General features: G+C 38.4%; 54 protein-coding genes, 1 other RNA gene, 1 pseudogene and 1 riboswitch (2 of these 57 running past the window's edge). Of the genes and pseudogenes, 41 read left to right on the plus strand and 15 right to left on the minus strand.

Going from position 1 to position 57,671, the window contains the following annotated elements; genetic code table 11:
• Both IGJ39_RS03280 and IGJ39_RS03285 read right to left on the minus strand, forming a co-directional pair.
• Nucleotides 1-695: the 5' portion of an NUDIX domain-containing protein gene (locus IGJ39_RS03280; protein ID WP_010736144.1), read on the minus strand. 127 nt of this gene lie to the left of the window's left edge; the window shows 695 of its 822 coding nt (coding positions 1-695); the start codon lies at nt 693-695; its stop codon lies off the left edge, out of view.
• Nucleotides 696-786: 91 nt separating this feature from the next.
• Nucleotides 787-1,065: a hypothetical protein gene (locus IGJ39_RS03285; protein ID WP_010736143.1), complete on the minus strand. Its 279-nt coding sequence runs from the start codon at nt 1,063-1,065 to the stop codon at nt 787-789.
• A gap of 277 nt (nt 1,066-1,342) precedes the next feature.
• Between IGJ39_RS03285 and metG the strand changes: the two genes are divergently transcribed.
• Complete coding sequence (gene metG / locus IGJ39_RS03290) at nt 1,343-3,352, plus strand: methionine--tRNA ligase (protein WP_010736142.1); 2,010 nt, start codon at nt 1,343-1,345, stop codon at nt 3,350-3,352.
• A 141-nt stretch (nt 3,353-3,493) separates the two neighbouring features.
• Nucleotides 3,494-3,736: pseudogene (locus IGJ39_RS03295) on the plus strand (Fic family protein); the annotation flags it as partial.
• Nucleotides 3,737-3,777: 41 nt separating this feature from the next.
• Here IGJ39_RS03295 and IGJ39_RS03300 read toward each other — a convergent pair.
• Complete coding sequence (locus tag IGJ39_RS03300) at nt 3,778-4,371, minus strand: hypothetical protein (protein ID WP_019722494.1); 594 nt, start codon at nt 4,369-4,371, stop codon at nt 3,778-3,780.
• A gap of 168 nt (nt 4,372-4,539) precedes the next feature.
• On the opposite strand from IGJ39_RS03300, the gene IGJ39_RS03305 reads away from it, so the two are divergent.
• From IGJ39_RS03305 to IGJ39_RS03325, 5 genes are all read left to right on the plus strand, one after another.
• On the plus strand, nt 4,540-5,862 hold the full coding sequence (locus IGJ39_RS03305) for an APC family permease (protein WP_010736139.1): 1,323 nt from the start codon (nt 4,540-4,542) through the stop codon (nt 5,860-5,862).
• 136 nt (nt 5,863-5,998) lie between these two features.
• A complete protein-coding gene (locus tag IGJ39_RS03310) occupies nt 5,999-6,775 on the plus strand; it encodes a TatD family hydrolase (protein WP_019722493.1) in 777 nt (258 codons plus the stop codon).
• Nucleotides 6,768-7,337: a ribonuclease M5 gene (gene rnmV, locus IGJ39_RS03315; RefSeq protein ID WP_019722492.1), complete on the plus strand. Its 570-nt coding sequence runs from the start codon at nt 6,768-6,770 to the stop codon at nt 7,335-7,337. The genes IGJ39_RS03310 and rnmV overlap by 8 nt, the downstream gene beginning before the upstream one ends.
• Nucleotides 7,330-8,214 carry a 16S rRNA (adenine(1518)-N(6)/adenine(1519)-N(6))-dimethyltransferase RsmA gene (gene rsmA, locus IGJ39_RS03320; RefSeq protein ID WP_019722491.1) on the plus strand — a complete coding sequence of 295 codons (885 nt, stop codon included), beginning with the start codon at nt 7,330-7,332 and terminating at the stop codon, nt 8,212-8,214. The genes rnmV and rsmA overlap by 8 nt, the downstream gene beginning before the upstream one ends.
• Nucleotides 8,215-8,465: 251 nt before the next feature.
• The gene (locus IGJ39_RS03325; protein WP_019722490.1) at nt 8,466-9,092 is read left to right on the plus strand and encodes a hypothetical protein; all 627 of its coding nucleotides are present in this window, start codon (nt 8,466-8,468) and stop codon (nt 9,090-9,092) included.
• A gap of 93 nt (nt 9,093-9,185) precedes the next feature.
• On the opposite strand, the gene IGJ39_RS03330 is transcribed toward IGJ39_RS03325, so the two are convergent.
• A complete protein-coding gene (locus IGJ39_RS03330; protein ID WP_010736134.1) occupies nt 9,186-10,295 on the minus strand; it encodes an ABC transporter ATP-binding protein in 1,110 nt (369 codons plus the stop codon).
• Nucleotides 10,296-10,859: 564 nt separating this feature from the next.
• Here IGJ39_RS03330 and IGJ39_RS03335 point away from each other — a divergent pair.
• The 4 genes from IGJ39_RS03335 (at nt 10,860) to IGJ39_RS03350 (ending at nt 12,737) form a co-directional block, all read left to right on the plus strand.
• Nucleotides 10,860-11,093: an AbrB/MazE/SpoVT family DNA-binding domain-containing protein gene (locus IGJ39_RS03335; RefSeq protein ID WP_019722488.1), complete on the plus strand. Its 234-nt coding sequence runs from the start codon at nt 10,860-10,862 to the stop codon at nt 11,091-11,093.
• Complete coding sequence (locus IGJ39_RS03340) at nt 11,094-11,420, plus strand: type II toxin-antitoxin system PemK/MazF family toxin (RefSeq protein WP_019722487.1); 327 nt, start codon at nt 11,094-11,096, stop codon at nt 11,418-11,420.
• Nucleotides 11,421-11,483: 63 nt separating this feature from the next.
• Nucleotides 11,484-11,915: a methylglyoxal synthase gene (gene mgsA / locus IGJ39_RS03345; RefSeq protein ID WP_019722486.1), complete on the plus strand. Its 432-nt coding sequence runs from the start codon at nt 11,484-11,486 to the stop codon at nt 11,913-11,915.
• Between the two features lie 154 nt (nt 11,916-12,069).
• A riboswitch (THF riboswitch) is annotated at nt 12,070-12,167 on the plus strand.
• 36 nt (nt 12,168-12,203) lie between these two features.
• Nucleotides 12,204-12,737, plus strand: a complete 534-nt coding sequence (locus tag IGJ39_RS03350) for a folate family ECF transporter S component (RefSeq protein WP_010736130.1) — start codon at nt 12,204-12,206, stop codon at nt 12,735-12,737.
• 77 nt (nt 12,738-12,814) lie between these two features.
• Here IGJ39_RS03350 and IGJ39_RS03355 read toward each other — a convergent pair whose 3' ends face one another.
• From IGJ39_RS03355 to IGJ39_RS03370, 4 genes are all read right to left on the minus strand, one after another.
• Nucleotides 12,815-14,590 carry an ABC transporter ATP-binding protein gene (locus IGJ39_RS03355; RefSeq protein WP_019722485.1) on the minus strand — a complete coding sequence of 592 codons (1,776 nt, stop codon included), beginning with the start codon at nt 14,588-14,590 and terminating at the stop codon, nt 12,815-12,817.
• 1 nt (nt 14,591) lies between these two features.
• Entirely contained in the window at nt 14,592-16,307 is a 1,716-nt protein-coding gene (locus IGJ39_RS03360; RefSeq protein ID WP_065096139.1) for an ABC transporter ATP-binding protein, read from the minus strand.
• 407 nt (nt 16,308-16,714) lie between these two features.
• The gene (locus IGJ39_RS03365) at nt 16,715-17,356 is read right to left on the minus strand and encodes a lytic polysaccharide monooxygenase auxiliary activity family 9 protein (protein ID WP_019722919.1); all 642 of its coding nucleotides are present in this window, start codon (nt 17,354-17,356) and stop codon (nt 16,715-16,717) included.
• Between the two features lie 612 nt (nt 17,357-17,968).
• Nucleotides 17,969-18,910 carry a helix-turn-helix domain-containing protein gene (locus IGJ39_RS03370; RefSeq protein ID WP_019722921.1) on the minus strand — a complete coding sequence of 314 codons (942 nt, stop codon included), beginning with the start codon at nt 18,908-18,910 and terminating at the stop codon, nt 17,969-17,971.
• Nucleotides 18,911-19,121: 211 nt separating this feature from the next.
• Here IGJ39_RS03370 and IGJ39_RS03375 point away from each other — a divergent pair, with 211 nt between their 5' ends.
• The 12 genes from IGJ39_RS03375 to IGJ39_RS03430 all read left to right on the plus strand — a co-directional run bounded on the left by IGJ39_RS03375 (nt 19,122) and on the right by IGJ39_RS03430 (nt 35,003).
• Nucleotides 19,122-20,858, plus strand: coding sequence for a fibronectin type III domain-containing protein (locus tag IGJ39_RS03375; RefSeq protein WP_019722922.1), 1,737 nt, complete (start codon nt 19,122-19,124; stop codon nt 20,856-20,858).
• A 600-nt stretch (nt 20,859-21,458) separates the two neighbouring features.
• Nucleotides 21,459-23,468, plus strand: coding sequence for a pectate lyase-like adhesive domain-containing protein (locus tag IGJ39_RS03380; protein ID WP_195339052.1), 2,010 nt, complete (start codon nt 21,459-21,461; stop codon nt 23,466-23,468).
• Nucleotides 23,469-23,730: 262 nt separating this feature from the next.
• Nucleotides 23,731-24,360, plus strand: coding sequence for a WxL domain-containing protein (locus tag IGJ39_RS03385; RefSeq protein ID WP_019722924.1), 630 nt, complete (start codon nt 23,731-23,733; stop codon nt 24,358-24,360).
• A 30-nt stretch (nt 24,361-24,390) separates the two neighbouring features.
• Nucleotides 24,391-25,440, plus strand: a complete 1,050-nt coding sequence (locus IGJ39_RS03390) for a DUF916 and DUF3324 domain-containing protein (protein ID WP_019722925.1) — start codon at nt 24,391-24,393, stop codon at nt 25,438-25,440.
• A gap of 163 nt (nt 25,441-25,603) precedes the next feature.
• Nucleotides 25,604-27,082 carry a helix-turn-helix domain-containing protein gene (locus IGJ39_RS03395; protein ID WP_019722926.1) on the plus strand — a complete coding sequence of 493 codons (1,479 nt, stop codon included), beginning with the start codon at nt 25,604-25,606 and terminating at the stop codon, nt 27,080-27,082.
• 474 nt (nt 27,083-27,556) lie between these two features.
• Nucleotides 27,557-28,570, plus strand: coding sequence for an NAD(P)H-dependent glycerol-3-phosphate dehydrogenase (locus IGJ39_RS03400; protein ID WP_019722927.1), 1,014 nt, complete (start codon nt 27,557-27,559; stop codon nt 28,568-28,570).
• A 30-nt stretch (nt 28,571-28,600) separates the two neighbouring features.
• Nucleotides 28,601-29,482 (plus strand): UTP--glucose-1-phosphate uridylyltransferase GalU, encoded by an 882-nt coding sequence (gene galU, locus IGJ39_RS03405; RefSeq protein WP_019722928.1) that lies wholly within the window; start codon nt 28,601-28,603, stop codon nt 29,480-29,482.
• Between the two features lie 63 nt (nt 29,483-29,545).
• Nucleotides 29,546-29,920: a hypothetical protein gene (locus IGJ39_RS03410; protein WP_010736122.1), complete on the plus strand. Its 375-nt coding sequence runs from the start codon at nt 29,546-29,548 to the stop codon at nt 29,918-29,920.
• A gap of 510 nt (nt 29,921-30,430) precedes the next feature.
• Entirely contained in the window at nt 30,431-31,036 is a 606-nt protein-coding gene (locus IGJ39_RS03415; RefSeq protein WP_010736121.1) for an SIS domain-containing protein, read from the plus strand.
• Between the two features lie 521 nt (nt 31,037-31,557).
• Nucleotides 31,558-33,297, plus strand: a complete 1,740-nt coding sequence (gene yfcC / locus IGJ39_RS03420) for a putative basic amino acid antiporter YfcC (RefSeq protein WP_019722929.1) — start codon at nt 31,558-31,560, stop codon at nt 33,295-33,297.
• Nucleotides 33,298-33,500: 203 nt separating this feature from the next.
• The gene (gene iadA / locus IGJ39_RS03425; protein ID WP_195339050.1) at nt 33,501-34,691 is read left to right on the plus strand and encodes a beta-aspartyl-peptidase; all 1,191 of its coding nucleotides are present in this window, start codon (nt 33,501-33,503) and stop codon (nt 34,689-34,691) included.
• A gap of 90 nt (nt 34,692-34,781) precedes the next feature.
• The gene (locus IGJ39_RS03430; protein ID WP_010736118.1) at nt 34,782-35,003 is read left to right on the plus strand and encodes a CsbD family protein; all 222 of its coding nucleotides are present in this window, start codon (nt 34,782-34,784) and stop codon (nt 35,001-35,003) included.
• 61 nt (nt 35,004-35,064) lie between these two features.
• Here the strand turns inward: IGJ39_RS03430 and IGJ39_RS03435 are convergent, their stop codons facing one another.
• A complete protein-coding gene (locus IGJ39_RS03435; RefSeq protein ID WP_010736117.1) occupies nt 35,065-35,730 on the minus strand; it encodes an ABC transporter ATP-binding protein in 666 nt (221 codons plus the stop codon).
• A 12-nt stretch (nt 35,731-35,742) separates the two neighbouring features.
• Nucleotides 35,743-37,251, minus strand: coding sequence for an ABC transporter permease (locus IGJ39_RS03440; protein ID WP_019724022.1), 1,509 nt, complete (start codon nt 37,249-37,251; stop codon nt 35,743-35,745).
• A gap of 473 nt (nt 37,252-37,724) precedes the next feature.
• Here IGJ39_RS03440 and IGJ39_RS03445 point away from each other — a divergent pair, with 473 nt between their 5' ends.
• From IGJ39_RS03445 to IGJ39_RS03480, 8 genes are all read left to right on the plus strand, one after another.
• Nucleotides 37,725-39,404, plus strand: coding sequence for a ribonuclease J (locus IGJ39_RS03445; RefSeq protein WP_010736115.1), 1,680 nt, complete (start codon nt 37,725-37,727; stop codon nt 39,402-39,404).
• 112 nt (nt 39,405-39,516) lie between these two features.
• The gene (locus IGJ39_RS03450; protein WP_019724021.1) at nt 39,517-39,867 is read left to right on the plus strand and encodes a PTS sugar transporter subunit IIB; all 351 of its coding nucleotides are present in this window, start codon (nt 39,517-39,519) and stop codon (nt 39,865-39,867) included.
• Nucleotides 39,868-40,620: 753 nt separating this feature from the next.
• Nucleotides 40,621-41,301, plus strand: a complete 681-nt coding sequence (locus IGJ39_RS03455) for a metal-dependent hydrolase (RefSeq protein ID WP_066026478.1) — start codon at nt 40,621-40,623, stop codon at nt 41,299-41,301.
• 9 nt (nt 41,302-41,310) lie between these two features.
• On the plus strand, nt 41,311-42,642 hold the full coding sequence (locus IGJ39_RS03460) for a DRTGG domain-containing protein (protein ID WP_195274166.1): 1,332 nt from the start codon (nt 41,311-41,313) through the stop codon (nt 42,640-42,642).
• Between the two features lie 15 nt (nt 42,643-42,657).
• The gene (locus tag IGJ39_RS03465; protein ID WP_104776604.1) at nt 42,658-43,608 is read left to right on the plus strand and encodes a DHH family phosphoesterase; all 951 of its coding nucleotides are present in this window, start codon (nt 42,658-42,660) and stop codon (nt 43,606-43,608) included.
• A gap of 66 nt (nt 43,609-43,674) precedes the next feature.
• Nucleotides 43,675-43,815: a hypothetical protein gene (locus IGJ39_RS03470; protein WP_195339049.1), complete on the plus strand. Its 141-nt coding sequence runs from the start codon at nt 43,675-43,677 to the stop codon at nt 43,813-43,815.
• 93 nt (nt 43,816-43,908) lie between these two features.
• Nucleotides 43,909-44,247: a zinc ribbon domain-containing protein YjdM gene (locus IGJ39_RS03475; protein ID WP_086334394.1), complete on the plus strand. Its 339-nt coding sequence runs from the start codon at nt 43,909-43,911 to the stop codon at nt 44,245-44,247.
• Nucleotides 44,248-44,324: 77 nt separating this feature from the next.
• Nucleotides 44,325-45,029: a zinc metallopeptidase gene (locus IGJ39_RS03480; RefSeq protein WP_010736109.1), complete on the plus strand. Its 705-nt coding sequence runs from the start codon at nt 44,325-44,327 to the stop codon at nt 45,027-45,029.
• 125 nt (nt 45,030-45,154) lie between these two features.
• Here the strand turns inward: IGJ39_RS03480 and IGJ39_RS03485 are convergent, their stop codons facing one another.
• A complete protein-coding gene (locus IGJ39_RS03485; RefSeq protein WP_062805576.1) occupies nt 45,155-46,630 on the minus strand; it encodes a helix-turn-helix domain-containing protein in 1,476 nt (491 codons plus the stop codon).
• Between the two features lie 469 nt (nt 46,631-47,099).
• Here IGJ39_RS03485 and IGJ39_RS03490 point away from each other — a divergent pair, with 469 nt between their 5' ends.
• Both IGJ39_RS03490 and IGJ39_RS03495 read left to right on the plus strand, forming a co-directional pair.
• Nucleotides 47,100-47,645, plus strand: coding sequence for a hypothetical protein (locus IGJ39_RS03490; protein WP_019723190.1), 546 nt, complete (start codon nt 47,100-47,102; stop codon nt 47,643-47,645).
• 268 nt (nt 47,646-47,913) lie between these two features.
• The gene (locus IGJ39_RS03495; protein WP_019723191.1) at nt 47,914-48,249 is read left to right on the plus strand and encodes a hypothetical protein; all 336 of its coding nucleotides are present in this window, start codon (nt 47,914-47,916) and stop codon (nt 48,247-48,249) included.
• Nucleotides 48,250-48,320: 71 nt separating this feature from the next.
• On the opposite strand, the gene IGJ39_RS03500 is transcribed toward IGJ39_RS03495, so the two are convergent.
• Nucleotides 48,321-49,172 (minus strand): helix-turn-helix domain-containing protein, encoded by an 852-nt coding sequence (locus IGJ39_RS03500; RefSeq protein WP_019723192.1) that lies wholly within the window; start codon nt 49,170-49,172, stop codon nt 48,321-48,323.
• 131 nt (nt 49,173-49,303) lie between these two features.
• On the opposite strand from IGJ39_RS03500, the gene tadA reads away from it, so the two are divergent.
• From tadA to IGJ39_RS03530, 6 genes are all read left to right on the plus strand, one after another.
• Nucleotides 49,304-49,798 (plus strand): tRNA adenosine(34) deaminase TadA, encoded by a 495-nt coding sequence (gene tadA / locus IGJ39_RS03505; RefSeq protein WP_438764185.1) that lies wholly within the window; start codon nt 49,304-49,306, stop codon nt 49,796-49,798.
• A gap of 40 nt (nt 49,799-49,838) precedes the next feature.
• Nucleotides 49,839-49,923: signal recognition particle sRNA small type (gene ffs / locus IGJ39_RS03510), an RNA gene on the plus strand.
• Nucleotides 49,924-50,080: 157 nt separating this feature from the next.
• Nucleotides 50,081-51,487, plus strand: coding sequence for a bifunctional metallophosphatase/5'-nucleotidase (locus IGJ39_RS03515; RefSeq protein ID WP_195339087.1), 1,407 nt, complete (start codon nt 50,081-50,083; stop codon nt 51,485-51,487).
• Between the two features lie 11 nt (nt 51,488-51,498).
• Entirely contained in the window at nt 51,499-52,182 is a 684-nt protein-coding gene (locus tag IGJ39_RS03520) for a YutD family protein (RefSeq protein ID WP_019723195.1), read from the plus strand.
• A gap of 4 nt (nt 52,183-52,186) precedes the next feature.
• The gene (locus tag IGJ39_RS03525) at nt 52,187-52,951 is read left to right on the plus strand and encodes a TIGR01457 family HAD-type hydrolase (protein WP_065096160.1); all 765 of its coding nucleotides are present in this window, start codon (nt 52,187-52,189) and stop codon (nt 52,949-52,951) included.
• Nucleotides 52,952-52,955: 4 nt separating this feature from the next.
• Nucleotides 52,956-53,603 (plus strand): TIGR01906 family membrane protein, encoded by a 648-nt coding sequence (locus tag IGJ39_RS03530; protein WP_438764187.1) that lies wholly within the window; start codon nt 52,956-52,958, stop codon nt 53,601-53,603.
• Between the two features lie 106 nt (nt 53,604-53,709).
• Here the strand turns inward: IGJ39_RS03530 and IGJ39_RS03535 are convergent, their stop codons facing one another.
• Both IGJ39_RS03535 and IGJ39_RS03540 read right to left on the minus strand, forming a co-directional pair.
• The gene (locus IGJ39_RS03535; RefSeq protein WP_010736099.1) at nt 53,710-54,219 is read right to left on the minus strand and encodes a phosphatidylglycerophosphatase A family protein; all 510 of its coding nucleotides are present in this window, start codon (nt 54,217-54,219) and stop codon (nt 53,710-53,712) included.
• Nucleotides 54,220-54,311: 92 nt separating this feature from the next.
• Nucleotides 54,312-55,310, minus strand: coding sequence for an NAD(P)/FAD-dependent oxidoreductase (locus IGJ39_RS03540; protein ID WP_065096161.1), 999 nt, complete (start codon nt 55,308-55,310; stop codon nt 54,312-54,314).
• A 189-nt stretch (nt 55,311-55,499) separates the two neighbouring features.
• Here IGJ39_RS03540 and IGJ39_RS03545 point away from each other — a divergent pair, with 189 nt between their 5' ends.
• Nucleotides 55,500-56,612, plus strand: a complete 1,113-nt coding sequence (locus IGJ39_RS03545; RefSeq protein ID WP_019724008.1) for an SLC13 family permease — start codon at nt 55,500-55,502, stop codon at nt 56,610-56,612.
• A 50-nt stretch (nt 56,613-56,662) separates the two neighbouring features.
• Nucleotides 56,663-57,247, plus strand: a complete 585-nt coding sequence (locus tag IGJ39_RS03550) for a peptidylprolyl isomerase (protein WP_010736096.1) — start codon at nt 56,663-56,665, stop codon at nt 57,245-57,247.
• A gap of 145 nt (nt 57,248-57,392) precedes the next feature.
• On the opposite strand, the gene IGJ39_RS03555 is transcribed toward IGJ39_RS03550, so the two are convergent.
• A protein-coding gene (locus tag IGJ39_RS03555; protein WP_066026582.1) for a MalY/PatB family protein crosses the window boundary here: on the minus strand, nt 57,393-57,671 show its end. 888 nt of this gene lie beyond the right edge of the window; the window shows 279 of its 1,167 coding nt (coding positions 889-1,167); the start codon falls outside the window, past its right edge; its stop codon occupies nt 57,393-57,395.

Genomic DNA, 57,671 nt, shown 5'->3' on the forward strand with positions numbered 1-57,671 from the left:
AAATCGATCCCTAAGAATTTAGCGAATACTTTGCGTGCTTCAGTGATCGTGAAGTCTTTTCCTAGCACTTGAAGCACTTGGGGTTCATGTTCCATTTTGTTGACGACACGGTTGAAGGCTTTGACAATGATCTCGCTATGGTCAAAGGCTAATGTGTCTTTGCCAGAAGACTCGCTCGTCGTCAAGTCTAGAGTGATTGCTACATCCCCACTCGATAAATGCAGTTTGTTTGCATTGCGTTCAAGTGAAAACCACTGAACTTCTTTGGCATCGTCTCCAGCGATCAAAGGTTCTTCACCGATAAAGGCGAGATAGCTGACTGTCACGACCCAGCCACGAGGATCACGATTCGGTGTACTGAAGGTATGCAGTTGTTCAATATTTTCTTCGGATATGATGACGCCTGTTTCTTCTTTTGTTTCTCGCAAGACGCTGGCACCAGTCGATTCATTTTTTTGGACGAATCCTCCGGGAAGTGCCCAAGAATTTCGGTAAGGATGGCTTTTACGTTGGATAAGTAAAACTTTTAATTGATCTTCTTCTTTATTGTAGCAGAGTAAAACGATATCGACGGTCAAGGAAGGTTTTTCATATTCAGGACGTTCTTGGTCTTGGTACCAAGATAAGAAATCAGTTTCAGAGGCCTCTTGTTCATAATATGTTTTTTCTTCTTCTTTTGAATGAAAATGTTCCACTTTCTCACCTCCTATTATGTTAAGGTACTTTTTACTTTATTGTAGCAGAATCTCTCTGAAAACCAAAGATTTCTAGACAAATAAATCCAACTCAGAGTTGAAAAAGAAACGGTAAGAGTAAATTAAATAGGAAGAAAAGCAAATAAAAAGGGAGAAGCTTCTGTTTTTCTTCTCGAATGGCGAAAAAGCCACAGAGGACGATATACCCTGCTAGGATCACTCGAAGGATCAAAGTGAGCAAAAGAAAAGTATTTAATTGCCCATGTAGATTGAAATAACCATACAGATGTAAATAGTAAAAACTAAATAATAGATGGATGAGAGAAAGTAAAGCAATGCTGATAATCATTCGTTTGTGTTTTTTTGTCATTAGTCTCAAAACCTTTTCTTATATGATATTGCTTATTATAGCATGTTTGTAAAGTAAAAATGAGAGAGTAGACGATCCTGAAGAAAAAGGAGTGAGAGTGTGGGTAGAGAAGGAAGTGGTTCATCACGATAACGTAGGTTCTTTATAAATGTTTTCATGAAGGAAAAGGACATCTTTACATTTCGGGAGTTATCAAAAAAAGCTAACAGCGTATTCATTTTATGGTATACTAGCAAGGAAACGAATTCGCACCATGCGATAAAGGAGGAAGTACCCCATGGCAGAAAAGGAAACTTTTTATATCACTACGCCCATCTATTATCCAAGTGGCAAACTGCACATTGGCAATTCTTATACAACGATTGCATGTGATGCTGTTGCACGTTATAAACGTTTGATGGGCTTTGATGTGTTTTATCTAACTGGGGTAGATGAACACGGACAGAAAATCGAGAAAAAAGCAGAAGAATTAGGCGTAGAGCCACAGGAATATGTAGACAAAATGGCTGCAGATGTCAAAAAACTGTGGAAAACATTAGATATCAGCTACGATAAATTCATTCGCACAACTGATGATTATCATAAAGCAGCAGTTCAAAAAATCTTTGATCGTTTGCTTGAACAAGGCGATATTTACTTAGGTGAATACGAAGGTTGGTATTCTGTCTCAGATGAGGAATTCTTTACAGAAACTCAACTTGCAGAAGTATACAAAGATGAAGACGGTAAAGTGATCGGCGGGAAAGCGCCAAGTGGTCATGAAGTTGAGCTAGTCAAGGAAGAGTCTTATTTCTTCCGTATGAGTAAGTATGCAGATCGCTTGTTAGAGTACTACGAAGAACACCCAGAGTTTATCCAACCTGAATCACGTAAAAATGAGATGATCAATAACTTCATCAAACCAGGTTTAGAAGATCTAGCAGTTTCACGGACGACATTCAGCTGGGGAATCAATGTTAAAAATGATCCGAAACATGTAGTGTATGTCTGGATCGATGCGTTGTCGAACTACATCACCGCACTGGGCTACGGTTCAGAAGACGATCAATTATTCCAGAAATATTGGCCCGCAGATGTCCATATGGTTGGAAAAGAAATCGTTCGGTTCCATACGATCTATTGGCCGATCATGTTGATGGCATTAGATATCCCATTGCCGAAGAAAGTCTTTGGACATGGCTGGTTGTTGATGAAAGACGGCAAGATGTCTAAATCGAAAGGCAATGTCGTTTATCCAGAAATGCTCGTAGAACGCTATGGCTTAGATGCTTTGCGTTATTACTTATTGCGTGCAGTACCATTTGGTTCAGATGGCGTATTTACACCAGAAGACTTTGTGTCACGTGTGAACTACGATTTAGCGAATGACTTAGGGAATCTTTTGAATCGAACGATTGCAATGATCAATAAATATTGTGATGGCATGGTTCCTGACTATGCGTCATTAGTGACACCGTTTGACAGTGAGTTATCAACAACTGCTGCGAATGTGGTTGGTCGTTATCATGACGCAATGGAAAAAATGGAATTCAACACTGCTTTAGCCGAAATCTGGGTATTGATTTCTCGTGCCAACAAATATATCGATGAAACAGAACCTTGGGTCTTAGCAAAAGACGAAGAGAAGAAAAAAGAGTTAGAGAGCGTGATGATCCACTTAGCTGAATCGCTACGTATCACTGCGATCCTCTTACAACCGATCATGACAGAAACACCAACTAAAATCTTCAATCAATTAGGGTTGGATGCCGAGACGATGAACCTTGAAGGATTACACTTCGGTGAATTCCCATCTGGGACAAAAGTCGTTGCAAAAGGTACACCGATTTTCCCACGCTTAGAGCTGGAAGAAGAAATTGCGTATATCCAAGCAAAAATGTCAGAAGGTACTCAAACAAATGAGGACTCTGTCAAATGGGACCCAGAAGAAACAGAGCTTGTTTCGACTAAAGAAAAACAAATCAAGTTCGATGTATTTGAAAAAGTCGAATTAAAAGTAGCAGAAGTCATCAACTGCCAAAAAGTCGAAGGGGCAGATAAATTATTGCAATTCCGTCTAGATGCAGGAGATGACCAAGACCGTCAAATCTTATCCGGTATTGCCGAATTTTATCCTGATCCAAGTGAATTGATCGGCAAAAAATTAGTGATCGTTGCTAACTTGAAACCACGCAAAATGCGCGGGCTGATCAGTCAAGGAATGATCCTTTCAGCAGAAGCAGCTGATGGTTCATTACAAGTGATCGAAGCACCAAAAGGTATGCCAAACGGTTCTGAAGTTGGCTAATCAATGACTGTAAGAACTATTCTAAGCAAATAAGCTTAGAATAGTTCTTTTTTTTATAGGATCACTTTTATGTGAATCTGTAAAAGTAAATGTAACGAGGTTGTGCCAACACCGTTTATTCAGTTTTAGGGTGGACAATATGAACGAATCCACCCGTTTGCAGATGGCAACGGACGTATGGGACGTTTGCTGATGTTCAAAGAATGCTTGAAGCATAATATCATGCCTTTCTTGATCAAAGATGTCCATTGTGAATTCTACTACATAGGTTTAAGTAATTGGGGAACCGAGAATGGTTATTTACTTGATACTTTAGGTATGTGTCAAGATAGATATGAACAGTTTTTGAAAAAAATGAAATTCACAGGATCGGTTCATCAATAAAATAGCTTTATAGATAATTGAAAAAAGTCGAGCGATGATAATCATCGTCCGACTTTTTTTAGTTTTAGCCGTTGTTTGACTTTCGTTGGCAATAATGCTGCGACGATTGAAAATGGAATACATAGAATATACCAAGCAATCAGACGGCTGTTGCCGTAACGTGCATAAATCTTGGTCAATAGCGAGTGAAGGATCACCAGCCCTAGGAGCAAGCTGATCGCAAAGAACCATCTTGTATCCCAATCAGTCAAGTGGCGCAAGGCGTTCATGGCTAAAGGATAGCCGTAGAAAAAAATCCCGACCATCGTGACGCGCCAATTTTTGACGATCGTTTGAACATTCAATAGTAAAAAGATGATCGATAGTAAAAAAGCAATGGGCGGAAACAAGCCGACGAGAAAGGAATAGACGATTCCCCACAACAACATCCCAGGCCCTTTGATCAAGGCGGCAATGAGAAGAAAACCAGCCATCAATAGCAATTGCTGTGTCAATGTCGCAATTGTTAGCCAGCCAAATAAAATCAACAATAACCAATGTAGCTTGGATTGTTTTTGTTCTTTTTGTGGAAAGAAAGTAGTACCTTTATCTTTTAGATAAGATGCTAGTTTTGGATCGATCGATTGAAAATCCATAGGGTACCTCCTGACATTTCAAGTAGCTTCATTCTATAAGAAGTAAGACAAGAATACATCCGTCTTTAGAGGGATATTTTCACTACAAATTTCTGAAAAGAATGGTAAAATGAAAAGTTCTCAGTTATACTGAAAAAAATAAAAAAGAAATACGAAATGAGGAAGAGGATGAAGGGAAAATTAAAACGCGAGATCAATTTGTTTGGTGCATTATCCACAGTAATGGGAACTGTGATCGGCGCCGGCGTCTTTTTTAAAACAGCAGCGGTAGTGGCAAGTACACAATCAACAAGTTTGACGTTACTCGCGTGGTTGTTAGGGGGATTCTTAACGATCTGTGCGGGGCTAACAGTCGCTGAATTAGCCACTGCCATTCCTGAAACAGGTGGAGCGGTCAAGTATATTGAAGCAGCTTACGGTAAGTTACCAAGTTTTTTGTTAGGCTGGGCACAAAGTTTGATTTACTTTCCAGCCAACATTGCGGCATTATCGATCATCTTTGCAACACAGCTGATCAATCTCTTACAGCTATCTCCTGATTATTTATTAGTGATTGCTATTATTACAGCACTTTCTATCACTGGATTGAATCTGTTAGGGACAAAAGTTGGTGCGTACGTTCAATCGATTACATTGGTAGTCAAGTTGATCCCAATTGCAGTGATCATTATTTGGGGGCTTCTGACACCAGGACAGGGTACTGTTCAATTATTTCCAGTAGAAGCCGGACAAGGTGTTTCATGGGCAGAAGGACTTAGTGGTGCTTTGTTGGCGACACTTTTCGCTTACGATGGCTGGTTAGGTGTCGGAGCCATGGCTGGAGAAATGAAACGTCCAGAAAAGGATCTACCAAAAGCGATTATTTTAGGATTGAGTTTTGTGACATTCGTTTATCTATTGATCAACTTCGTCTTTTTAAAAACATTACCGATTGATCAAATTGCTGGGAACTTGAATGCTTCATCTGATGCGTCAGCGGTCATCTTCGGTGAACTAGGAGGGAAAATCGTTACGATCGGTATTTTGATCTCTGTCTACGGCGCACTGAATGGGTACACGTTGACTGGGATTCGTGTCCCATATGCAATGGCATTAGAAAATGAGTTGCCGTTCAGTAACCAGTTGACAAAGCTCTCAAAAAAATTCACCGTTCCTTATGTACCTGCATTGTTCCAACTAGCGATTGCATGTATCATGATGAGCTTGGGTTCATTTGATTTTCTGACAGATATGTTGATTTTTGTCATGTGGCTATTTAGCTTATTGATTTTTATTGGCGTATTTATTTTAAGAAAGAAAGCCCCAGAGATGCCTCGTCCATACAAAGTACCCCTTTATCCAGTGATACCGATCATTGCGATTTTAGGAGCCATCTTTATTTTAGGGATGACACTGATCACACAAACGAATTTGGCATTAATCGGAATCTTAGTCACATTGTTAGGTGTACCTGTGTTTTACTACAAAAAAAGACAAACTGAAAGTAACTAACTGATAATGAAAAGACAAGAAGTGAATCAAGTCATTTCTTGTCTTTCTTTGTACGATATCTCATGTTTTTTAGTCTTTGAGACTTCTTTAACGCTTGCTTATATGCTAAAGTAATGAATGAAAAGGAGAGATAAAGATGATATTTGATTCTCATACTCATTTGAACGCGGAACAATTCAATGATGATATTCCTGAAACGATCCAGCGTGCAGAAGAACTAGGTGTGACTAAAATGGCCGTTGTAGGCTTTGATACACCAACGATCGAAAAGTCCTTGATACTTAGTCAAGATTACCCAAACATTTATAGCATCATCGGTTGGCATCCTACAGAAGCTGGTAGCTATACGAAAGAAATCGAAAACAAACTTCAAGGACAATTGACTTTACCAAAAGTGGTTGCTTTAGGTGAAATCGGACTGGATTATTATTGGATGGAAGATCCCAAAGAAGTCCAAGATAAAATCTTTAGAAGACAGATCGCCATCGCAAAAGAAATGCGTCTACCGATCAGTATCCATACGAGAGAGGCCTTGGAAGACACTTATAAGGTGTTAAAAGAAGAAGACATTCGTGATATTGGTGGAATCATGCATAGCTTTAGTGGTGATTATGAATGGGCACAACGTTTCCTTGATTTAGGGATGCACATTTCTTTTAGTGGTGTCGTGACATTCAAAAAGGCGTTAGATGTGCAAGAAGCAGCGACAAACGTCCCAATGGATCGTCTATTAGTGGAAACGGATGCTCCTTATTTAGCGCCAGTGCCCTATCGAGGAAAAAGAAATGAACCAGGGTATACTCGTTACACAGTCGAAAAGATCGCTGAACTTCGTCAATTACCAATGGAAGAAGTAGCGGCACAAACATGGAAAAACGCCCATCATTTATTTGGATTATCAGAGCATGACTAAGTTAAAGATCCAAGAAATCATTGTTGTCGAAGGGAAAGACGATACGAGAAGGCTACAAGAAGTGGTTGAAGCCGACACGATAGAAACGATTGGTTCAGCGATCAATGAAGAAATCTTGATGCAGATCGAACATGCACAGGAAACGAGGGGAATCATTATTTTTACGGACCCAGATTTCTCAGGTGAGAAGATCCGTAAAACGATCATGGAAGTGGTACCACAAGCAAAACATGCCTTTTTGCCCAGGAACCAAGCTGTACCGAAAAAAAAGGGAAGCTTAGGGGTCGAACATGCGAGTGATGAAGCGATATTAGAAGCGTTGAAAAAAGTCGTTACGCCAGTCGATGATGAGACCCAAGCACCGGAGATCACTAGACAAATGCTGGTTGCATATGGATTGATTGCCGGAGCACATGCAAAAGAAAAACGTGAGATGCTAGGTGATGAATTACGCATCGGCTATACGAACGGAAAACAATTGGAAAAACGATTGAACATGTTCCGAATTACGTTAACTGAGTTTAAGCAGGCAATGAAAAAAGTGGAGGATCATTATGAGTGAATATCGGGATATTGCAACACCCACTAGAACAAAAGAAATTTTATTGAAGCACGGCTTCTCTTTTAAGAAGAGCTTAGGACAAAACTTTTTGACAGAGCCGAATATCCTTCGGAAAATCATTGAAACTGGTCAAATCGATCAGCAGACTAATGTGATCGAAGTAGGGCCAGGAATTGGCGCATTAACAGAGCAAATCGCGCGTCATGCCAAACAAGTAGTCGCATTTGAAATCGACGATCGATTGATTCCTGTCTTGGCAGATACCCTTTCACCTTATCCGAATGTCACAGTCATCCACCAAGATATTTTGAAAACTGATTTAGCAGAGGCAGTCAATACTCAATTCAACGAGCAGTTACCATTGAAAGTGGTAGCTAATTTGCCTTATTATATTACGACACCAATCATGATGCACTTTCTTGAATCAGACGTAGTGGTTGACGAAATGATCGTGATGATGCAAAAAGAAGTCGCTGATCGCATCTCAGCCAAACCGGGAACAAAAGCATATGGTTCTTTATCGATCGCTGTGCAATACTATATGGAAGCAAGTTTGGCGTTTATTGTGCCAAAAACAGTATTTGTGCCACAACCAAACGTGGATTCAGCGATCTTGAAATTGACAAGACGCGCAACACCAGCAGTTTCCGTAACGGATGAAAAAGCCTTTTTCCGTTTGACAAAGGCTGCGTTTCAACAGCGTAGAAAAACTTTATGGAATAATTTGCAACATGCCTATGGGAAAGACGAAGCAACTAAAAGTTGGTTAACCGCAAGTCTAACGGAGGCAGGAATCGATCCGAAAAGACGAGGAGAAACACTTTCTTTAGAAGAATTTGCTGCTTTGAGCAATGCTATGGAACATCTAAAAAAATAAAATGAGGAATAGAAGGCTGAAAAAGTCTTTTCGCTCTAAGTCTGAAGGCATCACTTGAGAAAACCATTTTGGGTATTCTTCAAGTGATGCCTGACTATTTTAGGAAATAAGGTCCAAGATCAAATTATTCGATTTTAGAGAGGGTGGTATTTCAGGCGCCTTGTTTCTCTTGATGTGTCTTGACACATTAGAAAGTTAGCGGTACAATAGGTCAAAACAAATGTGTCAAGACACATCAAGGGAGTAAAAAAATGAAAACAAATTCTGTAAGAAAATTGACAATTTCCGCTTTATTGATCGGGATGGGCGTTCTTATTCCGATGATCATGCCTAAGATCGTAATTCCGCCTGCTTCATTTACACTAGCTTCACATGTGCCATTATTTATCGCAATGTTTTTTTCACCCGGTGTAGCTGTGGCAGTGGCGCTAGGTACAACATTTGGCTTCTTCTTGACGACACCTGTGATTATTGCGCTTCGTGCATTGTCTCATTTGGTATTCGCTCTAATCGGTGCATGGTATTTACAAAAAAAACCAGGGATCGTCTTAAAAGACGGGCAATTCACATTAATGAACTGGCGTTTTCAAGGGTTTAACTTATTGATCGGCGTGATCCACTCGATCATCGAAATGCTAGTGGTGAGTGTGTTCTTCTTCATTGGGAATATGCCGGAAACATACTATGCAGAAGGCTACTTCTATACCGTATTCATCTTGATGGGGATCGGTGGCTTGATCCATAGTTTGGTGGATTACAATATCGCTTACTTCATTGCCGGAACATTGAGTAAATTCTTTGATGTCCCAGTTTTCACTGCTGCCAAGAAACAGCAAAAGAAAGAGATCGTGCAAGGAACGATCAAAAAAGTCGTTTAGCAATGCCACAGATAAAGACTGAAAAATAACCAAAAAAAGACCCAAGATCGAACGATCGTTGGGTCTTTTACGTATCATCAAGTTCTGTTTCGTTTATGGGATCGTGATGACATCTTCTGTATCTTTATCAAAGAAATGGCCTTTATTGATATTGAAGGCAAGGTCGATCATTTCTCCTGGTTTATGGAAGTCACGCGCGTCAACTTTTGAAATGAACTCAGTTGTTCCAGTGCGAGTATAAAGCATGGTTTCTGCGCCTAGTAATTCTGAAACAACGACTTCTGAATTGACAACAGTTTCTGGTGAGGCATCCAAGACAACTTGTTCACTGTGGATATCTTCAGGACGAATACCAAAGACAAGTTCTTTTCCTTCATAACCTTTTTCAACTAGTACTTTATTTTTACCTTCAGGGATTCTCAATTTTAGTCCATGACCGTCTGAGATAACGCCTTGGCTTAATTTTACATTGAAAAAGTTCATGGCAGGCGAACCAATGAAACCAGCAACGAACATGTTGACTGGTGTGTCATAAACTTCTTTCGGTGAACCGATTTGTTGGATAAATCCATCTTTCATGATGACGATACGGTCTGCCATCGTCATCGCTTCTGTTTGGTCGTGGGTAACGTAAATGGTTGTTGTTTCTAAGCGTTGATGCAACTTCGCGATCTCGGCACGCATGGCTACGCGTAGTTTGGCATCCAAGTTTGACAATGGCTCATCCATCAAGAAGACTTTCGCATCACGTACGATGGCACGACCTAAAGCCACACGCTGACGTTGCCCCCCAGAAAGAGCAGCAGGTTTACGTTTTAAGTATTCAGTCAAACCAAGGATCTCTGCAGCATTTTCTACACGTTGTTGGATGTCTGCTTTATCGTATTTACGCAATTTCAAACCAAACGCCATGTTGTCAAATACCGTCATGTGAGGGTATAAGGCATAGTTTTGGAATACCATCGCGATATCACGGTCTTTAGGAGCAACATCGTTCATTACTTTGCCACCGATATTCAATTCTCCTTCGGAAATATCTTCAAGACCAGCGATCATTCGTAGAGTTGTTGATTTCCCACAACCGGAAGGACCAACGAATACGATAAATTCGCGATCTTTGATTGCCAAGTTAAAGTCAGTAACAGAATAGTTTTCTGCATTGTCATATTTCTTGTATACATTTTTCAGAGCCATTTCTACCATCGTATAAACCACGCTTTCTTTTTTTCTTTTATTTATGTGTTCAGTATAGTTGAAAGCGCTATCTATATTCAATGTCACAATGAACAAGAATTCGTAGGAACTTTCGTCAATGTGTACAAAATAATTGGAAAGTGCGTGGAAAGTGAGACAAAAATAAAATTCATTTTTGTTTCTATCCTTAAAAGCGAATAAACGGTGTTCCAGAAGTAACTCCTTCGGAAATAAGCCGAGAAACCCAAAAATTTGAAAAACAATTTTCGGTTTTCTTGGCTTATTTCTCGGAGCTGAACACTTCTGTCACAACCTCATCACCTACAAAATAGAATAAATGATGTTCATGAAGCAGATCCTTCAATAATGAGAGCAAACTCCAGCAATATGGCAATTTATTATTTTGGTTTTTACTGCGCGAGTTATCAAAGATTTACCGTGTATTCACTATCTTAGAGCAATACTTTGTAGATATTAAGAGATATAAAAAAGGAGGCAACCAAGAAAACAAAATTTGTTTTTCATGTTAAATTAAGTTAAACTCAATTTAACATAAGCTGGGAGATGATAATAATGGAAACGACTATTAGAAAGATTGGAAATTCTGTAGGAGCGATTTTTCCCAAAGATATTTCTCCAGAAGTTGGAAAAATATATACGATTATTAAAATAGGTGAAACATATGTATTAAAGCCCAAAAAAGAAGATATTTTTAAGACTCCAGAGGCATGGGCAGGCTTTAGAGATTCAATCACCCAAGAAGATAAAGAGTGGGATGAGATGAACCTTGAGGGGGAGAAACTATAAATGGATTATCCAAAGCAAAAAGATATTGTATGGCTGGATTTTGATCCAGCTAGAGGAAAGGAAATACAGAAGCGAAGACCAGGTTTGGTAGTAAGTAAGAATAACTTCAACCAATACACTGGTTTTTGTTTGATTTGCCCAATCACATCAACTGAAAGAAAATTTGATACATATATTAAGATCAAAGAACCACAAATCATTTCTGGACAAGTTGTTACACATCAGTTGCGTTCAATTGACTACACCGCTAGAAACATAATAAAAATTGAACAATGTGATATTCTGACATGGGTGGATGTACTAGAAGTCCTGGATATGTTTTTATAGAAATTTGAAAAATATCAAACCACAAAGAAATTTGTTACACTGGTAAAAAAGGAGTGAGGACGGATGAAAATAGCATTGATTGCACATGATCGTAAAAAAGAATTGATGATCAAATTTACAACAGCCTATAAAATCATACTTGAACAACATGAACTATTCGCGACAGGGACGACCGGACAAAAGATTGCAGAAGCCACAGGATTATCGGTCCATCGGTTCAATTCAGGACCTTTAGGCGGTGACCAACAAATTGGCGCGATGATCTCAGAAGATGAATTGGATCTGGTGATTTTCCTGCGTGATCCTTTAGCAGCTCAACCTCATGAACCTGATGTCACTGCGTTGATCCGCTTGGCTGATGTATATGATATTCCTTTAGCAACGAATATCGGTACCGCAGAAGTTTTATTACGAGGGCTTGAAGCCGGATTTTTGGAGTTCCGACAAGTGATCCATGAAGAAGGAAGTAAGATCCCTTTTCCTAATAAGATTTAAAATTCGGATTTTATGAGGATAGAGACAGTTGATCAAGGCGAATGTCTGCCATGTTACGAACTTAGGAATCGTTTTCGTTTAGAACATTAGGTTTTTTTATTTACAGTTCTTCCTTTTCTATGCTATAGTTTGTCTGGGATAAGTTCCCACTATTAACAGAGTAGAAAATAAAGCGTTAAGTGCTTAGAGGATGGGATGTTGCCTCTAGGACGAAGGACGTAAGTTCGCGGTTTTATTTTCGCATTCGCTGCATGAAACATGTAGCAGCTCTTAAAGGAGATGCTAGAAATGAAGAAAAATCGTTTAGATGCTCGTATGATTACGATCATGGGACTGCTGATCGCATTGATGGTCACGTTGTCTCGCTTAGTTTCATTTGAAACACCATTACTCAAAATCAGTGTAACGTTCATTCCCCAAGTAATCATGGGTATTTTATTTGGCCCATTTTGGACAGGGGTCGGTTCTGTGTTAGCTGATGTGGTGGGTATGGCATTATTTCCTAAATCTGTCTTTTTCATCGGCTTCACGTTGAATGCTTTTATTGAAGGAGCGATTTATGGGTTCTTTTTCTATCGCAAAGAGATCACTTGGAAAAATGCAATCTTAGCCACGCTCAGTGTGACAGTGTTCGTTAGCTTGATCCTGACACCATTATGGTTGGTCATCATGTATCAAGTACCGATGAACTGGGTATTCTGGGGACCACGTTTATTAAAAGCCATTATCTGGTTGCCGATCCAATCGACGATGATCTACGTGATTGGGCGCGCCATGCCATATAAAAGAATTTTGCGGAGTTTAACGACGCATACAAAATAAAAAACAAGCAGTCTTCCCATCCCAGAAGACTGCTTGTTTTTTGCATAGATCAGAAAAATCATCTGATTCGATGTTCACTATTTTTCAACCGATCCAGTAAATTGCGCTTGATAAAGTTGACGATAGCTACCATCTTCGATTTTCAATAATTCATCATGTGTACCCATCTCAACGATTGCCCCTTGATCCATCACGAGGATCTGATCGGCATTTTTGATCGTGGACAAGCGATGGGCAATCACAAAACTAGTTTTTCCTTCCATCATTTTTAGGAAGGCATTTTGGATTTTCTTCTCTGTCAATGTATCCACTGAACTTGTTGCTTCATCAAGTATCAACATAGGGGGATTACTGATCATCGTACGAGCGATCGTCAGTAATTGACGCTGCCCATCGGAGATTTTTAATCCCTGTCCACCAATGCGTGTATCTAGTTTTTGTGGCAAGCGTTGGACAAATTCATACATATAGGCTGATTTTAGGGCCTCATTGATTTCTTCATCACTGGCATCTGGCTTCCCGTAACGTAAGTTTTCTCGTAACGTACTGTCGAATAACCAAGTATCTTGTAAAACCATCCCAAAGCTCTTGCGTAGGGAATCACGGGCGATTTGGGTAATATCATAATCGTCGATCGTGATCGTCCCAGAATTGACATCGTAAAACCGCATCAATAAATTCACTAATGTGGATTTACCAGCTCCTGTTTTACCTACGATTGCCACTGTTTGACCTGGTTTGGCAACAAAGCTGAAATTCTCGATCAACCGTTGTTGTGGCTCATAAGAGAAAGAAACATGTTTGAAAGCGACCTCGCCTTTGATCGTTTGAGGATCAAGTTGATACGCAAAAGGTTCATCTGGCGTTTCTTCCGGTTGGTCGATCAATTCAAATGCTCGTTCTAAACCAGAAAATGCTGTTTGGATCTGTGTCGTGATCCCTGATAATTCAATAAAAGGTTTTGAAAACTGACTTGAATAGATCGTAAAGCTTGAAATGATCCCGACAGTAATCGTTGAATCACTTCGTAAGGCAAGTAAACCACCAATCAAACCAATGGAGAGATAGGCTAAGTGATCGACAAAACGAGAAGATGGGTTCGTTAATGAAGAAGAGAATTGCGCGCGCTGCCCTTTCTCATATAAGTCAGCATTCAATGCGCTGAATTGCTGTTGATTGACTTCTTCTTGTTGGAACGCTTTGATGATTTTTTGATTACCGATACGTTCCGTAACGAATCCTGAAATGTTCCCAATGATTTTTTGTTGGTTATCAAAATCATTTTGAGAAGCCCGTGCGACTAACCAGCTGACTAAGAAAATGATTGGTGTCGAACAAATGACGACAAGTGTCAATAACGGACTCAAGTTGAGCATGAAGATCAGTGAGAGGATAATGATCGCTACCCCAGAAAATAATTGATTGAACGCCGCTGATATCGCGATGGAGATATTGTCCATATCATTTGTGAAACGGCTGACGATATTCCCATGGGAATTTTGATCATAGTATCTTAAAGGTAAAAGATTCAAACGAGCAAAGGCATCTTTTCGTAGATTCGCAACGGATAGGTAAGCCAATCGGTTACTTAATACTTGGATCAGCCATTGACTGATGACATTAAGTAAAACGATCCCGCCAAACATCACCAGAAGTTGAACTAATCGAGTAAAGTTGACTTGTCCCACACCAACCATTTGATCGATACTTTGACCGATTTGTAAGGTCATTACGACGGTAGCAACACCATTGACGATTCCCAACAAGACAGCTAACCAAATTTCACGTGGATGGGCCGTCAGATAAGGAACAAAACGTTTGAGTGTTTGCCAAGATAGTTTTTTTGTTTTCATTTTATTCCTCCTCCTGTGATGCCACGATTTCACGATACTCAGAAGATTGACTAAGCAATGTATCGTGCGTACCCTGGGCCACGATTTTTCCTTGATCCATGACGAGGATATGCTCTGCTTGTTGAATCGAACGGATGCGTTGAGAAATAATGATGACCGTTGTGTTGAGGGAAGTTTGTAGTGCTTGGCGCAAGTTTAGATCCGTTTGATAATCAAGGGCACTCAAGGAGTCATCTAAGATCAATAAGGCAGGTTTGGCGATCAATGCACGAGCAATCGTCAACCGTTGTTTTTGTCCTCCGGAAAAGTTTTTCCCATTCTCCATGACTCTTGTGTCTAAACCTTTGGGTAATTGGCGAACAAAATCCTCCGCTTGGGCAATTGCCAAAGCTTCCCAACACTCTGCGTCTGTCGCGTCAGGTTTTCCCCACTGAAGATTTTCCCGAATGGTACCGGTGAATAAGACAGCCGTTTGTGGTACTTGCGAAATCTGACTTCGTAATGAATCTAAGGGCCAGTCACGAACGTCTTGTTCATCAAATAGCACAGAGCCTTCACTAACATCATAAAAACGTGGGATCAATTGTGTCAATGTCGTCTTCCCACTTCCGGTCGGACCAATGATCCCTAAGACAGTTTGGCGTTTCAAAGTGAAATTGATTCCTTGTAATGACAGACCAGATTCTGGCGTATAACGAAAATCTACGTCTTTAAATTGTAGAATTGTTTCAGAATCCATGACTGGTTCACTAGGAGTCTCAGCATCTGTAATGGTATTTTCGGTATCTAAGACTTCTTTGACCCGCTGAGCAGAAGCTTCTGCACGAGTAAAAATCACGACAAGATTGGAAACGACGATCAAGGCTAATAACATTTGATTCATGTAATTGATCAAAGCTAAAACTTGTCCTTGTTGTAAGGAACCGATATTTACCTTGACCCCGCCGACAGTCAATAGACAAATGATCCCGACATTCATGATCAATGTCGTTGCCGGAGAGAGCAAAGCGGAGATATTGGAAACACGTAAATAATTTTTTGCTAAGACATCTGTGTTTTCGTCAAATGTTTCGATTTCTTTATTGGTACGTGAAAATGCTCGGATCACACGAACCCCGCTTAAGTTTTGGCTAACAGTCTCATTTAGACCGTCCAACTTTTCTTGGACTTTTTGATAGAGGGGGATCGTCTTACGGATAATAAAGTATAAAATGATTGAAAAAATTGGTAATAAAGCTAAGAAGAATAGCCCGACTTGCCAGTCGATCACAAACGCCATCACTACTGATCCAATACTTAAAAAAGGTGCTCGGATCAATAAACGGATAACCATTGCGAGTGCAAGTTGTAACTGATTGATATCATTGGTCATGCGTGTGATCAATGTATCCGTCCCAAAATGATTTAATTCACTATGGGAGAAAGAGTTGATTTTTTTGATGAGTTGATTTCTAAGTTCTGTTCCAAACCCTTGAGAGGCAATGGATGAATAATATTGACAAATAATGGCACAGATCAATCCGATCACAGACATCGCGATCATCCAGATACCCATATTGATGATCACTTCACGATTGTTCATTTTTAGCCCATTATCGATCAGCGAAGCCATCAGTAAAGGTAAAATCAATTCAAAGACTGCTTCTAAAAATTTAAATACAGGACCTAGGATGATTTGTTTTCGATAGTCTTTCGCATAGCGCAATAACTGAATCATAAAAATTTCCTCCTAAAAACAAGTTACCCAATATTGTTCGAACGTCTATCGGCAAAAAACAACCGATTTATGATAAATAGATATCCTTAAAGCAACAAAAATATCTTGCAGCGAGAAATCTAACGATGATATAACTAGGTACTCTCATATTGTAGCTTATGAAATTTAGAATGAAAAGAGAACAAGCCTTTTCATAATCCACACATTTTAGTAAAACTTAAGAAATCACACCATAACGCTTAACGCGTTGTCGCTCTTGCAACGCCTATAATTGAATAAACCATAGAAAAAAATCACTACAAAAAAGCACCATCTACAAAAAATTGATGAACAACTCTCGTAGATGGTGACTTATTTTCCGTGGTTAAAGATTCCTGCCTCGGTCTCTTTCGGTCATTAATAATTTTTTATTTTTGTAAGTCAGCTAAAACTGTTTTACCTTTAACATCGACATCAATGACATTATAGAACCCATTTTTAGTATCAGCGACATCCCAAACAGCTAAGATCACATGATAACCTAAACGGTCATTGGGAATGTTGATCGAATGTGTCGGATTAGTAGAAGCTAGTTGTCCATCATTGCCTACTTCACCAATGAATTCCAAGTCGTCTCTTGTCAACGCATCATTTTGATCCCAACCGGCTTTTGTCATGTAGTAATGCCATTTCGTTGTTGCATGGTTGGCAGTGAATGTCCAAGTAAAATCATTTGCACCAGCTGTCAATTGTTGTTTTGTCCACAATGAGGCTGTTTGTTGATCCAATAAGAAATCACCTACCGCACCATTTGCAGAAGCGATTTGACCATCTTCAGGTCCAGCAGCTGGGAATCCTTTTGGTGCTTCAAGAGATTGTGGCTCATTGATAACAGCTCCGTATTTTTTGAATGCAGCATTCCAGTTTGTATTTTTGTCAAGGCTTCCCTGGTAGCCACGACTTGCTGGTTCAGAAACGTAACCATGAGCAGCAACATCAACAGAAGTAAGCGTGCTTGCTCCGATACCTGCTAAAATGAATCCTAAACCAATTAACGTACTCTTTTTCATAATAATTCCTCCGATATTTTTACTTTATGTAATGTACGATTGTTATCATAACTGATATATTTTTAATCTGAAAATTATGTATGTTATTGCAACAAAAAAATTTCGTTCATCGCGAGTGTTATTAGAAATTATACTATTTAGTCATTTTTTAGGTGAAACGCAAATGTTCGCTGGAGAAAGAACTGCCACTGAAGGAGTCGCGTTTGCACAGTATAGAAAGGGGAGACATGGGGATAAAACAAATAACAAAAGAATTTATTGAGAGGAAATGTAGAGAACGAATCAGAAAATCAAGGAAGCAACGTTAGGCACCTACACAGGCAGTAGGCTGGTGCGCCCTTGTAGGTGGTCCATATGACTGGTCAGGGTTTGTTGACTTTAGTAATCGGTGTCCCTGAAAGGAATACACGAAGACGCATTTCTTTAATGCGTTGCATTTCTGATAGTTCTTTGATCGATCATCGTCTGACTACGAAATGTGCAATGAACTGTTTAGAAACTTTCGTATCAAGTACGCCATTCCAGTGGAACCTATCGAATCAACCGAGAATAAATAGAGAGACTTAAAAACCGTGTATCTTCTCATTGGGAGTGAGGAGATACACGGTTATTTTAGGCAGTATTCACTTGGCGTTGTGGAGAGAGGCGATCGCACGTACTTTTGACAACGACTTTTGTGTGGTGATCATTGTGCGAAAAATCACATACTTCAGCGCAAAATTTTTCTTTTAGATTGATCATGTAGTCTTTACTCGTAGAAAGATCTAACCATTCAAAAAACGCAATACCCGTTTCTACTTCTTTTAAAGCTGTTTTTTGTCCATCAGCTAGTTTATCTAAAGCAGTAAACACTTTATAATGTGCAAGATCGAGTGTTTGTTTGTGTGTTGTCGCGATTTTTTTTAATTGGGCTAGAAATAATTTGCGTAATGTGGTTGATTCACGGTTAAAAGAAAGACGTACGCCGTTCAAAATAAAGTTAGAAAGAAGCTCAGAATAATAGGTATTATCTATGTAGGCTTTCATCTTTGTGACACTATTTTGGAACGAATAGGCAATATATTCATCATCAAAAATAAATAAACAATTCGAAAAAATAGTCAATTCAAAGTGCCCCCATGTATCAATCTTTTCAAGATACTTCTTTATAACACTGATTTCTTCTTTCATTGATGCGGTAAAAGAACTACTATACAGATAATTTGAAATCAATTTTCTTTGGGCATAGATCAAACGATAATAAATGTTTCCTGTTTTTTCAAATTCGTTGAGCAATTCTTGTTCTTGAGCAGATGTAATGGTTTTTGAAGTGATTAAATAATTCGTTAATTTTTGTTTATTAGACAACGAATTACTATTCAATAAAAACTGATATTCTTCAAGTGTGATATTCATCCGATCAAGGTAGTTTACTATTAGTTCAAAGCCGATTTTTGTTCCACGTGATTCGAAAGCTGCTAAGGTTCCTCTTTGTGAGATACCTGAAGTTAGTTGTTCTTGTGTCAATCCACGATCTTTTCTTAATTTTCGAATTAGAGCAGCATGTTCTGTCATGTTCATTTCCTCCAGAAGCTGTTTTTTGTACATGGCTATAATAGCATAATGTAGTTATGTGGATGTTATGTTTTCATATATGCGCCCTTTTGTTAAAAAAGTGCGATTTTTTTGTTTGGAAAGTTATTTTGTTGCAATACCAAACAAAAAAAATTTTGAAGGATAAGATATGTTTTAATCTGTTCTGTAATACAAATTTAGGAGGGAAAAAATGAATAAGAAAAGTTTATTATTCTCAGTTGGTCTTTTAGGTTGTTTGATTGGAGGCGGAACAGATGTGTTTGCAGCAGACGCAGCAGATACGATGCCAGATATCTCAAATCGCCAAGTTTCAGTAGGTTATTATCATAATTGGGTGCCTGAACAAGGTGCTGGTTACCAAGGTGGTCGTCCGGCAGATACTGATTTGGCAAAAGTAAATCCTTTTTATAATGTGATTGCTGTGTCATTCATGAAAGGTGAAGGTATCCCAACATTCAAACCTTACAATATGTCAGATGCTGAATTTAGACAAAAAGTAGCCACTTTGAATGCTGAAAATCGTGTGGTCATTATTTCACTTGGTGGTGCAGATTCACATATTGAATTACATAAAGGGGAAGAACAAGCCTTTGCCGATGAAATCATCCGTTTGGTTGAAGTTTATGGATTTGATGGCTTAGATATCGATTTAGAACAAACCGCAGTAGATGCAGGCGACAATAAAACAGTGATTCCAGATGCTTTGAAGATTGTCCGTGCGCATTTTGAGAAAGAACAAAAACATTTTATTATCTCTATGGCGCCAGAGTTTCCGTACTTAAGAACACAAGGTAAATATGTACCATACATTACTGCTTTAGAACAAGAATATGATTTTATTGCACCACAGTTATACAACCAAGCAGGTGACGGTATCAGTGTTGGAACTGAATGGATCGCTCAAAATAATGACAGCAAAAAATTTGAATTCTTATATGGAATTTCAAAAGCTTTCAACGAAGGAAGCGGTGGGTTTATCCAAATTCCAGCGAATCGTTTAGCTTTAGGTATTCCAGCAAACGTGGATGCAGCAGCAAATGGTTTTGTAAAAGAACCATCAAAAGTTTACGATGTATTCGAACAAATGGAAAAAGATCAAACACCATTAAAAGGTTTGATGACTTGGAGTATCAACTGGGATGAAGGAAGAAACTCAGCTGGTGTCGAGTACAATGAATCATTTGCGAAGTCTTATCAAGATCTATTCCAAGAAAAAACACCTGATACAGAAAAACCATCACAACCAACAAATCTAGCAGGCACAGCAACACATTCAACTGTTGCTTTATCATGGACAAAATCAACAGATGATCGTGGCGTAGCAGGTTATTACATTTATCGTGATGGCGAACAAATTGGCAGAGCAACAAACAATGCTTATACAGACACAAAATTGACTGCCAGCACAGAATACACTTATACAGTGAAAGCATTTGATGCCGCTGGTAACGTTTCAGAAGAAAGTAAAGCATTAGTGATCTCTACATTAGAAGAGCCACCAGCAGACTTAGAAGCTCCATCAGTACCATTGAACATTACGGCTTCATCAATTAGTGACAAGAGTGTTTCTTTATCATGGACACAATCAACAGATAACGTGGGTGTAGTAGGTTACTATGTTTACCGTGATGGTGAGCAAGTAGGAGAAACAGAAACAAATACATTTAGTGACGCAGGATTAACAGCTAATACGGAGTATTCTTATACAGTAAAAGCATTTGACGAAGCGGGCAACATTTCAGAAGAAAGCAAAGCTTTAGTTGTAACAACGGCGGATGCACCATCAGCAGAAGCATGGGATGCAGATACAATTTATGATTTAGGTGATATCGTGACACACAAAGGAAACACATATCGTGCAAAATGGTGGACACGAGGCAATGAGCCTGGAACTGAACAATGGGGACCTTGGGAATTGATTGGTTAATCGATCCATACCCGTTTTTATTAATGAAGCAATCGTTGATGCTGAATCAATCAACGAATAAGTGATTTGCTCAGTATTGTTAAGATTTTCGTGCATGTATAACGAGAATCTTAGCAATTGGGCAAACGCATGATAAAAATTCAATTATTTATTTATGTTTGTATAACAGAACATGAAAAAAACATATATTATAACAACTATTATAAAAATTCCAAGTCCTCTTTTTAGAGGGCTTTTTTTATTTTATCAAGTAACATGAATGAATTGAAATCATAACGTACAGGTAAAATGCTTATTAAATTTTTACACTGAGAAGGGTAGATCTATGGATTTTTTTCCATAATTTATCAAGCATAATACAGACATAGATTGGTGACCACTTGGTAAAGGAGGTTGATATATGAGAAATAAATATAAGGTAAATGGTTGTTTTCAAGCTGAGTTTTTGATGGAAAAACCATGATCCACCTGAGCAGGGAACCATGAAAGGAAGAATGATCAACCTGATACTATTGGTGGGATCAAATTATCTAGTTGTACAAAAAAGGGATGTTTTTTAGGATGATAAAGATGAAGCTGGCAAAAAAAATAAAGGTAGTTATGTGTATAGTAAGTATCGTTTTTTCTTTTTATAAAGTAGCCATCAGTCTACCGTATCATGCGTCTGCTGATTCGACAACTGACAGTAGTGAAAATGCGCCGAGTGAAAGTACCACGACAAAGGAAATAGGTTCTTCAGAAGAAATAAGTGAACCATCCAATAGTACTGCGCAAAGTGATTTCCAGTCCGTTTTAACTGTTCCTACAGTAGCGTCAGGCATAGCTAGTGTGGATAACTTCAATGATTTTCGAACCGCTTTATTGGACAGCACTATTACAGACATTTATTTAACTGGAGATATCAAGTTAACGGCATCTTTTAATATCAATTCGCCAAAAAATATTTATGGCAATGACCATACGATTGATATTAATCTTCAACTGATTGGCGTTGCATTAGCGTATACGACTTGCTCTATTTCTGATGTCACACTAATCAATCAACATCCATATTCTTTTTTCTGGTCCGAATTCCCAGGAGTCACGATCAACTATACAAATGTTACATCTTCTGGACAACAATTCATTTATCTGCCTTATGGGACAGCGAATTTGTATGAGAATATTACAGCCTCATCAGATACGCAAGAAGTGTGTGAAGTAAAAGAATTAAATATACGAAATGGAGCAAATGTAGCATTCACTAATACGAGTAACAGCTATCCAGTAGTAGGTAATAACAGCAGCACTGTCTTGAACATAGAAGATCATACAACTTTTACCGCACAATCAAATAATCCAACAGCAACTATTGCGATCGGTCAATCGCTATCAATCGCAGCGACTAGTAATTTTTCGATTGCTAATTCCAGAGGCTGTGCTTTAGGTTCATATTATAGCAGTGCACCATTCACGATCGCTTCAAATAGTGGGATAGGTACTTGGAAGCTAAATGGCACAGATCCACTTCCCGATATCGGCTATACCGGACCAATTACGACAAGTTTTAATTTAACTTCGATTGATATTGCACAAAATACCTTGAATGTGACGTCCAATAATCCCATGTTTCCAAAATATTTCCAGTCTAAAAATGTAAGAAAAATAGCTAGTGGTCCATTCACGAGTAAAGCACAAGTAATTACCAAGGATATCGATCTATTATTGGGTGAAGTTTGGATACCACCATATAACTTTGTGAGTGCAACAAATGCGCTAGGGCAGCCACAAACCATCAATGATGTCACGATTCAAGGCGAAGCGGATGGAGAGGAAATAGGGACCTATCAAATTACTTTTATTTGTGATGATGCGGAGTCTGTGGCGACAGTCAATGTATTTGATATTCAGCTTCATTCCTTACCAACGATCTATGCCAAAGATACATGGAATGAATATGATGGATTAGATTGTATCATCGAATCAGATAGTAGCAGCAATTCATCTCTTTCATTTTTCGAGACAAACGTCAGTGTCACTGCACAAAAAATCGAAGGCGCGAATATGATTGATATTGATCCACAAAAATTGACAGAAGAAGAAGGACAGTATGTTCTCACCTATACCTATAAGCATAAATCGGAAAGTATGAATGTGACGGTTGAGGAGAACCTTTTCAATGATCAATCAATCTATCCATCCATACTTGATTTTGGCCATGTCGCAATCCAATATACAAACAATCAATTGATTGCTACAAATGCCACAGGGAAAATCGATATCACTGACAAACGAAGTAACAATGGAGACGGCTATAAAGTAAAAGTCACTCAGGACCATGTGTTGACTGGAATAAGTAGTGGCTTTCAATTAACAGGGTCAATCATCCAATTTGAAACAGGGACAGCAACTAATAGTAGTGGGGGAGCAGTGATAAGTACTGGAAGTAATCAAACAATTGATATTCCTGTTGGGCAAGAAAAAGAAGTATTTCGAGTGGATAAAGGGAATAGTCGGGGACAGATCGTTTTGCCACTCACTGAGTTTAAGTTGGAGTTGCCAAGTGACAGTCCGAAAATAGCTGATTCTTATCAGGCAAAAATCACTTGGACACTTTCAGAAACGCCCTAGCCATAAGTCTCTAACGGACGATGGATAATGATAGCATAAGAGTGTTCAATCTGAGGAGTCAGAAAACGAGAGATCGAAAAAAGAATCAGGATTAAGTTGTGCGCGCATTCATAGAACGTTGTGCCAATCGTTGATAGAGATAGCTCACAATGGATCATTTCTGAAAGCGAAAAGGAACGACGTGCAGACTGATCACAATTGAAGTGGCAACAAAGTCGGCTAGCTATAAAATATTTTATACAATGAAAAGGAGCATAAGATAATGGTAATCACAAAAAAATTTGTCATGGCAGGTATGAGTATCTTAGTAGGAGCAAGTTTAGGGATAACATCGGTGAATGCCGATACAACAACCGATGGTACAGTGACTTTACAAGCACCAACTGGTGGAAATGGAGAAGATTTGAACCTAGCAACCAACAAGTTACCAACCAATCTGAATTTTGGTACTGCTAATATCAAATATGATCAATCCATCGAACAAATCGCTACAGTAGATGGTGATCAGGCATCTAACCCAACAACTACGGATATCCAAGTCACAGATAATCGTGGTGATCTAACAAAAGGTTGGAAACTAAAAGTAAAACAAATTGCCCAGTTTAAGTCCTCAGTCAATCAATCTGAGTTAGCAGGGGCAGAATTATCGATCAATACAGGAAATGTGACAAATATTGGTGGCGATCTACCTACAGGCGGTGTAATAAATACTCAAGACTATGTGATTACTCCAGATGTGGATGTGGAAGTATTCAAAGCGAGTCCAGGAGAGGGATTAGGAATTTCAACATTGCCAATCAATCAATACAAATTAAGTATTCCTGCTGCAGCAAAAAAAGAAGCGGATACCTATCAGGCACAATTGACTTGGACGTTTTCTGATACATTGTAAGAACTGCCCTTGACAGAAAGGAAGTGTCCTGTGAAAATCAAAAAAAATATAGCCATGTTTTTATTTTTACTTGTTTTGTCTCATTTATGTGACGTACCTGTGTTTAGTGATGAAAACTCAGCTTCTCAGAATATTCCATTTTTGGTGTCTACGCAATTGCCGGACAATCAAATAAATAAACAGGTCTCCTATTTTGATTTACAAATGGTACCAAAACAAGAACAGACGTTGCATCTTAAAATCGAAAATATCTCGGATCAGACGATCATGCTAGACACAACTTTATATCAAGGAAATACGAACAGTATCGGGGTCATTGAGTATGATAAATCGGTCAAGGGGTTAGCCAATAACGCGCAAGTCAATATAGAAGATCTAGTGAAAATCTCAGAAAATAAAATCAAAATTTCTCCAAAGCAAACGCATGAATTACAAGTGAAAATCAAGATGCCTGAAAAAGAATTATCTGGGATTACCATTGGAGCGATCCGGGTAGTCCAGAATAATGAAGCAAACAAAGAAGGCAATATTCAAAATAATTTTGCAAGAGAAATCGGGTTAGTTTTACAATCAAGTGATCCGGAGCAAATTCCTTCAACATTAAAACTTTTAGATGCGCAAGCAGGACAAGTGAATACGCGAAATGTTTTTACAGAGAAAATCCAAAATCCAAAACCCAAATTAATTCGGCTAACCAACCTCAAAGCAATCATTACGAAAGAAGATGATCAAGAAGTTATATATCAAGCAAGCCAGCTGGAAGGCTCGATTGCTCCAAATACGATATTGAACTATAGGATACCATTAGACGGTAAAGCATTATTACCGGGAGTGTATGTTGCGACATTTGAAGCGGATGAGGGGGAACATCACTGGAAGTTAACAAGGAAATTCACAGTAAAAAACAATATAAGCAAAAAATTAAACCAAACAGATATATTGATAAAAAGTCAGCCTAGTTTTTTTGCAAAGTACAAATGGATGATGATAACTGGGTGTGTCTTATTAGTGATTATTCTAGGTCTGTGTATTTATATAGGTAAAATCAAAAGGAAGTTAGTTGAACAAGAGAAGAGCTAAGCTAGTTTATAATAAGTAAAAGGGGGAGAACAGAAGTGATGCCGCGTTCTTCCTCTTTTTTTACAAAAAAATAAATTTTTTTAAATTTTATGAAACTTTTACTTCAACTTATTTTTTTAATGATATTATCCATTTAATTTAAAAGGTGGGTGGGGGAGTAATAGTGTTTAGAAAATATTTAGAGAAAGAAATTTTTCGAAAAGTAACTATTATTAATCTATTATGGGAAAAATCAAGTTTGACTTCGCTGGAGATGTCTCAACAATTGAATGTTTCTGTTTCAACGATAAAAGGAGACATAAAAGCAATCAATCTACAATTCGATGAGACTGATCCGTTGATTGAATCAAATCCAACAGGGTATTTGATCAGAAACAAGTATAAACGAAATAAACGAACGTATATGAAGAAAGTCTATCAATATTCACCATTTATCAAAGCGTGTATGTATTTCTTTAAAACCGATTTTTCGAATCCCCTAGGTTTTGCCAAGCAAGAATTTATCTCTTCCTCCAAAGCATATCAACTAAAAAAAGAGGTGATGTCCTATGTCGCCTCTTATGGCATCGACCTCAATGATAAGAAGGTAGAAGATGAGTATCGCTTACGGTTTTTAATTGCACTTTTTCAAATGAAGAGCGGTATTCAAGTAGTTAAGGTGTCAAAAACAAGTCAGTACAAAATAAATCATTTGTTTCAACAAATCGAAAAAGAACAAAAATGTTTATTTTCAGATTTCTCAAAAGAATACGCACAGATTTTACTTCAACTGATGTTTGATCGAAAAATGAAGTTAAAAGACAATCTAGATATAAAAAAGTTAGAGATGTATAAATGCACACCTATTTATCATCAGATAGAAGATCGTCTTGTCGATTTTTTGAAACAAATGTTTTTAAGCCCAGATGAACGAAATTTAAACTATTGTACGATCGTATTCAATTTTTTAAACCAAAATTTTTATGAAATAAATGCACATGAAAAGAATTATCAATGCTATATCGCTTTTACTAAAGAATTCCCAGTGATCAAGTATGAGTATCTGATCGACAAGATGGAACGTAATATTCCTAACTTTTCTAATAATCAACGAACCATCGAAGTACTAACTTTGATGTTTTTGCGGAAATGTCATTTTAATTTTCAACAGCTGATTCCTGAAGAACATGTTGTGGAAGGGACAGATATGGCAGAGATTCCTCAAGCTTTCTTTGAGAAAATCAAGCGGATCTTTATGGACTGGAATGATTTTTCAGGATTGAACCTAGCATTTTCAGATGATCATTTTCGGTATTTAGCAACAAAAATTTATTTTTTGACCTATCGGAGTAAAAATGAAAAAAGAGTCTTTTTACTGACAGGTGTTTGTACGGACTTCTTATGGGCACAGGAAATGTTAGAACAAGAATTTGGAAACACCCTGGACATTCAACAATTCAATCCGGAAACCATTCCCAGCAACTATAATAAACGTGACGTGATTTTATATAATATCAGCCATGAGAAACTATCCCAAATTGATTGCTTCAAAATGAGGGTATCCTTTAATTTTGATTTTTGTGAATTGTTTAACATAAGGAAAGAATTATTTGGTTATGATATTGCTATGTATAAAAAAATCATCGAGAAAGAATTACGATAAATAGAAGAGATGGGCAGAGGCAGCTGATTTTTAGAAAAATAAATACAAAAACGAAAATCGCTTGGTGAACGACGATTTTCGTTTTTTTATTCTTGAGGATTTTGTCTATTCTTGAAACTTGCACTTACATTGGTGGAGTAACTGACCACATAAGATGCACCTCCTTTAGTTCGACTGTTGATAAATAGACTATATCATTGGAATAGACCAAAAAAACATCTTGTATGGTATTGCAACATTATAATTTCTATTTAAGGTAGATCAAGAAAGAAAATGGTTGAATAAAATGTTTCTGCGGCATTTGACCTCTCATACCACCTAAACTGAATAAAGGAGGAAAACAAAAGTAGCCACTTCGAAACACTTCTATCCCGACCTCTTCTTAAACAAAAGCTAAAAACAATGAAAATAAGTCCAGTATTTTGTTAATCTATACTATAATAGAAACTAACTATGAATTTTGGAGGAATTTCCATGAAACAAAAAATTGCAGTATTAGGCCCTGGCTCTTGGGGAACTGCTTTAGCTCAAACCTTAGCAGAAAATGGACATGACGTCCGTATCTGGGGGAATGTTCCAGAACAAATCACAGAAATCAATACGTATCATACGAATAAACACTATTTACCTGAATTACATTTACCAGAATCGATCATCGGTTACACAGAATTGGCTGAAGCTGTCAAAGAGGTAGATGCAGTATTATTTGTCGTACCGACGAAAGCAATCCGTGCTGTAGCACAAGAATTGCTACAACATTTAACGACAAAACCAGTGATCATCCATGCAAGTAAAGGATTAGAACAAGACACGCATAAGCGGATCTCAGAAGTGATTGCTGAAGAAATCCCAGAAGAAAAACGTCAATCCATCGTTGTTTTGTCGGGACCTAGTCATGCAGAGGAAGTGGCAGTCCACGATATCACAACGATCACTGCTGCAAGTGTTGATCAAAAAGCAGCTACTTATGTGCAAGAATTATTTATGAATGATTATTTCCGAATCTATACAAATAATGATGTGATCGGTGTGGAAACAGGTGCAGCATTGAAGAATATCATTGCAATCGGTGCCGGCGCGATCCACGGTCTTGGTTTTGGTGACAATGCGAAAGCGGCGATCATGACAAGAGGATTAGCTGAAATCAGTCGTCTCGGTGTAGCAATGGGCGCGAACCCTTTGACCTTTATTGGATTGAGCGGTGTTGGTGATCTGATCGTCACTTGTACCAGTGTCCATTCACGAAATTGGCGCGCGGGTCATATGTTAGGTGAAGGACAGAAATTAGACCAAATCCTAGAGAATATGGGGATGATCGTGGAGGGTGTATCGACAACAAAAGCGGCGGTTGAACTTGCTGAGCAACTAGGTGTAGAGATGCCCATCACTCAAACAATCTATCAGGTCCTTTATCAAGGGAAGGATATCAAACAAGCAGCAAAAGAAATCATGTTGCGTGATGGCAAGATGGAAAACGAATTTCAGTAAATCAACAGAATGGAGTATATAAATACGCATATGGAGAATAAAATCGTAAGAAAAGCAGTCATTCCTGCAGCAGGTCTAGGTACACGTTTTTTACCTGCTACAAAGGCAATGGCAAAAGAAATGTTGCCGATCGTTGATAAACCAACGATCCAATTTATCGTAGAGGAAGCTTTAGCTTCGGGGATCGAAGATATTTTGATCGTTACCGGAAAAGAAAAACGACCGATTGAAGACCATTTTGATTCGAATATCGAATTAGAATTGAATCTACAAGAAAAAAATAAAATCGACTTGCTAAAATTAGTCGAAGAAACAACGAATGTCAATCTCCACTTTATCCGTCAGTCCCATCCTTTAGGACTAGGTCATGCGGTATTACAAGCGAAAACTTTTGTTGGAGATGAACCATTCATCGTTATGCTTGGGGACGATTTGATGGAAGATGAGATTCCACTGACAAAACAATTGATCTTAGATTACGAGAAAACAAAAGGTTCGACTGTAGCAGTCATGAAAGTTCCTCATGAAGACACGTCAAAATATGGGATCATCGATCCAGAAACAAAAGAATCTGAAGGCTTGTACGAAGTGAAACGATTCGTCGAAAAACCAACACCTGAACAAGCTCCGAGTGATTTAGCGATTATTGGACGCTACTTATTGACACCAGAAATTTTTGAATTATTAGAAACACAAAAACCTGGAGCTGGAAATGAGGTTCAATTGACGGATGCCATTGATGAATTAAATAAAAAGCAACCCGTATATGCGAGAGAATTCAAAGGCTCTAGATATGATGTCGGTGATAAATTTGGTTATCTAAAAACAAGTATCGAATACGGTTTAGGTCATCCTGAAATCAGCGAGCAGCTGAAACAATACCTCATTGATCTAAGTCATTCTCTGGACTAAAAACTTAACAATTAGAGAAATAAAATCTTGAGAAAAGAATAGTAAATGAGGTGTATTGCTTACATGGGGATTCTAATCAACATTGCACAAACGTTTCTTGATGGATTGAAATGGTTGATGGAGGGAAATAATTGGCTGTTTTTACTGCCAGTATTATTTATTAGTTTGTTTACGATGTTTTATATGGTCAGAATAAAAGAAACCTTTTTGATTTTTATTTGGTACTTAGCAACAGTGGCGATCGGTAGTTTGATCATCGTTCTTTTGTGGGGAGATCAACAGGCATTTCTTTTTGCGGCAGCTTTTCTTTTGCTGTACCTTTTTGCCTATATCCCGTATCTACTCAAAAGATTTCATGTCGTCAAAAAAGGCAAACATGCGGCTTCTCCGAACCGCTCAAAGGATGTGTCAGAAAGACGGACAAGATCTGACCGCTGATATTTTGATACTTGCACTTGTTTCGCACTTTCCTTACAATAGATGCAGATAGAAATAACTAAAAAAAAAGGCTCCTTGATAGTTAGCGGCAACTAACTATCAAGGAATGACCAGTCACACGTATACACCCTGACCGATCATTTTGCCATAGTCGATGCAGCGCACCGACCGCATTTATTGTACCTGATTTAAGGAAGATTTTCTACCTTATGAATCTAAAAAGCGGAGGAAGCGGGGCAGTTTATTTACTATGTCAAAACAGATGTATATTCAAGCGAGAAGTTTGTTTAATCCTTTCTAAAGACTTGCTTTTAGCGATACATCGTTCCTATCTTTTACACTGAAGCCGAAGAACATCAAGATGCTGCTACATCAGATCTTTTGCTTGATTGTAATGAATAAGTGGTTAAGGTAAAGATGAGACTGAGCAATTGCTTCGTCTCATCTTTTTGTATTTTTCTTTTTGATAGTTGTCTCTATTCTGAAATAGCAGAAGAAGAGGAGAAAAGAATGAGCTTACCCTATTTTGATTATTGTCAAAAACTTGAACAAAAATTAAGGATCGAGGAACCCTTGATGGAACAAGCAGGTCGTTGGATTGCTACACAGATTCATCGAGGAGGATGTTTACATATTTTTGCTAGCCGTACCTTACAAGGTACTGCCTATGAATTTTGGCAACAATGTCCAAAAATCTTGCCAACTCAGTTGATTGAACATCCCGCAGCGGGGATTTATGAGTCGCTGGAAGGAACTGGCCAAGCAATCATTGAACAAATCAATGCGCAACCCGAAGATATTTTTCTTTTCTTATCAAATGAAGGTAGAAATCCTGCAATCATTGAACTGGCGGAATGGGTCAAAGAACAAGGGTATCTATTGATCGTGATCACCGGATTTGACTTATCCCGAAGTATCAAGTCAAGACATAGTAGTGGTTTGCGCTTATATGAATATGCAGATCTAGTATTAGATAACTATGCAACGATAGATGATGCCGTCCTTACGGTTCCTAAGTTTGAGCCAGCTATATGTGGTGCGGCTTCCTTAGCCACCTTAATCCTATTACAGCAGATCGTTTATTTTTCAGTGTATTATTTGTTGGAGAGTCACTAAAGCGAGAAGGTTAAGAGGCCGAAAAAGAGACAAGAAAGAATCATGAAGATTCTTTCTTGTCTCTTTATACACGTTGATGAAAGAGTCTTCCCCAAAACTCTTTACACTCCAATTATAGTACATTTGTTATGAATATTGCAATGAAGATACCTAATGAAAATAAAAAGAGAGGAAGAGAGAGGCAGAAATTCAATCAAAAACATCGGTTCAAATAGGAAAGGAGCGAGGAATAAAATGTATAAATATTTGTTAATCACTAAAAAATCTTTGTTTATACGTAATTAGAAATGAAAATAAATAGTCGGAAATAGCGACATTGTAAAAATAAAAAAAGAATTTTAATCCATTTTTATAGGTACTATGGCTTTGAAACCAGTGTTTTTATTAAAATGTGTCTTGAGGATAACTAAAATCAATAGATTTTTTTAATTGTTTATTCATGTGGTATAGAACATTTTACTGTATAATCTATTTGCTTATTCATTATTGACAAAAACGTAGCAAGAAAGGAAGAACGAGTTTTGAAGAGAAAAAATTCTTCAGTAAAGAAAAAACGAGACTTTACCAAAATGACGACACCGCATACGTATGTCATTATTTTTGGTGTAGTTGTACTTGCCTGGTTATTAACATTTATCGTACCAGCTGGGAGATTCAGTACGCAAGATATAGAATACAAAGATGCAAATGGAGAAACCAGTACCAGAACAGTATTACGCCAAGATTCGTTTCGTTATGCTTATGAATTAGATAAGGCTTTTGTATTTGATCAACTGGAAGAATTACAAAATGATCCAAAGGAAAGAGAAAAGCTAGCTGTTCCTGAAGAAGGATTAGAAGAAGTCTTGGCAGCTGGTGAGAAAAACTTGACCCAGGAGAAACTAGATGAAATCTCACTGACAGATGATGTTTTATACGATGAATATGGTGAAGACATCTATGACACCTCAAAGAAATTGCATAAAACAGCAAAACTATGGGGGACCGACGATTTCGGTGGTTTCGGCTTTTTAAACTTCGTTTTTGAAGGTCTAGTATCAGGTGATAAATATGGTTCAGCAGTCGGGATTGCTGCACTTATTTTAGTCGTGGGTGGTGCATTCGGGATCATTATGCGAACGGGTGCCATCGATGCAGGTATTTATGCTTTTATCAATAAGACACGTGGTCTAGAACGTTTAGCTTTACCGCTCTTATTCTTTGCTTTTTCATTTGGAGGCGCAACGTTCGGTATGGCTGAAGAAGTCATTCCATTCTCAATGGTCATGGTACCTTTTGTGATTGCCTTAGGCTATGATTCAATCGTCGCCGTCACAGTCACCTATGTGGCGTCACAAGTCGGGAATGCCACGTCATGGATGAGTCCGTTCAGTGTCGCCGTTGCTCAAGGGATCGCAGGTATTCCAGTCTTATCAGGCGCCACCTTCCGATTGATCATGTGGGTCGTCGTGACTGCGTTATCGGCTGGTTACTTAATGATCTATGGCGAAAAAGTTCGGAAGAATCCGGAAAGTTCATTAACGTATAAATCTGATGAATACTTCCGTAACCACTTGAAGAAAACATCCGATGAACAAAAACCATTTACACTAGGCCATAAATTGATTTTAGGCGAAATGTTGATCGTTTTAGTTTGGATCGTTTGGGGAGTCACGCAAAAAGGCTATTATATCCCAGAAATCGCCTCTCAATTTTTTGTTATGGGACTCGTTGCAGGGATCATTGCTGTTTTATTCAAATTGGACGGTATGACGGTCAATGATATTGCCTCTTCTTTCCAATCTGGAGCAGCAGATCTAGCTGGAACAGCGATCGTTGTAGGGATGGCAAAAGGAATCTTACTTGTATTAGGTGGATCAGATGCTTCTGTACCTTCTGCGCTTAATACGATTTTACATGGTATTGGAACAGCACTGACTGGTGTGCCGGCAGTGATCGGCGCATGGGCGATGTACGTATTCCAAAGTTTGTTCAACTTAGTCGTCACTTCAAATTCTGGACAAGCGGCATTGACGATGCCAATCATGGCACCATTGGCTGATTTAGTAGGTGTCTCTCGTCAAGTGGCTGTATTAGCTTATCAATTAGGTTCAGGATTCATGGATGCGTTCACGCCGGTTTCTGCTAGCTTGATTGGTGTCTTAGGTGTGGCACGGATCGAATGGGCAAAATGGGCACGATTCCAAATCAAAATGCAAGGATTCTTCTTTGTTTTAGGAACGATCTTCATTATGATTGCAATCGCGATCGGACTTCAATAAAACAAATAAGAACTGATTTATAGCAATCAAAGAAGTTATGCTAAACGATACGTAACTCTGAGACAGTAAGCGAGAAAACCCGAAAGTATCTTCATATTTTTGGATTTTCTCGCTTATTTCCGAAAGAGCGATGGATTGCTTATTCAACAACCTTTTGAGTGTTCTAAAAGGTACAGACTATTTTATAAAGGGGAAGATCAGATATGAAACTCATTCGACAAATCGATGTCTATGCACCAGAATATCTTGGTAAGAAGGACGTATTAGTGGCAGGAGATAAGATCGTTGCCTTGGAAGATCAACTATCCGGCGGTTACGAAGAATTGATCGTGGAAGAAATTTCAGGAGAAGGAAAACTCTTGACTCCAGGTTTTATTGATGCCCATTTCCATATTTTAGGTGGTGGCGGCGAAGGTGGCTATCATAATCGCACGCCAGAAGTCACACTTAGTCAATTAACGACAGCAGGAGTGACAACAGTCGTAGGTTGTATCGGGACAGATGGCGAGGGTCGAGATATGACTGCTTTGATCAGTAAAGCAAGAGGGCTAGAGGCAGAAGGATTGACTACGTATGTTTATGTTGGTTCTTATCGGTTGCCGGTCAAAACGGTGACTGATGCACTGATCAAAGATTTTCTTACCATTGATAAGATCATTGGGATCGGAGAAATCGCTGTCTCTGATCATCGCTCTTCTCAGCCAACATTCGATGAGTTTGCTCGGGCAGTGGCGGATGCTCGTGTTGGGGGCATGTTATCAGGTAAAGCAGGGATCGTGAATGTCCATTTAGGTGGTGGAAGTCGAAAATTGGAACTATTGAATCGTGTGGTTGAAGAAACAGAAATCCCTATTACTCAGTTTTATCCGACGCATGCGAATCGGACAGCTGAATTATTAGCTGCATGTATCGAATTTGCGAAAAAAGGTGGAACGATCGATTTCACTGCAAGTGAAGATCCTGATTTTTGGGAAAAGACCGATGGTGAAGTTCGTTTCAGTAAAGCATTGAAGCAGTTATTGGAAGCACAAGTCTCTCTTGATAACTTCACCTTGACCTCCGATGGACAAGGTAGTCTCCCATATTTTGACCAAGAGAACCATTTTATCGGTATGGGCGTCGGTAGTGCGAAATCCTTACTGGTGGGCATCAAAGAAGCCGTTCAAAAAGAAGACATTCCTTTAGAAATTGCCTTACGAGCTGTGACGTCCAATCCTGCAAGAGTCCTTAAACTGGACCAAAAGGGAAGAATCGCTGTTGGTAAAGATGCAGATCTTTGTCTACTTGATAAAGAAACCTTAGAAATCGATACGGTGATCGCTAATGGCACCATCATGGTCCAAGAAAAACAAGTGAAAGTTTGGGGAACATTTGAGCAAATTCTTAACAACTAAATAACACAATAAGCATACTGTTTGTTTGTTTTTATAATTGGTGTTACTCTAAAAGTAGTTACAAAGACAAATTTTAGAGGAGGAAATATCATGGCAGATTTAGAAGGACGCTCTAAAGATTTGAAAGACAAAGTTGCAGGCGAAGGCAAAGAAGCCTATGGAAAAGCAACAGGCGATAGAAGTAAAGAAACAGAAGGTAAAGCCCAATCTGTAGGTGCGGATATCAAGAGTAAAGCTCGTAATATCGGCGATGAAATCAAAGAAGGCTTTGAAGATGTAAAAGAAAAATTTTCAAAAAAAGACCATAAATAGTCGACTTGTAAATTCTTAAAAAAAAAGCGTCCTACCAATAAGGTGGACGCTTTTTTAGCGGTTATCCAATGGCAATGGACGCGAATGTTTTATTTTTTAATTCAAAAACTTCATCACATTTTTTAGCCACTTCTAGTTCGTGTGTCACAATGATGATACAGCGATCTTGCTCATGGGCGATTTCTTGGAAGAGTTGAACGATTTCTTGTGAAGTCGTTTCATCAAGGTTTCCTGTTGGTTCATCCGCAATGATCAACTGATGTTCGCAACAAATCGCTCGGACGATCGCTACGCGTTGTTGTTGTCCCCCAGATAATTTAGTGACTTGTTGTTTTGCAAGTGTTTCATTTATCCCAACGCGTGCCAAGCGATCAAGTGCTACTTGGCGATACTCTTTTTGAGGAGTATTTGAAATTTCCATGGCGGTAATGACGTTATCAAGAGCGGAAAGGTAAGGCAATAAGTTGTACGCTTGAAAAATAATGGATACATCATTTTTGCGATAATTCCGTAGGCCTATTTTAGCTAAAGCTCGCTCTTCATAATAAACAGTCCCTTCTTTTGGTGTATCAAGTCCTGAAATCAACGAAAGAAAGGTCGTCTTTCCTGAACCACTAGCCCCTAATATGGCGTACATTTTTCCTTTTTCAAAGGATAGATTCACATCTTTATAAAGTGCTTCTGTTGGATTCTGATACCAGAAGCCCAAGTTTTCTGTACGTAACATCCAATTCCTCCTTTAGTTTAATAAAATTTTTCGTGGATTTAATCGTAGTATGCCGATGGAGGCTAGAAAAACTGAGAGTAAGCTGATCCCAAATGCAACAGCTGCTAGTAGGCCAAGTTGAGCTGGTTGAACAGTGATTTCAAGGTCGCTTACTTGCTCCGAAACGGTAAATGGATTACTAGTTCCACCTGATTGTCCGCCAGGTCCACGATTGCCACCACCAGGCATCTGCTCTCCTTGTTGCTCGGCAGGTGAGTCGGTTGACGTTTCAGTTTGTTGATCAAGCAACTGTTGACCGACAGCATTTGCAACGACATTTCCACTGAATGAAGCCACACCTAACGCGACGATCATACATATGGCCACTTCTGCAAACAATTGAAGGACGATTTTGCTTCTGGATTCACCTAATGAAAGCAATACCCCTAGTTCATGGCGACGCTCACGAATCGTGATCATGATGATCAAAGTCAAAATAATGATTCCAGCAACCGCAACGAGTAAAACGACATTTTGTGAAAAACTGGCCACGTTGTTAAGTGGTTCAAGCATTGCTTGGAACATGGTATCGTTTGATTGAAGACTGAACGTTGAAGTATCGATCAGGTTTTCTGCTTCATTGATAAAGTCTGTCATTTTATTAGGATCGGTCAGCGTATAAACCGCAGAATCGATTGTGTCATCTTCTGTCGAGCCATTCAATGTATTGGCAAACGTATAATAAGTATACAAAGTGTTCGCTGGATTCATGAAATTGAAATTCATTCCCATGCTACTACTTGTTTCACTTGACTCATAGATTCCTTTGATCGTCATTTCATAAGTCGTTTCTTCATCTTCCGTGCTAGTAATTATGAAAGTATCCCCTACGGATAAGTCATTCGCGCTAGCTAAAGTAGAGTCGATCACAACATTGTTCGTATCTTTGTCGCTATCAGTGATTCCTTCTCCTTCGATGATTTTAGCTGTGCCATCTGTAAAGCCACTGGTTTGGGCTGTATTGGATACCCCGCTGATTTGAAAATCTGCTTGGATCATTTGGGGTTTGCCACCTCCCATAGCTCCACCCATGTTTTCACCGTTTGGTGCAGCATCAGTTGCAGTATCAGTTTCTTCGGATGTTTCTGAGGTATCAGAGCTTGAAATGGCAGTGATCCCGCTATTTGCTAAAGCTGATGCAGAGCTTTCGAAGGAAAAACTTGCTACATTATCTAGTGCTGCGATCTTTTCTGCATCGCTGACTGAAACAGGTGTGAGGGAGAAACTTCCAGGATCTGGTCGTCCACCGGATTCAGTATCAGTTGCCTCTGTTTGTTTTTGAAAAGCCGCTTCACGATTTGCACTTAAAGTGACCGTCGCACCGACATCTTTTTGAGCTTGCTCTGCTGCTTCTTGTGCCGCACTACGTATGGTTAGTCCAGCAAGAACGAAGACAAGGATTGCTGTAAAAACAGCTAATAATAGTAAAGAACGCCCCCATTTTACTTTTGTACTTTTTAATGCTCGTTTGAAAAAATTCATTGGTTCGATCTCCTTTCGAAATGAGTACAAAAAGTAGAATAAAGGGAGTAGCTTAAGCCTACCTTAAAAAGCGGTCACGAATACAAACAGTTGAAAGCTAAAAACAGATCAAATGGAGCAGGAAATGAAAAACATTCTATAGTTATTGAGTAATTTATGTTAAAATAGACGAAGTATCTTCTAAAACAAAAGAAGAAAAAATGGTCTGGGAAAAACATGAAGACAGAAACAATCGTACATGCTAGCGATTTGTTTGATTTGTTGTATAATGATGTGGAGCAGTTGATCGAGCAACTGAAGCAATCCCGATTTTTTTGTGTCAAAAAAAGATCCTAAACGCCTGTAAGATTAAGATGGATTTGATTATCTAATGAAATCATCCGAAAACGAGGCACTCAGAAATTGGATCGTTTTAAATAAAATAGAGAATCGATATCGTCAAAATGAAGATGTCATAAGAAGAGGTGAAATTTGTGAGTACCATTAAGATTATCCCTTTAGGCGGTGTACGCGAAAACGGAAAAAATTTGTACATTGCAGAAGTAGGGGAAGCTATTTTTGTTTTAGACTGTGGTCTGAAATATCCTGAAAACGAATTATTAGGGATTGACGTTGTGATTCCTGATTTTACGTATTTAGAAGATAATGTCGATCGTGTAGCAGGTGTCTTTCTGACACATGGTCACGCAGATGCGATTGGGGCGTTGCCTTATTTATTGTCAAAGATTTCTGTTCCTGTGTTCGGAACCGAATTGACGATCGAATTAGCAAAATTGAATGTCAATCGCAATGATGCTGCAAAAGGATTCAAAGATTTTCATGTGGTAGATGAGCATACAGAAATCGATTTCGGTGAAACGATCGTTAGCTTCTTCCGCACCACCCATACGATTCCAGATTCAGTTGGGATCAATTTAAAAACCCAAGAAGGAAATATCGTTTATACGGGTGATTTCAAATTTGACCAAATGGCGATCCCAATGTACCAAACGGATTACGCTCGTTTAGCAGAGATTGGGAAAGAAGGCGTGTTAGCTTTACTAAGTGAGTCAGCAAATGCAGAAAACGCGACCCCTGTTGCTTCTGAGTTCCAAATTGCTGATGAAGTATTTGATACGATCAAATATTGGGAAGGACGGATCATTGTTGCTTGTGTTGCAAGTAATCTTCAACGCGTCCAACAAATCTTAGACGCCGCTGCTAAAGCAGGACGTAAGGTTGTGTTGACTGGGCAAGACTTTGAACGGATCATCCGAACAGCTATGCGCTTAGAAAAACTTCAATTACCAAGTGAAGACCTATTGGTCACATTAAAAGATATGAAAAACTATGAGCCTGAAGAACTGATCATTTTGGAAACAGGCCGGATGGGTGAACCAATCAAGTCTTTACAAAAAATGGCGAATGGCGCGCATCGCCATATCAAGATCAAAGAAGGCGATCTTGTTTATATCACAACGACACCAAGTATTGCGATGGAAACAATGGTTGCTAAGACAGAAGACATCATTTACCGAGCAGGTGGAATAGTCAAACAAATCTCTGACAACCTGCGGGTTTCCGGTCATGCAAATCCAAATGACTTACAATTGATGTTGAACTTCATGAAACCTAAATATTTCATCCCAGTTCAAGGAGAATACCGTGAACTGGCTGCCCATGCAGACTTAGCCCATGCAGTAGGTATCCCCTATAAAAATATCTATATCACAGGACGTGGGGATATTTTAGAATATAAAAACAAGCGGATGAGTGTGGCAGGTACGACAAGTGCTGAAAATGTGATGATCGACGGATTAGGTGTTGGCGATATTGGAAACATCGTCTTACGCGATCGTAAAATCTTATCGGAAGACGGTATTTTTGTTGCAGTAGTGACAATTAGTCGTCGTGAAAAGAAAATTGTCTCAAAACCGCAAATCACTTCACGAGGATTTGTTTATGTCAAAGCAAGTCGTGATTTGATCAATGAAAGTAGCAACATGATCGAAACCATTGTAGGCAAACATTTAGAAAGCGATGATTTCGAGTGGAGCAAGCTGAAACAAGAAATACGTGATCAATTAGGTCGCTATTTGTTTGAACAAACCAAACGCCGCCCAGTGATTTTACCAGTCATCATGGAAGCGACACAACGTCGCGGCAAAAGATAAAAAATGAAAAGCTGTACCAAAGGATGTTCAGATGATGGATATGTTTGGTATAGCTTTTATTTTATAGCAGTAAGAGCATTGGATATATTATGGAAAGGTGGAAGTGTCTGTAATGGAAAAGGAACTTGTTTTGGAAAAGAATCAAATGAAAGAGAAACAGATCATCGTTTTTGGCGTAACTTCAATGAGTACAGATAGTACCCTTTATACCAATTTGTTAGTAACAAAGATGAACAACTTAGCAAAAAAACAACATTTACTTGTGCATGTTGACATGCATAGCATTTCTAAGTTGGATCAGTATGCAAAGGCTGCCGATGTTATTCTATTATCTCCAGAGCTTTCTTCTATGAGAGAAAGTATCGTAAAAGATTATCCTACAAAGGTTATTGAAGTGATAGACATGAAAGATTATGGTCTGCTAAATGCTGAGAATATCTTTAAAAAATTTCTCCATCACTAACCCAAAAAAGAGAAAATTTTCAATATAGTTAGCAAACTTCATTTTTTTATTCTCATGACTCCTCTAGCTAAGAAAGTGTAGCTATTTTGTTTGATCTTGTAGGATCCACAAGGGTATTTAAACTTAAATAAAATACCAATAGTAGAAACTAGAGTCTTAATTTCTACTATCGGTATTTTTATTTTTTCCAGTTTTTACTACATCCAAAAAGTCGTAGATAATGAATACAATTGACAATAACGTAAAAGTAGTTTTTAAAATATTATTGTTTACTAAGTGAAGATAGGGATTGAGAATACAAATAATATATATGCTCAACCGAACGATCGTGAATGATTTTGAATTATATTTTTCCAAATAGGGCCTCCTTGATTTTTCAAGTGCTTATATTGCATTAGTTACTTAACCATTGATCATAGAGTTAATGGTATTTCTCTTTTATTTTATTGTCAAATGAAAGATTATGATGAATAGCGGATGCGCGCTTTTGTCTTATTCTTTTGATTTGAGCATGGTAACAGACCCGTAGTCGTTTTAGATTTATTCACAGTGGCTAACAATAAACAGGAACTGTCAACCCTAGACGAAACATTCTCTTATCTAGGCATTCCGTGTTAAGTACACGCTCACTTGAGACTTGGTACAACCTGTGTTATCTGTTACAATTGAATAGGATATACTGTACTACTAATTGTGTAAATGTTCGAAACGAAAACGAAAGAGTCAGTGACCAAAATGTTGAGGAGTGAGAAGATGAAGATTACTTATCATGGACATTCTTGTATTTCTCTTGAAATGCAAAATGGCCAGCAAGTGCTGATAGATCCATTTATTACTGGGAATCCTATGACTGATTTAAAAGTGGATGAAGTCCAGACGGACTGGATATTGATCACCCATGGACATGCTGATCATATTGGAGACATGTTGCCGATTGCGAAGAACAATGAGGCGACCATCATCAGTATTGTCGAAATCGCTGATTATGCACAACAGCAAGGAGCAAACTCTTTTGGGATGAATATCGGTGGCAAAAGGGAGTTTCCTTTTGGCACAGTCAAATTTGTCCATGCACAGCATAGTTCAAGTATTGAAATCGATGGTGTTTCGCGTTATATGGGCGAGCCTAGTGGTATTGTGATCCAAGCAGATGGGAAGACGATTTATCATGCGGGTGATACCGCAGATTTTAGCGATTTAGCGCTCTTAGGTGAACAGTTTATGATCGATGTAGCCTTTTTACCGATTGGCGACAATTATACAATGGGGCCTGAGGATGCGGCTCGTGCGGCGAAGCGAATCAAAGCGAAGAAAGTCGTGCCGATCCATTACAATACCTTTCCTGTCATTGAACAAGATCCGCAAGTATTCATCGATTTATTAGCAGATACCGAAGGAAAAATAATGAGCGTTTCGGAAACGCTGGAAGTGTAGGGGAAAGAGATGGCGACAAAACATGATTTGATTTTAGAATATATCGAAAGCCTACCAGTGGGGAATCGAATATCTGTCCGTAGTATAGCCAAAGAATTGAATGTCAGTGAGGGAACGGCCTATCGAGCAATTAAAGATGCTGAAAACGTAGGGTTAGTGTCAACGATCCAACGAGTAGGAACGATACGGATCGAACGTAAGTTGAAGAAAAATATCGAACGATTGACGTTTGGCGAAGTCGTGCGGATCATTGAAGGCGATGTCTTAGGCGGGGCAGTCGGTCTAGATAAAGTTTTGAATAAATTTGTCATAGGTGCGATGACCGAACACGCAATGGAACGCTATATCACTCCAGGTTCATTGATGATCGTCGGTAACCGTACAGAAGTGCAAAAGTTAGCACTTGAGGATGGCGCAGCAGTGTTGATCACGGGTGGTTTTGATACGACGCCTGAGATTGCCAAATTAGCCGATGAATTAGCTATGCCGATTTTACGTACGACCTATGATACCTTTACTGTAGCAACGATGATCAACCGAGCGCTTAGTGACCAACTGATCAAAAAAGATATCATGCTCGTCGGTGATATTTATCTGTCTGCCCAGAAAACACATTATTTGTTACAGACGGATACGGTGGCTGATTATCAACGGATTTCAGAAGAAACCCAACATTCTCGTTTCCCAGTGGTGAATCATCACATGCGTTTGATGGGGATCATTACGGCAAAAGATGTCGTAGGTAAAGCACCGACACAAGTCATTGATCGGGTCATGACCAAAGATCCAATCAGTGTCAAGAAAACGATGAGCGTCGCTTCTGTCGGACATCAAATGATTTGGGATGGTTTAGAAGTCATGCCAGTCGTTTCCGATGATTTGACGTTAGAAGGATTGATCACACGACAAGATGTCATGAAGGCGATGCAATTGGTGCAACGTCAACCGCAAATTGCTGATACGATTTCTGATCAGATTTCAGGAGCCATCCAAACGATCGATACAGATCGTGAAGGCAATCGATTGACGACGCCTAAGTTCAAATTTGAGGTTTCACCACAAATGGTAACAGGTGTTGGAACGATTTCTTTTGGGGTGTTAAGTGAAATCATTTCAGATGTTGCTCAAAAAACAATGATCATGAATCAACGAAGAAATATCTTGTTGGAGCAAATGAATCTACATTACCTTCGTCTGATCCAGATCGAAAGTGAGTTAGATATTCGTCCAAGAGTTTTAGAAATCGGTAGAAGGTCCGCTAAACTTGATGTAGAAGTATTTATAGAAAACACGATCGTGGCTAAAGCCATTGTCGTCTGCCAAGTGATGGAACGTTCGTAGAGAGTAGGAAAGAAAATGACCATACAAGAAGAGATTTTGAATGAAATCAAAAAATATCAAAAAATCGTGATCCACCGACATCAAAGGCCAGATCCGGATGCTTTAGGTTCACAAGTAGGATTAGCCGAGTTATTACGTAATAGTTTTCCAGAAAAAGAAATTCGTCAAGTTGGAAAAGACGTTGAAGGCTTACGTTATTTAACAGAAATGCAAGAAATCGACGATGCTTTCTATCAAGGAGCATTAGTCATCGTGACAGACACAGCGAATGCGCCACGTATTGATGATAAGCGCTATTCCTTAGGGGATCAAGTGATCAAAATCGATCATCATCCGAATGATGAACCCTATGGCGATTTACTTTGGGTGGATACGAAAGCTAGCAGCTGTAGTGAAATGATCGCTGAGTTTGCTTTGATGTTCCCTAATGAGCTGAAAATGAACAGCGATTCTGCTCGTTTATTGTATGCGGGAATCGTTGGAGATACTGGTAGGTTCTTGTATCCTTCAACAACAGGTCGTACGTTAGAACTAGCAGCAGAGTTAAGAAAGTATTCTTTCGATGCAAGCCAATTGAATCGTGAAATTGAACAAATCACTATGAAAGTAGCGAAATTATCCGGTTGTGTCTATCAAACGATCGAAGTTGACGAAAATGGTGCCGGAAAAGTAATTTTGTCACAAGAATTGTTAGGCAAGTATGGCATCGTCGATTCAGAGACCGCAGCTGTCGTCTCTTTACCGGGTGTGATTGACGAAGTGTTAGCTTGGGCGATTTTTGTCGAACAACCAGAGGGCTATTATCGTGTACGTTTACGTTCAAAAGGACCAGTCATCAACGAGATCGCCAAACGACATCATGGTGGCGGCCATCCCTTGGCAAGTGGCGCAAATGCAAAAGACCTGCAAGAAGTAGCAGAGATCTACAAAGAAATACAAGAAGCTTGCACCAATTATGCACGTTAAAAGTGTACTCCAAGTAGTCAATCGAGAATTTTAAGCAAACGTTACATGCTCTTTTATCTATTCCCTTTGGCACGAATAAATGGTGGGGGCAGAAGTGACCTCTTCGGCAATCAGGTTACTTCTGCCTTGACCTTTTACTCATCGAAGTTGATTGTCTTTTTATCAGGGATATGTGCAATCAAGGGCAGTGAGATTGAATCAGCGTAGGCAGTTTAGGATCTCCGATAAGAAGTTGCTCTTTTCAAACTGTTATTTTTCCGTTATAATATTGCTCAATAACGAACAAAAAGGAGAAACAACATGACAGTACCAAATTGCCCAGTATGTGGTTCAGAATATGCTTATGAAGATCGGGGATTATTGATTTGTCCTGAATGTGGAAACGAATGGACACCATCTGAAGAAACAGAAACAGAAGCAGAAGGCCTAGTAGTAATTGATGCAAACGGCAATCGTTTAACAGATGGCGACAGTGTGACCGTTATCAAGGATTTAAAAGTTAAAGGAGCTTCCTCACCTATCAAACAAGGAACAAAGGTGAAGAATATCCGTTTAGTTGAAGGAGACCACAATATCGATTGTAAAATCGAAGGGTTTGGTCCGATGAAGCTGAAATCAGAATTTGTCAAAAAGAATTAAAATATTCAATCTCTTTTCACAATTATTCTACTCGAACAATGGTAAAATAAAAGCAATGAGGAAAGGGTGAAACGATTATGTATGGATATGGTTTTTATGGCTTAGATCCAACGTTTCTTTTAGTTATTGCTGGATTAGCTATTTCCGGAATCGCTTCTGCTTACGTCAATAGTACTTTTCGTAAATACGACAAAATCAGAAGCAAAAATAATGTGACTGGTACACAAGCCGCCCAGTTCATTTTACAAAGTCAGAAAATCAATAACGTTGGCGTCCAACAAATCGCCGGTGATTTGACGGACAATTATAATTCAGGGAACAAGATGTTGAGTTTATCGCAAGCTACAGCACAATCTACATCAGTCGCTGCAATTGGGGTAGCTGCCCATGAATGCGGACACGCAGTGCAAGATGCCGTTGGTTATGCGCCGTTGAAAATCAGAGCTTCATTAGTGCCTGTCGCTAATTTTGGCTCGATGATTTCGTTTCCGTTGATCATGGTAGGTGTATTATTTAGTTGGAATACGACGTTGATCAATATTGGTATCTTCGCTTTTTCATTGGCACTATTGTTTCAACTTGTTACGCTACCAGTAGAATTCAATGCGTCAAGACGAGCGATCCAAATTTTAAGTGAAGGTGGCTTACTGACAGAAGAAGAGGTACCAATGGCGAAACATGTGCTATTTGCGGCGGCTTTGACCTATGTTGCTGCAGCGCTATCTACTTTCTTACAATTGCTACGTTTGATTTTGATTTTTGGCGGTAACCGTCGAGACTAGAACAAACCAATAAAAAGTGAGGGACAGTCGATTGGACTGATCCACTCACTTTTTATTTTGGAAAAATTAGTATTAATTTAAAAGTTCAGACGGAGACCGCTTGCTTCTCCTATCTTTTCTTTAAATCAAATCATTTTATTGACATAGAGTTGTTGAATTTTTGTGACTAAGTCTACCCATAAATCTTTTTCTTTACTAGGATCAAGGTAAAAAATTTTACTCGTTTGATGAAATTTATCAAACCAATCGGTGACGATCAAATCTGCTTGTTCTGGATTTTCTGTCAAGCGAATCATTTTTTCGTCAAATACTTGTCGTAATCGATTTTGGATATGATAATTTCCTGTCAGCGTTTTATTCATTTGTACATAGATCAATAATTTTTCATTTGTTTCCGACTGCAAGAGGTTATAAATCAAGTTACTCAAATAATAAATAATCAATGTTTTTTTTGGGTGGTCATGAAAAACTTCAGAGATAATTTGTTGGATTTGTTGTATTTGTTCATTCGATTCATCAATCTCAAGTGCTGGTTTAGGAAAATGCAACGAGTAGAAAAAGGGCGTTGTATTTCCCAACATCAAAATAGAAATTAAAGAAAGCATAAGATAGTAATTGTAGAAAAACCTTTTTTCAGATGATGCGATCACTGGAAAAGTTTGAGCTAACTCTTTTGTTAGTGAGGTGATTTTCATACATAGATGATTACGTTTATTCGTCAAAGTATAACCAATCAAACTCTTCTGCTGGCTTGAAATGAGATTAGGAAAAAAGCAATAAATCAAAAAATTGAAATGCAATAGTTCATCAATGGCGATTTCATGTGGTAAAAGATGAAACAAATGATGTTTAAAACTACCGGAGACATCTTGTACCTGTTGTAGCAATTCTAAAATAGCATAGACCTCACTAGATTCAGAGGTGATCAATGATGATTGTTGTGTACGAAGCGTAAAGATAGCAATCAGCAAATACAGGTTTTCTTGATATTTCAATGAATGCTTTGAAACGAGCAATTTTTTGGATAATCGCCGCTCTCTTTTTAGTTGGCTCAATTTGAATTTGTCAAAAGGCCATTCCAACCCTTGAAAAGCATCAGATAGAATAAAAAACAAATAGAGTCGGATAAATAATTCGTTTCCTTTGAACAAATAACAGCCCTGAGATGAAACAATCTCGATTTCAAAATCTTGAAGTGTTTCATTCAATTGGTGTGTTAATTTTTCTAAGTAAGAGTGGGATATGTATAATTGCTCCAATAAATATTTTTTCGGAACATACGCTTTGGGATAATTGACCATAAGTAATAAGTAGTTGAAACGATTGGATTCTCTTAAATAAAAAAGTTTGAGTTTGTGATAAATCATCATTTTTATTTCTTGGTATTCATCGGATATAGTTATTTCTCCTTTGTGTGTAGAGAAAATAAAAGTAGAAATGCTCAATTGCTGTTCAATCGTAGTATTCAACTTTCGAATCAATTCTTTGATTGTCCGTTTAGGTATAGTCAGTTCATCCGCAAGTTCTTTTAACGTACATTGACTTTTTTGAGCGATCGTATAGAGGACTAATAACTCTTTCTTTTTTGCATCGATTAACATGATGGACTCCTTTCTGACAATTAGTGTACTAGTGGTGACATAAAATGTGAGTGGAAAGTGTTTTCAATGTATGATATTCTCACATAGTAATAGAATTTGATTATATAACTTGTTATTTTAAGAAATGATAATCAGTTATCTATTCTATTGTTTATTTCTTTGCTTATTTTGTCAAGTTGGAATCATTTAAATAATCTTGGATAAGGGAATACAATGTTATTTAATTGAGGATATCGTTATTTTTTAAATCTTATTTTTGGCGAAGCATTAGATAAATCAAGCTTCTATTACAAAGAGACATATTTTAACCCCCGAAATATGTTATTATCGTTTTTTTTTTATCAAAACTTGTTTCTTCATGGTTTACATAAGTTTTTCCTACTAGCGAATGCGCTGGATCGTCATGGGAAATTAAAAAAAGAATCATTGCCGGATATGAATAAGATAATCGGAAAGGATGGATGGTTTCGTGGGAAGAGTGACGAATTTTAGTAAAGAATATTTACTATTCAAGAGTATGGTATATGCTGAAGAAAATGGGTTATCGACAATCACAGCGAGAAGTTTAGCTTCTTTTTGTGGCTGTTCTACTTACCCGATTTATGCACATTTTAAATCAATCCGTATACTAAAAGAAAAAATTATCGAAGAGATCACGATATGTTTTGATCGATATTTAGCTGAATACGTTATTGACGATTTTTTCAGTGTCGTTCATTTATTGAAGGAGTTTTTCTCGATTCATGAGAGTATTAGAGGAGTAGTTATCAAATCCGAATTAGACATGGCCTCGTTGTTCAAACGAACGTTCTCAGAATTTGTCAGAGAACATACGGGAATCAAAGAAGCATATTTATTAGAACTTCTTTGGCTGAACGCACTAGGAAGTTTAAATTCAGATAAATCATCAAAGGAATTTTTTGAGACAATGACATTGATTTGGAATAAGTTAGCAGAATTAGAAGATGATTTGCCTGAAATGCTAACAAATATCCAATACGTTCCGGTTAATTGACCTTACATTTCTTAGTATGGATGATTTACTTTAGTTGTTCGTATGAAGCATCTCCAAAAAGGGAGGTGCTTTTTTTTACGCATCAAACTAAGGTTGCTTGAAACCGAAAATGCCAAATGAGGCGTCGTACAAAAGCAAATAATAAAACAAGACAGTATGTGCTTTTTGTAATTTTTTTTGCTATTCATCGGGCAGGGCTCATAGCAATTAGTTCGCTTATCTATTTGACTGTGATATGATTGTAGTAGATAAAAAGGAGCTGATAATTATGAAAACATCAACAAAAGTAACGATTGGATTAAGTGTCGCAGCAGCAGCAAGTGTGGCAACAGCTGTAGTTGTTTCTGGCAAAGTGATCGAAAAAATCCATCATCTAAGTAACCGCACAAAAGTAAAAAAATTCGTGTATGACAAATTTGATGGGAATGAAAAGTTATTAGATGTCGTCGACCATTTATCAGATAGCGATTTAGATTCATTGATGGGCATGCTAGCAAAGATTAAATCTGGCAAAAAGAAAATTTCTGTCTACGGTGACTCTATCAAAGACTCAACAGAAGATGCAAAAGGTCGTCTGATGTCACTTGTTGAGAAAATGATCTAAAAACGATTCTCTTTGAATTGATCGAAAAAAGGAACAAGTAAGGCGATGTTTATTGCTGCTTGTTCCTTTTTTTATATGTGTAACAAAAGGAGATAACAAAAGAGTAAGTCATCTGCTTTTTTTAAATTGAAGCCTGTTTGTTCGTCAAACTTTTCGATCCGATATTGGAGAGTGTTTCGATGCATGAAAAGTTGTTTAGCCGCTGAACTGATATTCCCAAAATTTTTCCATAGTTCGATAATGATGTCTTCCATTTTAAAACTACGGATTATTTCTTGATATTCATTTGTTAGCTGACTGGATGTAACTAATTCTTTTGTATAATAATATAAGGCAATTTCTTGTATGGAAGTCGTTTGGTCGGCTACTTGTATGTGTGTTCGTTTATTCAGGAAAATTTTTCGTTCTTCATTGAACATAGCGGTTAGATTTTGTCCAGCTGAATGGAATGAACCGACAAAGGCTTGTGTCGTCATATCAAAATCGACATCAAGAGATAAAAAGATGCCTTTAAGATCTGCCGTATTCAAATAATTGGCATGCTTTCTTTCGATGATCAACGCATCTGTCTCTGTGTAAAGAAAAAAATCAAGAGCTTCGGGAAATAATCCGGAAATTGTTTCTCGCCATTCTTTTTGTAAGAAATCTGATCTCTTTTCAAAATGTAACTGAATGATTCGGCAGCTTTCTTCACATACATATACCTTTTCCTCAAATAAATATTGATACCAAGGATGGCTGTCTAAGGTGTTTGTTTTCTGGAATAACGCTTTCAAAAGTTTTTCTTCTTGAACGGACAAGGAACTTTTATCGATCCACAAGAAGTAATCTTCTACAACCAGTGAAAGAATTCGATCATCAGAAGAAGGAGAATTCTTTTTTTGTGCATTTGGGTATAATCCAAGTAACTTTTCTGTGTTCATTTACTTCACCTCATCCCCTAGTTTACCATAGGACATGGCGATAAGGAAAAACTCTTTGTACTTCATTAAAAAGCCAGTTATACTATGTTTGATAGAGAAGATAAGTAAATCTAAAAAAGGTAGGAGTACAAGTGGAAGAAGCAGAACAACAGCGAATAAAAGAAGAATGGATGCGTGTGGCTATTGAAGAAGCCAAAAAAGCAGAAGCGTTAGCAGAAGTACCAATCGGCGCCATCGTGGTTCACCAAGGACAGATTATTGGGCGTGGACACAATTTGAGGGAAACAACACAAAATGCAACAACACATGCTGAGATGATTGCGATCCAAGAAGCATGCAAGGCCATCGGAAGTTGGCGTTTAGAAGAAACACAATTATATGTCACGTTAGAACCGTGTCCAATGTGTAGCGGTGCCATGATTCTTTCTCGCGTAAAAGAAGTTTACTTTGGTGCCTATGATCCAAAAGGAGGAACCGCAGGGACATTGATGAATTTACTTGAGGATGAACGTTTTAACCATCAGGCCGAGGTGGAGGGCGGGATATTAGAAGAAGAATGTGGTGAACTTTTATCTGTGTTTTTTAGAAATTTGCGAGCAAAGAAAAAGAAATTAAAAAAGGACTAGCCAAGGATAATAAAATGCGGTATACTATTCCTTGCCGAAAGGCTAGGACAATGGTGGGCTTGTGAAGCGTGTCAGATCCGGAAGGAAGCAGCACTAAGCAGGTGCCGCCATGTGTCTGATTGATTGGATTTATTAAGCCTAAAGGGCTTTTTTTATTAGAGGCAAGTTTAAGGTACTTAGATTTTGTAAAAAAGTCTAAGTACCTTTTTTTGTGCAAAAACTTTCCATGTGAACAAAGGGGAACCCTATGGTATGATGAAAAAAAGTGAGGTGGAACTAACAGTGGAAGAAATCGTTCTTTTACACACGAATGACTTACATTCTCATCTTGAAAACTGGCCACGGATCAGAAGATTCCTTGAGCAAAAAAAGCGTGAAAATGAGAAAAAAAATAATACGACAACTCTCACGGTCGATCTTGGAGATTTCGTTGATCGTTGGCATCCTTTGTCAGAAGCAACGAATGGCCATGCCAATGTTGAACTAATGAATCAAATCGGCTATGATGCAGCAACTATAGGGAATAATGAAGGTGTAGGTAATTCCAAAAATGAGTTGAATCATTTATATGATCACGCGAATTTTGATGTGCTACTGAGCAACTTATTCGATAAAAATACTTTGCAACCACCAGTATGGACAAAGCCATATAAAATCATCGAAACAAAGCAACGAACAAAAGTTGGGTTAATTGCTTTTACTGCACCATTCCCTTTGACGTATAATCCAAATGGCTGGGATATCCGTCAGCCTTATGATCTGTTGCCAGAGTTAGTTGAGCAATTACGTCCACAGGTAGACGTCCTTGTTTTAATGAGTCATTTAGGCATTCAAGATGATTTACAGATTGCAAAAGAAATCCCTGCAATCGATGTGATTTTAGGATCACATACCCATCATCTTTTTATTGATGGGAAAGTCGTGAATGAGGTACAAATAGCCGCTGCCGGAAAATTTGGGCAATATGTAGGGGAAGTACATCTTTCATTGGAAAATAAAAAAATCGTCGGACACTACGCCAAAGCGATTCCGACAGATACAATGACTGCATTCGTAGAGGATGAGAAAGAAATCGCCGGTTATCTTGAACAAGGACATCGTCTTTTAGCCCAAAAGAAAGTGGCAGATCTACCATTTGACTTATCACTTGATTTATTTGATGAACATTCCTTTATCCAAATCGCTTTAGAAGCGGTAAAAGAAAGAGGGAACACAGAAGCATCGTTTCTGAATAGTGGTCTTTTTTTGAATAGCGTACCTAAGGGGCTGGTTGACCAAGATCAACTCCATAGTGCACTGCCACATCCGATGCATTTGATCAACGTCACGCTGAAAGGGTCAGATATGATTCGCTTAGTGTTGGAAATCGAAAAAAGTCGACTCTTCTTACGGAATTTCCCTATCAAAGGAATGGGGTTTCGTGGTCAGATATTCGGTGAGATTTTCTATAGTGGGATCACGTATGATGCGGTCAATCGAGAAGTTCTGTGGCAAAAACAACCAATTGAAGAGGAAAAGAATTATACCGTTACTACGGTCGACCATCTGATGTTTGTTCCTTTTTTCCCAACCATCGAAATTGTCGGACAGGTCGATTTTTTATTTCCTGAATTTATTCGCACAGTAGTGGGAGACTACTTAAATGCTCACTACCCAACCAATGAAAAAGAAGGTATAATAGAGAAATAGGTGGTGAAAGCATGTCGACGAAACAAAATAAACAACACAACAGTGACAAAAAAGAGAGTCAAGAAACGGTCGATCGCTCACAAGAACAAACAGTGACCGAAGAAGTGACGGCAGTTTTAGAAGAAATAATCGAGGAAACGAAGCCAGAGAAAGTCAAAGGAGAAATCGTCACATTGACAGATGAAACGAATCTTTTGATTGGTGATAGACCTTATCGTATCGTAACGGATTACCGGGAAGGTTTCAATGCTGAGAAGCTTGGTGAGAGATATAGCGAAGTGCTTTCCAGATACGATTACATCGTAGGTGACTGGGGTTACGAACAGCTACGTTTGAAAGGCTTTTTTGATGCCACGAATCGACGTGCTCACCCAGATCAGCGAATTGATGCATTAGAAGACTATTTATACGAATATTGTAATTTTGGCTGTGCATATTTTGTCATTGAACGTATTGGTGGAAAAAAAGAAAAAAATACCCAACGACGTAAAAAGAAAAAAAATCCGAATCGCAACAATCAAGCGCATATCGATGAAAAAAAAGCGCCCGTTGAATCGGTACGCAAACAACCTGTGATCAAAAATCGTAAACCAGCAACTACTAAGGCAACACCAAAGGGAACTGAAAAAACATCAGAACGCCCAACAAAATCAACTTCTAAAAAGAATTTTACTATTAGACAAAGGGAAGAATGATCCTATGAATTATAAAGGCTATTTGATCGATTTAGACGGAACGATCTATCGTGGAACGGAGCCGATACCGGCAGGAAAACGATTCGTCGAACAGTTACAGGAAAATGGGATGCCCTTTTTATTTGTAACCAACAATACGACAAAAACACCGGGAACAGTGGCACAACGTTTAGCCACTGAGTTTGATATCCATGTCTCACCAGAAACGATCTATACAGCATCTCTAGCGACCATTGATTTCATGAAATCAGACGCTAAAGGAAATAAAGTGTATGTGATCGGTGAAGCTGGCTTGACAGATTTGATCTTGGAGGCAGGATTTGTATGGGAAGAAGAACATCCTGATTATGTCGTAGTAGGTTTAGACAATCATTTGACTTACGAAAAAGTGGTGACCGCAACCTTAGCAATCCAAAAAGGAGCAACGTTCATCGGTACAAATCCTGATAAAAATATCCCTACAGAAAGAGGATTATTACCTGGAGCTGGCTCGGTTGTTTCTTTTGTAGAGACAGCGACACAAACCACACCAGTCTATATTGGTAAGCCAGAAGCAATCATTATGGATAAAGCAGTGGAACTTTTAGGATTGAACAAAGAAGAAGTCATCATGGTAGGGGACAATTATGAAACTGACATCCAAGCAGGGATTCGTAATGGTATCGACACACTGCTTGTGTTATCAGGCTTTACCAAAGAAGAAGACATCCCAGATCTGCCAACACCAGCAACCTTCGTTTTGCAATCGTTAGATGAATGGAGTTTCTAAAACAATGAAAAATAAACGATGGCAATGGGTGGAGTATGCGGGGATGGTCAGTTTGTTCCTGACGTTGCTCACTTTAGCAATTTCAATAACGATCAATTTCCGCCCACTATATGTGTTTGATATCGGGCATCTAGGTATCTTGGATTACACTACCGTGGATCAGCCAACATTACTCCAAAATTATGATCAACTGATGAGGTATCTGAATAATCCTTTTGAGCAAGTGTTGGCACTTCCCGACTTTCCAATGTCAGCGAGTGGCTTACATCATTTTTATGAAGTCAAGTTATTATTCATGCTCAATTATGCGGTGTTGTTACTTACATTGATCCCAAGTGGTTTGTTCCTTCGCCAGTTGAAAAGAAATCAGCGTTTGTGGCGGCTGATCCGCCCATTCCAAATCGGCATGATCCTACCATTTGTTTTTGGCTTTTTCATGTTGATTGGTTTTGATCGTTTTTTTATTCTTTTTCACGAAACATTTTTCAATAATGATGACTGGTTGTTTGATCCTCAGACTGATCCAATCATCAATGTGTTGCCTGAGCAATACTTCATGCATTGTTTCATTCTGTTTTTTGTGCTTATCGAATTATTTTTCGCTTTGATGGTTCTTGTTGGCAAAAGAGAATTGAAAAAGGGGAACAATTAAACAATCACTTTCGTGTAGCGCGTTGATTGCTTTTTCGGATATAGCAAAAAATCATCCATAAAAATCCTTTTGCGATTTTTATGGATGATTTTTTATTTTTATTTGATTATTGTGTCAAACGGCTTCGTTTTTCCGGTTCTTGGTGGGCCAAGCGGCTTGCGGCAGAGGCAGCAATTGCTCCCACGATATCATCTAAAAATGTATGGACATTTTTGCCATCGTGACTATTTAACTTTTTCAAGATCCCAGGTTTTACTTTATCGATATAGCCATAATTGGTAAAACCAATCGTTCCATAAACATTGACGATCGACAAGGCTAAAATTTCATCTATTCCGTATAATCCTTCATCATCTTCAATGATATGCTGAAGAGGGCTCATCAATTGTTTTTGTTCTGCCAAGATATCTAATTGGATGCCAGTAATGATCGCGTTATGGACTTCACGCTTTGTCAAGACTGCGTTAATACTTTCCGCACAATCCTCCAAGCTTAAATCTGAGATATAGTCTTTTTGTAAAAACATGACTAATTCAGCGATATCCTCAATCGTTACGCCACGTTCTTTTAGGAGATCTCGCGCTTTTTCTTCTAAGGTTTCTGTTTTTATGACCATTTTTGATTCCTCCGTCTCTTCTTTCTATCTATAATGGTAACGTAGTACGTACAAAAAGCAAGAATCATTTCTTTTATAAAAAAACAGCTAAGTTATTTTTGTCCAAATGTTTTATCGTAAAGGCTTGTACTATGACCAGGCTGCGTACGTTCTTTTGGATTGATGAAATGCAACGCGTTATTGACAGCAGTCGGTGCCTCTCCAAATCCCGTGGCAATCAATTTCACTTTTCCTTCATAGCTACAAATGTCGCCAGCAGCATACACACCAGGAATTGAAGTTGACATATCAGAGTGGACGGTGATCGCATTTCTGGAACTTTCAAGTCCCCAAGAAGATAAATGCTCTAAATTAGAAGTGAACCCATAATTGACGATCAATGAGTCAACCATGAGATCAATCGTTTCATCCGTCTTAGCTTTTTTTAGACGAATGTCTGACAACTCTCCATTTAAACCAGATAAACGCTCAATCAAATAAGGTGTTAATACATTTACAGAGGATTGATTCAACTGATTGACGCTATGTTCATGAGCCCTAAATGCCTCTCGACGATGAATCAAATAAACTTCACTCGCAATAGGTTCAAGCATCAGTGCCCAGTCGATTGCTGAATCCCCACCACCAGCAATGGCAACTTTCTTTCCTGCATATTTCATCAAGTCGTTCACGAAATAATCTAACCCATGGTTTTCGTATCGGTCAGCATGTTCTAAATTCAGCTTTCTTGGTTGGAAAGAACCACTTCCTAGCGTCAGGATCACAGCTTTTGAATAATGGATACCTTTCGTAGTAGTGATCTCGATGATCTCATCTTCTCTGGAAAGTGAGAGAACTTCTTCATTTAAATGAAATGTATGATTAAAAGTGGTCAATTGTTTCTTTAAATTATTAACAAGATCAACCGCTTTGATTGCTGGATAACCAGGAATGTCATAAATATATTTTTCAGGGTATAAGGTAGTTAACTGTCCACCAAGTTGAGGCAAACTATCAATAATATTGGTTTTCGCTTGGCGCATACCAGCATAAAAAGCTGCAAACATGCCAACCGGCCCTGCACCAATAATTGTAATATCGTAAATTTCCATTTGAAATTCCTCCCTTGGTGACACTATAACAGAATTTAATTGAGAATTCTTCTCAAATAGTTTAATTATGGAACGAGCAGTCACTAAAATATAAGGAGTGATCTAACATCTAGTTTATTTACTTTCAATATTAGCTAAAAAGAGTTATTTTACTAGTACGAAGTGTTTGAATCTAAGAGGTAGAATTTTATGATTAAAAGAATAACAAGCAATGCAAAAGAAGACGGAGTATTGACACTGTCTTTTCTTTTAGCAATAGGTACCATGTTCATCATCCCGCCAAACTTCAATTATTTTTCTTATATCGATTTTCACACATTGATTCTTCTTTTTTGTTTGATGTTGATTGTAGAAGGGATACGGCAACAACAGTTTTTCGATTATCTAGGCAATTATTTGATCACCCAGACAAAAAATACGAGAGGGATTATTTTGATTTTAGTGTTTCTCACGTTTATCAGTAGTATGCTGATTACGAATGATGTGGCACTGATCATTTTTGTACCATTTGGTCTATTGATAGTAGAAAGGATCGGCATGCGAACATTGATTCCTCTCGTCATAACTTTGATGACGATTGCGGGTAATCTAGGAAGTATGTTCACTCCGATCGGTAATCCACAAAATCTTTATTTATTCGCACAATCACACTTACAACTGTTCGAATTTTTACAGTTGATGCTTCCCTATACACTAGCTGCTGCCATATTATTGGTGGTGTTGATCTATGGGAGAATCAAGAATAATACCATCGATTTGGCGAATACAGAAGAGATAATGTTAAAGCGAAAACAACTCATTTTTTATTTTGGTCTATTTTTAATATGTCTTCTAGCTGTAAGTGGCATCATCCCTCATTATGTCGTATTAGTCTTAGTGAGTGTCAGCATCCTAGGCAATGATCGCCGACTCTTTAAACATATCGATTACTCCTTATTATTTACGTTTGTTTTTCTTTTTATATTCATCGGGAATATCAAACAAGTAGATGTTGTCCGAGCCTTTTTTGAAAAAAGTGTGGCGCATCATGAAGTCAGTGCAAGCATTTTTGCAAGTCAATTGATTAGTAATGTTCCTGCGGCGCTCCTGTTATCAAGTTATACAGAAAATATCAAGGGTCTGATCATTGGGACGAACTTGGGAGGATTAGGGACATTGATTGCTTCAATGGCAAGTTTGATCTCTTACAAATTAGTCATCAAGCAATATCCGGAATGGAGAAAAAAGTATTTATTCGTCTTTGCATTCTACAACATCGTTTTTTTGATTTTCTTGTGGCTCATCTTTACCGTATATCAATAGAATATGTTATGATTACACAGGAAGACAGAATTTTTTAGGAGGAAGAAAAAATGGCATTTCCACAACTTGATCTTATGAATGAAAAGGGGCCTAAAGCTCTTATAAAAACGAACCGCGGAGATATTACAGTAAAACTATTTCCTGAGTTAGCACCTAAAACAGTCCAAAACTTTGTTGAATTAGCAAAAAAAGGGTACTATGATGGCGTGATTTTTCATCGTGTGATCCCTGATTTCATGATTCAAGGAGGCGACCCAACCGGTACAGGTATGGGAGGTGAAAGCATTTACGGCGAAAGTTTTGAAGATGAGTTCAGCCGCGAATTGTTCAATCTACGTGGCGCACTATCAATGGCTAACTCTGGTCCAAATACAAATGGCAGCCAATTCTTTATCGTCAACAACACAAATGTGCCAGAAAACATGCTTAGTCAATTAGAAGGAGCAGGATTCCCTAAAGAAATCATTGAAGCGTATAAAAATGGTGGAACACCATGGCTTGATTTCCGTCATACAGTGTTTGGCCATGTACTTGAAGGAATGGATACAGTCGATGATATCGCAAATGCGCAACGTGGACCACAAGATCGTCCAGTACATGATGTAGTGATCGAAACGATTGAGATTTCTGAATAAAGTAAAATTTTAAACATACCAAGCTCAAAAAAAAACACCGAACAGCAAAAGCAGAAAATACTTTTGCTGTTCGGTGCTTTTTTGGTTGGGGTGGTAACAAAGTAGGGAAGACTAACATTTTTTGTCCAATGACTTCTTTCGTTTTCTAACTTAAAGCACGTTGGATACGTAAAAGCCCTTCTTTTAATACTGATCTTGGACAAGCGACATTCAAACGCATATGGCAATGACCACTTGGTCCAAAACTGATCCCAGGATTCAAGACGACTCTGCCTTTTTCAATCAGCTTCTTTTCAAGTAGCCGGTCATCGTTCGTGTAGGCAGAAAAATCAAGCCATATAAGGTACGTTCCTTCTGGCTTCATCACTTTGACATCAGGGAGATGCTTAGTAAAGAAGGTAATGACTTCTTGGACATTTTCTTC

Origin of the sequence: Enterococcus sp. AZ140 (assembly GCF_051714405.1) — a bacterium.
Lineage (GTDB): Bacteria > Bacillota > Bacilli > Lactobacillales > Enterococcaceae > Enterococcus_B > Enterococcus_B pernyi.

Coding starts and splice junctions, on each gene's coding strand:
- IGJ39_RS03285 (WP_010736143.1), bottom strand. CDS start 1,065: ATGACAAAAAAACACAAACGAATGATTATCAGCATTGCTTTACTTTCT.
- metG (WP_010736142.1), top strand. CDS start 1,343: ATGGCAGAAAAGGAAACTTTTTATATCACTACGCCCATCTATTATCCA.
- IGJ39_RS03300 (WP_019722494.1), bottom strand. CDS start 4,371: ATGGATTTTCAATCGATCGATCCAAAACTAGCATCTTATCTAAAAGAT.
- IGJ39_RS03305 (WP_010736139.1), top strand. CDS start 4,540: ATGAAGGGAAAATTAAAACGCGAGATCAATTTGTTTGGTGCATTATCC.
- IGJ39_RS03310 (WP_019722493.1), top strand. CDS start 5,999: ATGATATTTGATTCTCATACTCATTTGAACGCGGAACAATTCAATGAT.
- rnmV (WP_019722492.1), top strand. CDS start 6,768: ATGACTAAGTTAAAGATCCAAGAAATCATTGTTGTCGAAGGGAAAGAC.
- rsmA (WP_019722491.1), top strand. CDS start 7,330: ATGAGTGAATATCGGGATATTGCAACACCCACTAGAACAAAAGAAATT.
- IGJ39_RS03325 (WP_019722490.1), top strand. CDS start 8,466: ATGAAAACAAATTCTGTAAGAAAATTGACAATTTCCGCTTTATTGATC.
- IGJ39_RS03330 (WP_010736134.1), bottom strand. CDS start 10,295: ATGGTAGAAATGGCTCTGAAAAATGTATACAAGAAATATGACAATGCA.
- IGJ39_RS03335 (WP_019722488.1), top strand. CDS start 10,860: ATGGAAACGACTATTAGAAAGATTGGAAATTCTGTAGGAGCGATTTTT.
- IGJ39_RS03340 (WP_019722487.1), top strand. CDS start 11,094: ATGGATTATCCAAAGCAAAAAGATATTGTATGGCTGGATTTTGATCCA.
- mgsA (WP_019722486.1), top strand. CDS start 11,484: ATGAAAATAGCATTGATTGCACATGATCGTAAAAAAGAATTGATGATC.
- IGJ39_RS03350 (WP_010736130.1), top strand. CDS start 12,204: ATGAAGAAAAATCGTTTAGATGCTCGTATGATTACGATCATGGGACTG.
- IGJ39_RS03355 (WP_019722485.1), bottom strand. CDS start 14,590: ATGAAAACAAAAAAACTATCTTGGCAAACACTCAAACGTTTTGTTCCT.
- IGJ39_RS03360 (WP_065096139.1), bottom strand. CDS start 16,307: ATGATTCAGTTATTGCGCTATGCGAAAGACTATCGAAAACAAATCATC.
- IGJ39_RS03365 (WP_019722919.1), bottom strand. CDS start 17,356: ATGAAAAAGAGTACGTTAATTGGTTTAGGATTCATTTTAGCAGGTATC.
- IGJ39_RS03370 (WP_019722921.1), bottom strand. CDS start 18,910: ATGACAGAACATGCTGCTCTAATTCGAAAATTAAGAAAAGATCGTGGA.
- IGJ39_RS03375 (WP_019722922.1), top strand. CDS start 19,122: ATGAATAAGAAAAGTTTATTATTCTCAGTTGGTCTTTTAGGTTGTTTG.
- IGJ39_RS03380 (WP_195339052.1), top strand. CDS start 21,459: ATGTGTATAGTAAGTATCGTTTTTTCTTTTTATAAAGTAGCCATCAGT.
- IGJ39_RS03385 (WP_019722924.1), top strand. CDS start 23,731: ATGGTAATCACAAAAAAATTTGTCATGGCAGGTATGAGTATCTTAGTA.
- IGJ39_RS03400 (WP_019722927.1), top strand. CDS start 27,557: ATGAAACAAAAAATTGCAGTATTAGGCCCTGGCTCTTGGGGAACTGCT.
- galU (WP_019722928.1), top strand. CDS start 28,601: ATGGAGAATAAAATCGTAAGAAAAGCAGTCATTCCTGCAGCAGGTCTA.
- IGJ39_RS03410 (WP_010736122.1), top strand. CDS start 29,546: ATGGGGATTCTAATCAACATTGCACAAACGTTTCTTGATGGATTGAAA.
- IGJ39_RS03415 (WP_010736121.1), top strand. CDS start 30,431: ATGAGCTTACCCTATTTTGATTATTGTCAAAAACTTGAACAAAAATTA.
- iadA (WP_195339050.1), top strand. CDS start 33,501: ATGAAACTCATTCGACAAATCGATGTCTATGCACCAGAATATCTTGGT.
- IGJ39_RS03430 (WP_010736118.1), top strand. CDS start 34,782: ATGGCAGATTTAGAAGGACGCTCTAAAGATTTGAAAGACAAAGTTGCA.
- IGJ39_RS03435 (WP_010736117.1), bottom strand. CDS start 35,730: ATGTTACGTACAGAAAACTTGGGCTTCTGGTATCAGAATCCAACAGAA.
- IGJ39_RS03440 (WP_019724022.1), bottom strand. CDS start 37,251: ATGAATTTTTTCAAACGAGCATTAAAAAGTACAAAAGTAAAATGGGGG.
- IGJ39_RS03450 (WP_019724021.1), top strand. CDS start 39,517: ATGGAAAAGGAACTTGTTTTGGAAAAGAATCAAATGAAAGAGAAACAG.
- IGJ39_RS03455 (WP_066026478.1), top strand. CDS start 40,621: ATGAAGATTACTTATCATGGACATTCTTGTATTTCTCTTGAAATGCAA.
- IGJ39_RS03460 (WP_195274166.1), top strand. CDS start 41,311: ATGGCGACAAAACATGATTTGATTTTAGAATATATCGAAAGCCTACCA.
- IGJ39_RS03465 (WP_104776604.1), top strand. CDS start 42,658: ATGACCATACAAGAAGAGATTTTGAATGAAATCAAAAAATATCAAAAA.
- IGJ39_RS03475 (WP_086334394.1), top strand. CDS start 43,909: ATGACAGTACCAAATTGCCCAGTATGTGGTTCAGAATATGCTTATGAA.
- IGJ39_RS03480 (WP_010736109.1), top strand. CDS start 44,325: ATGTATGGATATGGTTTTTATGGCTTAGATCCAACGTTTCTTTTAGTT.
- IGJ39_RS03485 (WP_062805576.1), bottom strand. CDS start 46,630: ATGTTAATCGATGCAAAAAAGAAAGAGTTATTAGTCCTCTATACGATC.
- IGJ39_RS03495 (WP_019723191.1), top strand. CDS start 47,914: ATGAAAACATCAACAAAAGTAACGATTGGATTAAGTGTCGCAGCAGCA.
- IGJ39_RS03500 (WP_019723192.1), bottom strand. CDS start 49,172: ATGAACACAGAAAAGTTACTTGGATTATACCCAAATGCACAAAAAAAG.
- IGJ39_RS03520 (WP_019723195.1), top strand. CDS start 51,499: ATGTCGACGAAACAAAATAAACAACACAACAGTGACAAAAAAGAGAGT.
- IGJ39_RS03525 (WP_065096160.1), top strand. CDS start 52,187: ATGAATTATAAAGGCTATTTGATCGATTTAGACGGAACGATCTATCGT.
- IGJ39_RS03530 (WP_438764187.1), top strand. CDS start 52,956: ATGAAAAATAAACGATGGCAATGGGTGGAGTATGCGGGGATGGTCAGT.
- IGJ39_RS03535 (WP_010736099.1), bottom strand. CDS start 54,219: ATGGTCATAAAAACAGAAACCTTAGAAGAAAAAGCGCGAGATCTCCTA.
- IGJ39_RS03540 (WP_065096161.1), bottom strand. CDS start 55,310: ATGGAAATTTACGATATTACAATTATTGGTGCAGGGCCGGTTGGCATG.
- IGJ39_RS03545 (WP_019724008.1), top strand. CDS start 55,500: ATGATTAAAAGAATAACAAGCAATGCAAAAGAAGACGGAGTATTGACA.
- IGJ39_RS03550 (WP_010736096.1), top strand. CDS start 56,663: ATGGCATTTCCACAACTTGATCTTATGAATGAAAAGGGGCCTAAAGCT.